Source organism: Pseudomonas sp. ASL9 (genome assembly GCF_056680335.1).
In genome coordinates, this window is sequence record NZ_CM155277.1 from 5,270,924 (window position 1) to 5,328,307 (window position 57,384).

The 57,384-nt window shown below is 57.9% G+C and carries 51 protein-coding genes and 2 pseudogenes (2 of these 53 only partly in view); 36 read left to right on the top strand and 17 right to left on the bottom strand.

Annotated elements, in window-relative coordinates; all coding sequences use genetic code 11:
• The 3 genes in view from AC1ME2_RS24405 to AC1ME2_RS24415 are tightly spaced (each overlapping or abutting the next) and all read right to left on the bottom strand, a layout consistent with a single transcriptional unit that may run on beyond the window.
• A protein-coding gene (locus tag AC1ME2_RS24405; protein WP_480437525.1) for an aldehyde dehydrogenase (NADP(+)) crosses the window boundary here: on the bottom strand, positions 1 to 603 show its 5' portion. 819 nt of this gene lie to the left of the window's left edge; only the first 603 of its 1,422 coding nucleotides appear in the window; the start codon lies at positions 601 to 603; the stop codon falls past the left edge of the window.
• Positions 600 to 1,064, bottom strand: a complete 465-nt coding sequence (locus AC1ME2_RS24410) for a nuclear transport factor 2 family protein (protein ID WP_480437527.1) — start codon at positions 1,062 to 1,064, stop codon at positions 600 to 602. The genes AC1ME2_RS24405 and AC1ME2_RS24410 overlap by 4 nt, the downstream gene beginning before the upstream one ends.
• On the bottom strand, positions 1,064 to 1,873 hold the full coding sequence (locus tag AC1ME2_RS24415) for an RraA family protein (protein ID WP_480437529.1): 810 nt from the start codon (positions 1,871 to 1,873) through the stop codon (positions 1,064 to 1,066). The genes AC1ME2_RS24410 and AC1ME2_RS24415 overlap by 1 nt, the downstream gene beginning before the upstream one ends.
• Before the next feature lie 189 nt (positions 1,874 to 2,062).
• Here AC1ME2_RS24415 and AC1ME2_RS24420 point away from each other — a divergent pair, with 189 nt between their 5' ends.
• Complete coding sequence (locus tag AC1ME2_RS24420) at positions 2,063 to 3,685, top strand: IclR family transcriptional regulator domain-containing protein (protein WP_480437530.1); 1,623 nt, start codon at positions 2,063 to 2,065, stop codon at positions 3,683 to 3,685.
• A gap of 49 nt (positions 3,686 to 3,734) precedes the next feature.
• Here the strand turns inward: AC1ME2_RS24420 and AC1ME2_RS24425 are convergent, their stop codons facing one another.
• Positions 3,735 to 4,217 (bottom strand): GFA family protein, encoded by a 483-nt coding sequence (locus tag AC1ME2_RS24425; protein WP_480437532.1) that lies wholly within the window; start codon positions 4,215 to 4,217, stop codon positions 3,735 to 3,737.
• A 255-nt stretch (positions 4,218 to 4,472) separates the two neighbouring features.
• Between AC1ME2_RS24425 and AC1ME2_RS24430 the strand changes: the two are divergent.
• The 3 genes and pseudogenes from AC1ME2_RS24430 to AC1ME2_RS24440 all read left to right on the top strand — a co-directional run.
• Positions 4,473 to 5,240: pseudogene (locus AC1ME2_RS24430) on the top strand (MCP four helix bundle domain-containing protein); the annotation flags it as partial.
• Entirely contained in the window at positions 5,235 to 6,098 is an 864-nt protein-coding gene (locus tag AC1ME2_RS24435; protein ID WP_480442318.1) for a methyl-accepting chemotaxis protein, read from the top strand. The pseudogene AC1ME2_RS24430 and the gene AC1ME2_RS24435, both read left to right, overlap by 6 nt.
• A gap of 115 nt (positions 6,099 to 6,213) precedes the next feature.
• Positions 6,214 to 7,458 (top strand): D-mannose isomerase, encoded by a 1,245-nt coding sequence (locus AC1ME2_RS24440; protein WP_480437533.1) that lies wholly within the window; start codon positions 6,214 to 6,216, stop codon positions 7,456 to 7,458.
• Between the two features lie 55 nt (positions 7,459 to 7,513).
• On the opposite strand, the gene AC1ME2_RS24445 is transcribed toward AC1ME2_RS24440, so the two are convergent.
• Positions 7,514 to 8,593, bottom strand: a complete 1,080-nt coding sequence (locus AC1ME2_RS24445; protein WP_480437534.1) for an AbrB family transcriptional regulator — start codon at positions 8,591 to 8,593, stop codon at positions 7,514 to 7,516.
• A 126-nt stretch (positions 8,594 to 8,719) separates the two neighbouring features.
• On the opposite strand from AC1ME2_RS24445, the gene AC1ME2_RS24450 reads away from it, so the two are divergent.
• Both AC1ME2_RS24450 and AC1ME2_RS24455 read left to right on the top strand, forming a co-directional pair.
• Positions 8,720 to 9,622 carry a LysR substrate-binding domain-containing protein gene (locus AC1ME2_RS24450; RefSeq protein WP_480437535.1) on the top strand — a complete coding sequence of 301 codons (903 nt, stop codon included), beginning with the start codon at positions 8,720 to 8,722 and terminating at the stop codon, positions 9,620 to 9,622.
• Between the two features lie 109 nt (positions 9,623 to 9,731).
• Entirely contained in the window at positions 9,732 to 9,974 is a 243-nt protein-coding gene (locus AC1ME2_RS24455; protein WP_480437536.1) for a hypothetical protein, read from the top strand.
• Here AC1ME2_RS24455 and AC1ME2_RS24460 read toward each other — a convergent pair.
• Positions 9,940 to 10,476, bottom strand: coding sequence for a nucleoside 2-deoxyribosyltransferase (locus AC1ME2_RS24460; protein WP_480437538.1), 537 nt, complete (start codon positions 10,474 to 10,476; stop codon positions 9,940 to 9,942). The genes AC1ME2_RS24455 and AC1ME2_RS24460 overlap by 35 nt on opposite strands.
• Before the next feature lie 111 nt (positions 10,477 to 10,587).
• On the opposite strand from AC1ME2_RS24460, the gene AC1ME2_RS24465 reads away from it, so the two are divergent.
• Positions 10,588 to 12,240, top strand: coding sequence for a VRR-NUC domain-containing protein (locus AC1ME2_RS24465; protein ID WP_480437539.1), 1,653 nt, complete (start codon positions 10,588 to 10,590; stop codon positions 12,238 to 12,240).
• Between the two features lie 182 nt (positions 12,241 to 12,422).
• Here the strand turns inward: AC1ME2_RS24465 and AC1ME2_RS24470 are convergent, their stop codons facing one another.
• Positions 12,423 to 13,322 carry a LysR family transcriptional regulator gene (locus AC1ME2_RS24470; RefSeq protein ID WP_480437540.1) on the bottom strand — a complete coding sequence of 300 codons (900 nt, stop codon included), beginning with the start codon at positions 13,320 to 13,322 and terminating at the stop codon, positions 12,423 to 12,425.
• A 186-nt stretch (positions 13,323 to 13,508) separates the two neighbouring features.
• On the opposite strand from AC1ME2_RS24470, the gene AC1ME2_RS24475 reads away from it, so the two are divergent.
• The 5 genes from AC1ME2_RS24475 to pstB all read left to right on the top strand — a co-directional run bounded on the left by AC1ME2_RS24475 (position 13,509) and on the right by pstB (position 18,132).
• Positions 13,509 to 13,943, top strand: a complete 435-nt coding sequence (locus AC1ME2_RS24475; protein ID WP_480437541.1) for a DoxX family protein — start codon at positions 13,509 to 13,511, stop codon at positions 13,941 to 13,943.
• Between the two features lie 442 nt (positions 13,944 to 14,385).
• Positions 14,386 to 15,402 (top strand): phosphate ABC transporter substrate-binding protein PstS, encoded by a 1,017-nt coding sequence (gene pstS / locus AC1ME2_RS24480; protein WP_480437542.1) that lies wholly within the window; start codon positions 14,386 to 14,388, stop codon positions 15,400 to 15,402.
• A 74-nt stretch (positions 15,403 to 15,476) separates the two neighbouring features.
• Entirely contained in the window at positions 15,477 to 16,472 is a 996-nt protein-coding gene (pstC, locus tag AC1ME2_RS24485) for a phosphate ABC transporter permease subunit PstC (RefSeq protein WP_480437544.1), read from the top strand.
• Positions 16,469 to 17,353: a phosphate ABC transporter permease PstA gene (gene pstA, locus AC1ME2_RS24490; protein ID WP_480437546.1), complete on the top strand. Its 885-nt coding sequence runs from the start codon at positions 16,469 to 16,471 to the stop codon at positions 17,351 to 17,353. Before pstC ends, pstA begins: the two co-directional genes overlap by 4 nt.
• The gene (gene pstB / locus AC1ME2_RS24495; protein ID WP_480437547.1) at positions 17,353 to 18,132 is read left to right on the top strand and encodes a phosphate ABC transporter ATP-binding protein PstB; all 780 of its coding nucleotides are present in this window, start codon (positions 17,353 to 17,355) and stop codon (positions 18,130 to 18,132) included. Before pstA ends, pstB begins: the two co-directional genes overlap by 1 nt.
• On the opposite strand, the gene AC1ME2_RS24500 is transcribed toward pstB, so the two are convergent.
• Positions 18,113 to 19,075 carry a LysR substrate-binding domain-containing protein gene (locus AC1ME2_RS24500; RefSeq protein WP_480437548.1) on the bottom strand — a complete coding sequence of 321 codons (963 nt, stop codon included), beginning with the start codon at positions 19,073 to 19,075 and terminating at the stop codon, positions 18,113 to 18,115. The genes pstB and AC1ME2_RS24500 overlap by 20 nt on opposite strands.
• 189 nt (positions 19,076 to 19,264) lie before the next feature.
• On the opposite strand from AC1ME2_RS24500, the gene AC1ME2_RS24505 reads away from it, so the two are divergent.
• The 11 genes and pseudogenes from AC1ME2_RS24505 (at position 19,265) to AC1ME2_RS24555 (ending at position 33,308) form a co-directional block, all read left to right on the top strand.
• Positions 19,265 to 19,438 (top strand): hypothetical protein, encoded by a 174-nt coding sequence (locus AC1ME2_RS24505; protein ID WP_480437550.1) that lies wholly within the window; start codon positions 19,265 to 19,267, stop codon positions 19,436 to 19,438.
• 134 nt (positions 19,439 to 19,572) lie between these two features.
• Complete coding sequence (locus tag AC1ME2_RS24510) at positions 19,573 to 21,705, top strand: type VI secretion system Vgr family protein (RefSeq protein WP_480437551.1); 2,133 nt, start codon at positions 19,573 to 19,575, stop codon at positions 21,703 to 21,705.
• The gene (locus AC1ME2_RS24515; protein ID WP_480437553.1) at positions 21,702 to 22,265 is read left to right on the top strand and encodes a DUF4123 domain-containing protein; all 564 of its coding nucleotides are present in this window, start codon (positions 21,702 to 21,704) and stop codon (positions 22,263 to 22,265) included. Before AC1ME2_RS24510 ends, AC1ME2_RS24515 begins: the two co-directional genes overlap by 4 nt.
• A 1-nt stretch (position 22,266) precedes the next feature.
• Positions 22,267 to 25,974 (top strand): hypothetical protein, encoded by a 3,708-nt coding sequence (locus tag AC1ME2_RS24520; protein WP_480437555.1) that lies wholly within the window; start codon positions 22,267 to 22,269, stop codon positions 25,972 to 25,974.
• Positions 25,971 to 27,038, top strand: a complete 1,068-nt coding sequence (locus AC1ME2_RS24525; RefSeq protein ID WP_480437557.1) for a hypothetical protein — start codon at positions 25,971 to 25,973, stop codon at positions 27,036 to 27,038. The genes AC1ME2_RS24520 and AC1ME2_RS24525 overlap by 4 nt, the downstream gene beginning before the upstream one ends.
• A gap of 103 nt (positions 27,039 to 27,141) precedes the next feature.
• On the top strand, positions 27,142 to 28,149 hold the full coding sequence (locus tag AC1ME2_RS24530; RefSeq protein ID WP_480437558.1) for a hypothetical protein: 1,008 nt from the start codon (positions 27,142 to 27,144) through the stop codon (positions 28,147 to 28,149).
• Between the two features lie 5 nt (positions 28,150 to 28,154).
• Entirely contained in the window at positions 28,155 to 29,213 is a 1,059-nt protein-coding gene (locus tag AC1ME2_RS24535; RefSeq protein WP_480437559.1) for a hypothetical protein, read from the top strand.
• Between the two features lie 71 nt (positions 29,214 to 29,284).
• Entirely contained in the window at positions 29,285 to 30,835 is a 1,551-nt protein-coding gene (gene norR, locus AC1ME2_RS24540) for a nitric oxide reductase transcriptional regulator NorR (protein WP_480437560.1), read from the top strand.
• A 247-nt stretch (positions 30,836 to 31,082) separates the two neighbouring features.
• Positions 31,083 to 32,396 carry a branched-chain amino acid transport system II carrier protein gene (gene brnQ / locus AC1ME2_RS24545; RefSeq protein WP_480437561.1) on the top strand — a complete coding sequence of 438 codons (1,314 nt, stop codon included), beginning with the start codon at positions 31,083 to 31,085 and terminating at the stop codon, positions 32,394 to 32,396.
• Positions 32,397 to 32,712: 316 nt separating this feature from the next.
• Positions 32,713 to 32,913 (top strand): annotated as a pseudogene (locus tag AC1ME2_RS24550) (DUF599 family protein); the annotation flags it as partial.
• Complete coding sequence (locus AC1ME2_RS24555) at positions 32,913 to 33,308, top strand: MAPEG family protein (protein WP_480437562.1); 396 nt, start codon at positions 32,913 to 32,915, stop codon at positions 33,306 to 33,308. The pseudogene AC1ME2_RS24550 and the gene AC1ME2_RS24555, both read left to right, overlap by 1 nt.
• Positions 33,309 to 33,400: 92 nt before the next feature.
• On the opposite strand, the gene AC1ME2_RS24560 is transcribed toward AC1ME2_RS24555, so the two are convergent.
• Complete coding sequence (locus AC1ME2_RS24560) at positions 33,401 to 33,658, bottom strand: hypothetical protein (RefSeq protein WP_480437564.1); 258 nt, start codon at positions 33,656 to 33,658, stop codon at positions 33,401 to 33,403.
• Between the two features lie 162 nt (positions 33,659 to 33,820).
• Between AC1ME2_RS24560 and AC1ME2_RS24565 the strand changes: the two genes are divergently transcribed.
• The 4 genes from AC1ME2_RS24565 to AC1ME2_RS24580 all read left to right on the top strand — a co-directional run bounded on the left by AC1ME2_RS24565 (position 33,821) and on the right by AC1ME2_RS24580 (position 37,549).
• A complete protein-coding gene (locus tag AC1ME2_RS24565) occupies positions 33,821 to 34,303 on the top strand; it encodes a PaaI family thioesterase (protein WP_480437567.1) in 483 nt (160 codons plus the stop codon).
• A complete protein-coding gene (locus tag AC1ME2_RS24570; protein ID WP_480437569.1) occupies positions 34,300 to 34,743 on the top strand; it encodes a PaaI family thioesterase in 444 nt (147 codons plus the stop codon). The genes AC1ME2_RS24565 and AC1ME2_RS24570 overlap by 4 nt, the downstream gene beginning before the upstream one ends.
• A 103-nt stretch (positions 34,744 to 34,846) precedes the next feature.
• Positions 34,847 to 36,754 (top strand): molecular chaperone HtpG, encoded by a 1,908-nt coding sequence (htpG, locus tag AC1ME2_RS24575; protein ID WP_480437571.1) that lies wholly within the window; start codon positions 34,847 to 34,849, stop codon positions 36,752 to 36,754.
• A gap of 66 nt (positions 36,755 to 36,820) precedes the next feature.
• Positions 36,821 to 37,549: a dienelactone hydrolase family protein gene (locus tag AC1ME2_RS24580; protein ID WP_480437574.1), complete on the top strand. Its 729-nt coding sequence runs from the start codon at positions 36,821 to 36,823 to the stop codon at positions 37,547 to 37,549.
• A gap of 752 nt (positions 37,550 to 38,301) precedes the next feature.
• Here the strand turns inward: AC1ME2_RS24580 and AC1ME2_RS24585 are convergent.
• The 8 genes from AC1ME2_RS24585 to AC1ME2_RS24620 form a co-directional block, all read right to left on the bottom strand.
• On the bottom strand, positions 38,302 to 39,540 hold the full coding sequence (locus AC1ME2_RS24585; protein WP_480437575.1) for an ISL3 family transposase: 1,239 nt from the start codon (positions 39,538 to 39,540) through the stop codon (positions 38,302 to 38,304).
• A 78-nt stretch (positions 39,541 to 39,618) separates the two neighbouring features.
• The gene (locus tag AC1ME2_RS24590; protein WP_480437576.1) at positions 39,619 to 40,470 is read right to left on the bottom strand and encodes a pirin family protein; all 852 of its coding nucleotides are present in this window, start codon (positions 40,468 to 40,470) and stop codon (positions 39,619 to 39,621) included.
• 66 nt (positions 40,471 to 40,536) lie between these two features.
• Positions 40,537 to 40,956, bottom strand: coding sequence for an OsmC family protein (locus AC1ME2_RS24595; protein WP_480437577.1), 420 nt, complete (start codon positions 40,954 to 40,956; stop codon positions 40,537 to 40,539).
• Positions 40,895 to 43,990 carry an EAL domain-containing protein gene (locus AC1ME2_RS24600; protein ID WP_480437579.1) on the bottom strand — a complete coding sequence of 1,032 codons (3,096 nt, stop codon included), beginning with the start codon at positions 43,988 to 43,990 and terminating at the stop codon, positions 40,895 to 40,897. Before AC1ME2_RS24600 ends, AC1ME2_RS24595 begins: the two co-directional genes overlap by 62 nt.
• The gene (locus AC1ME2_RS24605; protein ID WP_480437581.1) at positions 43,978 to 45,192 is read right to left on the bottom strand and encodes a substrate-binding domain-containing protein; all 1,215 of its coding nucleotides are present in this window, start codon (positions 45,190 to 45,192) and stop codon (positions 43,978 to 43,980) included. The genes AC1ME2_RS24600 and AC1ME2_RS24605 overlap by 13 nt, the downstream gene beginning before the upstream one ends.
• Positions 45,193 to 45,446: 254 nt before the next feature.
• Complete coding sequence (gene fabB / locus AC1ME2_RS24610; RefSeq protein WP_480437582.1) at positions 45,447 to 46,667, bottom strand: beta-ketoacyl-ACP synthase I; 1,221 nt, start codon at positions 46,665 to 46,667, stop codon at positions 45,447 to 45,449.
• 10 nt (positions 46,668 to 46,677) lie between these two features.
• Entirely contained in the window at positions 46,678 to 47,193 is a 516-nt protein-coding gene (fabA, locus tag AC1ME2_RS24615) for a 3-hydroxyacyl-[acyl-carrier-protein] dehydratase FabA (RefSeq protein WP_480437585.1), read from the bottom strand.
• Positions 47,194 to 47,397: 204 nt separating this feature from the next.
• Entirely contained in the window at positions 47,398 to 49,329 is a 1,932-nt protein-coding gene (locus AC1ME2_RS24620; protein WP_480437586.1) for an ATP-binding protein, read from the bottom strand.
• Between the two features lie 260 nt (positions 49,330 to 49,589).
• Between AC1ME2_RS24620 and AC1ME2_RS24625 the strand changes: the two genes are divergently transcribed.
• The 9 genes from AC1ME2_RS24625 to AC1ME2_RS24665 form a co-directional block, all read left to right on the top strand.
• A complete protein-coding gene (locus tag AC1ME2_RS24625) occupies positions 49,590 to 50,612 on the top strand; it encodes an NAD(P)H-dependent glycerol-3-phosphate dehydrogenase (RefSeq protein WP_480437588.1) in 1,023 nt (340 codons plus the stop codon).
• A 43-nt stretch (positions 50,613 to 50,655) separates the two neighbouring features.
• Positions 50,656 to 51,000, top strand: a complete 345-nt coding sequence (locus AC1ME2_RS24630; protein WP_480437589.1) for a DUF4389 domain-containing protein — start codon at positions 50,656 to 50,658, stop codon at positions 50,998 to 51,000.
• Complete coding sequence (gene sixA / locus AC1ME2_RS24635; RefSeq protein ID WP_480437590.1) at positions 50,997 to 51,452, top strand: phosphohistidine phosphatase SixA; 456 nt, start codon at positions 50,997 to 50,999, stop codon at positions 51,450 to 51,452. The genes AC1ME2_RS24630 and sixA overlap by 4 nt, the downstream gene beginning before the upstream one ends.
• A gap of 73 nt (positions 51,453 to 51,525) precedes the next feature.
• Positions 51,526 to 51,969, top strand: coding sequence for a hotdog fold thioesterase (locus tag AC1ME2_RS24640; RefSeq protein WP_480437591.1), 444 nt, complete (start codon positions 51,526 to 51,528; stop codon positions 51,967 to 51,969).
• 116 nt (positions 51,970 to 52,085) lie between these two features.
• On the top strand, positions 52,086 to 52,895 hold the full coding sequence (locus AC1ME2_RS24645; RefSeq protein WP_480442319.1) for an alpha/beta fold hydrolase: 810 nt from the start codon (positions 52,086 to 52,088) through the stop codon (positions 52,893 to 52,895).
• Positions 52,892 to 53,746, top strand: coding sequence for an alpha/beta hydrolase (locus AC1ME2_RS24650; RefSeq protein WP_480437594.1), 855 nt, complete (start codon positions 52,892 to 52,894; stop codon positions 53,744 to 53,746). Before AC1ME2_RS24645 ends, AC1ME2_RS24650 begins: the two co-directional genes overlap by 4 nt.
• 127 nt (positions 53,747 to 53,873) lie before the next feature.
• Positions 53,874 to 54,692 carry a DUF4892 domain-containing protein gene (locus tag AC1ME2_RS24655; protein ID WP_480437596.1) on the top strand — a complete coding sequence of 273 codons (819 nt, stop codon included), beginning with the start codon at positions 53,874 to 53,876 and terminating at the stop codon, positions 54,690 to 54,692.
• Positions 54,693 to 54,781: 89 nt separating this feature from the next.
• Positions 54,782 to 55,843: an AI-2E family transporter gene (locus AC1ME2_RS24660; RefSeq protein WP_480437598.1), complete on the top strand. Its 1,062-nt coding sequence runs from the start codon at positions 54,782 to 54,784 to the stop codon at positions 55,841 to 55,843.
• A gap of 184 nt (positions 55,844 to 56,027) precedes the next feature.
• A protein-coding gene (locus AC1ME2_RS24665; RefSeq protein ID WP_480437599.1) for a hypothetical protein crosses the window boundary here: on the top strand, positions 56,028 to 57,384 show its 5' portion. 80 nt of this gene lie beyond the right edge of the window; only the first 1,357 of its 1,437 coding nucleotides appear in the window; it begins with the start codon at positions 56,028 to 56,030; its stop codon lies off the right edge, out of view.

A 57,384-nucleotide genomic window follows, 5' to 3' on the forward strand; every position in this document is an offset into this window, starting at 1 on the left:
TGCTGCAATCTGGGGATGAGCTACCAGATGCACGCCAGCGGCGCGGGATGCGCCTTCGACCAAACCCAGCAAACCGCTCGGCAGGCCCTGTTCTGCCAATACGCCCCGTGCCACTTCATGCACGGCGCGGGACAAGCGCGGGTGACCAGAGTGAGCCTTGATCACCACCGGGCAACCAGCCGCCAGGGCCGACGCGGTATCGCCGCCGAGTACCGAAAACGCGAACGGGAAGTTACTCGCTGAAAACATCGCCACCGGGCCCAACGGCTGGGAGATCCGGGTCAAACGAGGGCGCCCGGCCGGAGGTGGGCCAGCAACGGCTTGATCGTCGACGGTTTGAAAGGCTGTGCCTACGTTGACTTCATCGGCAAAGCCTCGCAGTTGATAGGCGGTACGGGCGATCTCGCCGGTCAGACGAGCGATGCCCAACCCGGTTTCCTGATCGGCCAGCGTAATCAGAGGCTGTTGGTGTTGCTCCAGTGCCATGGCCAAACCACGTAGCAACCCGGCACGGACCGTGGCAGATGATTCGGCCCACGCATTGGCCACCGCCGCCGCTTGAGTGACGGCTTGATCGATTTGAAGGGTATCCGGCGTACTCATTTCAAGCCCCCATTCTCGGGTTCCAGGTTGTAACCACGTCCGGTGTAGTCAAAATCCACCAGTTCGTTGATGGCGACGTCCTTGTTCGCCGGTGAGGCGTAATAGGCCCGGATTTCCTTGATCAAGCCGCTCGGTTCATCGAACACGTACCATTCGTCCCCGCGCAGGGCGGTGCCGAGCTTGCCTTTCCAGTGAGTCCACTCGATCACCGCTTCATGGCTGTCGTGGCTGACCAGGATTTTTTCGATGGTCCATTGTGAGCCCAGGTTCTCAACACACCAGACCCATTTGGCGGCGATGGTGTCGGCACTGCGCCATGGGATTTCAGGCAGCCCGGCGGGAAAGTAGTGCACCGCATCTGGGGTGAAGCAGGACACCAGCGCCGCATGGTCGCCTGCGTTGCAGGCCGCGAAGTAACGACGAATCAATGCAATATATTGGGCCTGGTTGATCGCGCTCATCAATTCGTCTCCTTGCCGATAATGCTCGGGATGAGCGGGCGACCCGAGGCGACCCACGCGTGATAGTCGGATACTGCGGCAGGGCTGGGTGGGTACACGCCCCACAGCGCTTCACCTGCGGCAATGCGCATGGCCAGATAGCCTTCCAGATCGTCCTGGACGATGCAGAAATCAGCCAGTTCTTCGGCCAGGTGCGCCGGGACGACGGTCAGGCCATCTGCATCGCCAACGATCACATCGCCTGGGTACACCGCGACACCGGCGCAACCGATAGGCACCTGCAAGTCGGCGACATGGTGATAGGAAATCCGCGTGGTAGCGGTGATCTCGCGGGCATAAGCCGGCAGTGGCAGGGCAGCGATCTCACTGCCATCACGCAGGGCGCCGTCCGTGACGATAGCGCGAGCACCGCGGGCCAGTAGGCGGGTGACCAGGATATTCCCGGCCGAGGCGGCACGCGGATCGTTCTGGCTGTCGATCACCAGTACATCACCGGGTTGAACCTGCTCGACGCCTTGCCATTGCAGGTTGTCGTGGTTCGGCTTGGTGGTCATGGTGCCGTAGGTGTCGATGTCTTCGCGGGCCGGAATAAAGCGCATGGTGAAAGCACGACCTGCGAACGGCTTAATGTTTTTGCTCATGGCGCGCAGGCCGACCAGCGCCGGTTGGCGGAAACCCAGTTTGAATAATTGGGTGGTCAACGAACCGCTGCTGCACAAGGCCAGCTTGGCCAGTACTTCATCACTGACCGTCACATGGCGATTGGCCGTATTGTCGTAGGCATCAGCGTATTGGTGGATTTTCGTCATTCTTGTTCTCCTGGTCGGCGCGGCCCGGTGTGAAGCGGGTGTTTATTCAGTCAGGTGACTATTCCCGTAATTTGGGACAAACAAATGATGTCGCTTGTTGGTATGGGCTGATCCTAAGTCTGGATTGACTCGGAGGAAACCAGGTTTATGCTGCAAGCTTGATGATGTTCCAAATTATGGGAATTAGTGATGACTGCATCAGACGGCACCGGCGCTCTGGAAAAAGCCATGGACGTACTCGAGGCCATTGGCTCTGCCCCCCAAGGGCTCAATCAAGTCGAGCTGGCGAGCAGGGTAGGGCTACCGCGCACGACGCTGTACCGGATCATCGCCAGCCTGGTGGACCGTGGAATGATTCGTCGTGATCCACTGCGCAAGGTCTACCGGCTGGGCTTCCGTTATCTGGAGCTGGTGCGCAATGCCTACCTGATGCCGGACCTGGTGGCCGCCGCCAGTTTTGAACTGCGGGCCTTGCGGGATTTGACCGGGGAGACCTCTTACCTGGCCATACTCGATGGTAATCAAGTCATGTCTCTGGAGCGTTGCGACGGTGCTCACACCACACGTTCCGCTGCTGCACTAGGCCAGAGTAAGCCGGTCTATTGCACGGGTCAGGGCAAGGCGATTTTGGCGGCGATGGATGAAGCCAGCCGCGAGGAACTCATCAAGGGTCTGACGTTCACGCCATTGACTCCGCTGACTATCACTGACCGTCGTCGACTGCACACCGAATTACACATCACTCGGGCACGGGGCTATGCCATAGACGATGAAGAAATCGTCTTGGGCGTGCGCTGCGTAGCGGCCGCCATTCGCGACAATTCCGGCAAGGTCCGGGGTGCCCTGAGCGTCGCGGGCCCTGCCTATCGACTGACCCTTGAACGCCTTGAGTTGCTGGGCCCGGAATTGACCGACGCGGCCCGCCGGGTGGGCGCGCAGCTGAGCGAGTCGCAAGTACGGATTGCCGACAGTGAAGTGGAATTGGTGGATTGCCCTTGGGCATTCAATGGTGCTTTTCCGCGTTGGTCAGATGACCAGCAATGTCTTTATTGGGCCGACACACTGGCTCCGGCCATTCGCGTGCTGGATGCCCAAGGCGAGCGTATTTTTGCCCGGCTAGATTCACCGGTCTGCGCCATGGAGTTGCATCGCGAGGGGCTGCTGATCTGTCACGCCAATGGTTGGTTGCTGCTGGATCGCGAGGGCAAAGAACATCCCCTGGACGGTTGGCTGGGCAACAATCTGCTGGGGCTGTGCAGCCATCCTTCCGGCAGCCTGTGGGCCTGCGTGATCACCTCTGGCGGCTGCAAGTTGGGCGAGCTGACCGCCCAAGGCGAACTGCGTGCACCCTGGACCTTTCAGGAACGCATCAGTGCGTTTTGCTGGGATGCGAAGGGCGAAGCGTTGTACGCGGTCGGCCCGGATTCCGGGAGCCTGTTTCTCCTGCATCCGGGCAGCAGCGCAGTACGCCGCCTAGCGACCTTGCCCAAGGGCTCCGGCCGACTGAGTGGCCTGGCGCTGGACAGTGAAGGCGGGGTGTGGACCACACTGCGGGACGGGTGGAGTCTGGTCCGCTTCAGCGAAGACGGCAGTCTTGATCGGATGATTGGGCTGCCCGTTCCCAGTCCGACTGACCTGGCATTCGGCGGCAAGAACAAAGACACCCTCTACATCACCAGCGCTCGCCATGAAGTGCCCATGGAAACCTTGGCCAATGCCCCAGCCTCGGGCCAGCTATTCCGCACGTATCCGCAGATTATCGGGCTGACGGCCCATCGTAGTGGGTGGGGACTGGCGCTCAACGATGGCTAAGAGAACCTCTCTTGAAATGCTTGGGCAGCGGACCTTATTGACCTGAGCATCAGCGGTTCAAACCAAGTCGCTCGTGCCATTGCTCAAGGGATTCTTCCGGGTAGCCGTCGAACTGCTTATCGTCGGGCCCGGCATCGACCTCCACCCAGGATGCTTTTGAATCGAGCAGTATGTGCGTGTGTTCCGGTGGCGTCGGTAGCGGGGTGTCGATGGCCGAGGCGAACGGGTGAATCAGCGTTGGCCAGTCCGGGCTGAACAACCACAACGCGCTGCCGCACAACTTGCAGAAATGACGTTCGGCGTTGCTGATATGCGTCTGATGGTCGTGTCTCATCCGCGCGTAATAGATGGCGATATGTTCGCGACCGTTGACCTTAAGGCTGCGTGCGTCGCCGCCAAGGTTGATCGAGTAACCGCCACCGCCCTGAGTCTTGCGGCAGATCGAGCAGTAACAGCGCTGATAGGGATACGGATGAGCACTGTTTAGGCTGAACTCCACCGCGCCGCAATGGCAGGAACCTTCCAGATGCATGGCAAAACCCTCCTCGAAACAACCTGACGGTGTAACACTTTTTCTGCACACTTAGCGTCTAGACAAGCAGATTGGGGCTTTTGCGTGAGGACGTTCGTCGGGTGAAACGTTTCCATCGGCGAAAGCGCCTGCAGGAAATGTTGGGATTTCTCCAAAAACCGACTAAAGATGCCTCGGCGACAGTCGATAGACCTACATGTCGTACGATGACTTACCTCGTGTGCATTCTACCCCCAATAAAAAGAGCTTACGGTCATGAACCTACGCAATTTGACCATCGCCCGTCGAGCGGGTCTTGGTTTTGCTTTGATTTCCCTGCTGGTTGCATTGCTTGGCTGGTTCGCTTTGGCACAAATGTCGGCGATTCGCCAGAGTGAGGTGGCAGTCGAAAGCACGTGGATGCCCAGCATGCGTGTGGTCAACGATATCCGTGAATTGATGCTGCGCATCCGTACTATTTCCCTGCGCATGGCCCTGGACCCGGACCCCAGGAATATCAGCCAATACCGCAGCCAGATGGATGTGCGCAATCAGGATCTGGCGAAAAAGCTCGAGACCTTCGCCGCGTTCATACGCACCCCTGAAGAACGGGTGCTGAACGATCAGTTCAAGGTATCGCTGGCTGGTTACCAGAAAGGTGTCGCGCAGTCCTTTACCCTGGCCGAACAAAACAATCGAGAGGCCTTGACCAAACTGCTGCTGGTGGACATGAAGCAGATCGTCGACGGCTCCGGTAAACAACTCGCCGACCTGGGGGATTTTTATGCCCTGCATGTCGATCAAGAGGGGGTGACCGCCGGGGCGCAATACGATCATTCGCGTAACGTTGTGCTGGTTTTTGTGGTTTCGGCTGCTTTGGGCACCGTCATCCTGGCGCTGTTGCTGACTAAAAGTATTGTTGGTCCTCTGGAAGACGCGGTCACCGCCGCCGAGCACGTGGCCAAGGGTGATTTGACCCAAATTATCCGCATCGTCGGCAACGATGAAGTGACGCGCTTGCTGCAAGCACTGGCGCTGATGCAGGGCAATTTGCGCACCACCCTGCGCCAGATCGGTAGTTCGGCAACGCAACTGGCGTCGGCAGCCACCGAACTCAATACGGTGACGGCAAACAGCAACCGGGGCCTGCAGCAGCAGAATGCGGAGATCGAACAAGCCGCCACGGCGGTCAATGAAATGACCTCGGCCGTGGAAGAGGTGGCGCGCAATGCAGTGTCGACGTCCGAAGCGTCCGCTCACTCCAATGATTCAGCCAAGGCGGGGCAGGCAAGGGTGGTCGACACTGTGGCGGCGATCCAGTCACTGTCCACGGACGTGCAGGCGACCTCGACGTTGGTGCAGCATCTGGCCGATCAGTCTCAAGATATTGGCAAGGTGCTTGATGTGATCCGCTCGATTGCCGATCAGACTAACCTGCTGGCCTTGAACGCCGCCATCGAAGCGGCACGTGCTGGTGAATCCGGTCGTGGTTTTGCGGTGGTCGCCGATGAAGTTCGGGCACTGGCTCATCGCACTCAGCAGTCGACGCTGGAAATCGACAAAACGGTCTCAGCCATGCGCAGCGGTTCTGCGCAGGCTTTGGTGTCGATGCACACCAGCCGTGATCGCGCCAGTTCGACCCTGCAACTCGCTCAGGGCGCAGGTGAGTCGTTGGCCGATATTACCGAGTCGATCAACCAGATTTCCCAACGCAACATGGTCATTGCCAGTGCGGCGGAAGAGCAGGCGCAGGTTGCCCGCGAAGTTGATCGCAACATCGTCAATATCCGCGACCTGTCGATGCAATCCGCCACGGGCGCCCATCAGATCAGCGCGTCCAGCCATGAGCTTTCGCGCTTGGCTGCGGAGTTGAATGAGGTGGTGACGCGGTTCCGGGTCTGAGACGCTAGCTGATGGTATGTGACGTTGCGTGACATACCGACCCTTGTACCCGGCCAACGTCGGCAAGCATGATCGGGCCTTCAGATCCTGCTCATCGACAGAGGCAAAACAAGAAATGGATGAGGTGAAGCGCGGCTTCAGCAGTTGGTTGCAGGCCCCGGGGCATGCAGCCTGGTTGTCGCTGGAAGGCAATCGGTTGCTGGCCTTTGCCAGGGCAGCGCAGTTGCCGCAAGGTTTCGGCAATCTGGATGACCGGGGACGTCTACCTGATCATGCCCAGGCCGACACCATGAACACGGCGCGCATGACCCACAGCTTTGCGCTTGCCCATATTCGCGGGATCCCAGGCTTCGCCGCGCTGGTCGATCATGGGGTCGCGGCGCTGAGTGGTCCGTTGCGCGATGCCGAGCAAGGTGGTTGGTTCGCGGCGCCGTTGCGCGAGGGTGCCGACACCGGCAAAGCGGCTTACCTGCATGCATTCGTCGCACTGGCGGCCAGCTCGGCGGTAGTGGCGGGGCGACCCGGTGCGAACGCGTTGCTGGCCGAGGCAGTCGGCGTATTGGAAACCCGGTTCTGGAGCGTTGAAGAAGGCGCGATGCGGGAGTCCTTCGCCCGTGACTGGAGCGATGAAGAAGCCTATCGCGGCGCCAACAGCAACATGCACGGCACCGAGGCATTCCTGGCGTTGGCCGATGTCACCGGCGACAGCAAATGGCTGGACCGCGCGTTGAGCATCGTCGAGCGGGTGATCCATACCCATGCAGCCGCCAATGACTTTCAGGTGGTTGAGCATTTCAGCCTGCAATGGCAGCCGCTCCCCGATTACAACCAGGACAACCCTTCGGACGGTTTTCGGCCCTTTGGCACTACGCCGGGCCATGCGTTTGAATGGTCGCGCTTGCTGCTGCACCTTGAGGCCGCACGTCAGCGTGCGAAGCTGCCGACGCCGCCCTGGTTGCTGGAGGATGCCAAGCGTCTGTTTGCCGGCGCCTGTCGCCATGGCTGGGACGTCGATGGCGCACCGGGCATCGTGTACACACTGGACTGGAAAAATCGCCCGGTGGTGCGTCATCGCCTGCACTGGACCCACGCGGAGGCTTGCGCATCGGCTGCGGCACTGTTGCGGCGCACAGGGGAAAAACAGTACGAGGACTGGTATCGACGGTTTTGGGAGTTCAACGAAACGTTCTTCATCGACCGCGAACACGGCAGTTGGCGTCACGAACTGAACCCACACAACCAGCCCAGTGCGGACATCTGGCCCGGCAAACCGGACCTTTACCATGCCTATCAGGCGACCTTACTGCCGGTATTGGCCCTAGCGCCAAGTCTGGCCACAGCGCTTACACGATTGGGTTGAGGCCCCTGTTCAGTCTGATCCAGGTCGGCGCGAGAGATTCAATTCGGTCGACACCTCAGGCGATTTTCGCCGTTAATCTGATGATCTGCCGGGCGAAAAAACCTCCCGTGGCGATCACCCCAAGCAGGCGCAGGGTCTGCATGGCGAGCACGAAGCCGACGTCCGAGTGAGTATCGACCGCGATGATTGCCATGGCATCCAGGCCGCCGGGGCTGGTGGCGAGGTAGACCGAGAGAAAATCCTTGCCCATCAGCTTGGCGATCAACCAGGCGGACAGCGCACACAAGAAAATCAGCGACAACGAGCCGCAGATCATCGCTGGCAGGTGTCGCCACACATAGCGGATGGTCGCGCGGTCAAAGCGCAGGCCAATGTAACAACCAATCGCGCCATAGGCGAATGCCAGCAGCCAGTGGGGCAGGGTTATCTGCAACAGCCCGCTGAGTTGCAGGGCGCCACCGATCAGCAGCGGTACCAGCAACGCACCTGCCGGAACACGGGTGCTCAGCACCACACCCATCACGATCGCTGCAACGCTCAGGATGATGTTGAGTACATCCGAGCCCTGTAGCGCCAGGGCGCTGCTGTGAACCTCGGCAGCGCTGCTTTCTACGCCGAGCAGACGACTGATCAGTGCACCGATCATCACCACGCACACCACGCGCACGTATTGCATGGTCGCGACCACCCGCGAATTTGCGCCGTACTCTTCGGACATGGCAACCATCGCCGAGGCCGCGCCCGGTGCTGTACCCCAGGCCGCCGTGCTGCCCTCGATGCCGGCAAAGCGCACCAGCCCAAGCCCGACCAGCGCACTCAGCGTCACGGTCAGTACCGTGGCGAACAGCATCACATGCCAGGACTGAGCAACGGTTGTCAGTACGGAGAGTGTCATCGCATGCGCCACCAGCATCCCGACGAAACCCTGGCCCAGGCGAAAGGCCTGTTTATGCACACGGATCGATGCGCCGGACACGCCAAATAGAATCGCCACCAGCATCGGGCCTAGAAACAATGCAGCGGGGACTTTACAGAACTTGAGCAATTGGCCGCAGGCGCCTGCCAGCAGAATCAAACCGAGCCATTGGGCGAGCGGGGGCAGCGTATGCAGCGATAGATCTGAAGCGCGTGACAAAGAGTTTCTCCAAAGCATCGACTTTCCTCGTGGAATGTTTGCCCACGCAGCGCATGCAGTATCGACAGCTCAATCGATCAAGTCTATTTTCTAATAGTCATGAATCGATAACTTTGGTTGATCAATATGGACCTTCGCGATCTCACTTATTTCGAAACGATTGCCGAGCTTGGGCACCTGGGACGTGCCGCGCAAAAGCTCAATCGCAGCCAGCCGGCATTGACCAAAAGCATTCAGCGGCTCGAACAATCCTTCGGCACCAAACTGTTCCAGCGCGACGGTCGGCGGATCAAGTTGACCCCGGTCGGGGAGTTGCTGCAGGCGCGAGGCAGGCAGTTGCAGCAGAGCATCGCCGAGACCCAGCGCGAAGTGCGTGACTTTGCCAGTGGGGTCGTGGGCAATATCCGACTGGGTTGCGCAGCGACCATGGCCGAATACCTGCTGCCGGAGCTGACCGCTGCGTTGCTGCAACGGGCGCCCGACATCACCTTGAAGCTGGTCATCGGTCAGGACGACCTGCTGCGTGAGTCATTGCGTTCCGGGCAACTGGACATGATCATCTGTCCGCTGATCACCAGCGACGAACAATTCGTCAGTTACCCGGTGCTGAACGACGAGGCCGTGGTGGTCGCCAGCCACAATCATCCGATCTTTTCGGCCTCTTTTCAGATGCGCGACCTGTGTCACTATCGGTGGGTATTGCCGCCGATCAGCGTGTCCTCGCGACAATGGATGGACGAAGCCTTTCGTTCGAATCAGTTGCCGCTGCCCTCAGTGCAAATCGAAACCAACTCGATTTCGTTGCTGCCCCGGTTGATCGCCCAGACCAGCTTGCTGAGTTTCATTGCCCGGCAGACGCTGGAGTTCGGTGCGGGCATGAAGCATTTGCGCGAGGTGCCGCTGGAGCAAACCACGATGAAACGCACCATCGGCCTGACTCTGCGGATCGGTGGCTACCTGTCGCCCGCAGCGCAGGCCATGGTCCAGATGCTCCGGGACAGTGGCGGGCGGTTCTTCAATGCAGCGTGAGCCAATATCGGTTGAGCACTTCATTTTCGAAGTGTGAGTGAGTTAGCCTGTCATTCAGGCATGAGCAGACCACGCAAATAATTCGGATGCTGAACGGGAGATAGACTCGATGAATGTTTACACAGACGCTGTGCGACTCACTTCTGTGCAATCAATACCTATTGCATTTTTAAAGGCCGCCGACCACCACTTCGGCGGTGACCAATCACCTCTGAATGATGCCGACGCCGATGATGAAACCGACCCGGAAGGCGACCTCGACCTCGAAGAGCTGCGCCTGGAAGAATTCGTAGATGCGGAAAAACTCGACTCCACCATCAGCGGGGATGTGGGTTCTTCGTCGTTGAGTTGAGGGTTGTCAGGTAGCGCGCCAGAACCACCACCCCCTCTTCGGCGGTATCGCTGAATCCCGCCCATGTGCAGGCGAGCATCAGGTTGCGTGGCAGGCCGAAGTCTTCCACAACAAACCCTTGGGCATCGAACCCCTGAGCATCGTGGGGCACCAGTCTGCGCAGCGAGTCGACCGGACCGAAATAAGCCCATACGGGCTTGCCCAGCGCCACCGCCATGCCGACTTCGAACGCGGTGCCGGAATCCGGCTCCAGGCCGCGAAACACATTCAGGTTGGCGAGTACTGCCGTGCAGCGGTGGAGCATGTCGATATTCATTGAGCAGATCAGGCGTGCGGTTGCCGCTGGCGTCAAGCCTGGTGTGACCTCATTGTCGAACGGATACAACCCTTCCATGCTGTGGGCGGCACACAGCGCCTTGAGGTAGCGGCCATGCTCGATGGCGTCCGGCCTGAAGACATCGAAGCCCGCCAGATAGACGAGGGGTGCTGGTTTTTCGTTCATGTCGATGCCCTGTATTTTGCCATGCGTCGATTCTAGCTTGCCTGTGTGGGCGTGCGCTGGTATCTGTACGGATAACCAGTGTCCTATAACTTCTTTTCAATAAGCCCTCCCGTGAACAGTGCACCCCTCGATAATCCTTTTTATTACCTCGACAACTTTCAGCACGTGCTGGAGTGGATCGTTGAACGTTATGACGATCTGCTCGACACGTCTGAGCGGCAGTTCATTACCGATTTCATCCGCCTGCCGAAAGCGGCTCAAGGTTTGCTGGTGCGCATGGTCATGCGCAAGGGCACGTTGTTCCGTGCGAGCAAACTGAGCTATGACGAAATTGGCGCGGTGCAGTCAGCGGTCATTCCCTTGCTGGAGAAAGGTTGGGTCGATCCTCGGCCAGTCCTGAGTCTGGACGAACTGTTCGCGTTGTTGCGCAAGCCCGAGCTCGTGACGTGCTTCAAGGCCCATGGGCTGAAAGGCGCTGCAAAAAAAACCGAGATGCGGGTGAGGCTGCAAGAACATTACCCGGAGCCTCGCGGTATTGATCAGTGGTATGGCGCCTTCGATGAGGCGGTGTATGGCCTGACGGTCATGCCCCTTTGCGAGCGGCTGCGGCTGTTGTATTTCGGCAATCTGCATCAGGAATGGTCCGAGTTCGTGCTGGCCGATCTGGGTGTCTATCGCTACGAAAAGGTCGAGTTTTCTCTAGATTCCCGAGGCATAACTGAGCGCTCGGACATCGACACTTGCTTGCAGCTGCATGCCTGTCGTCAGGCGCTTGAGGCACTGCAGGCAGGAGAGACGCTGGGGGAGCTGGCACAGCAGGCCGTCGCTATCGAGAGTCGCCACCCTTGGCTGCAAATGCGCCGGGACAAGCTGTTGTTTCAGATCGGTCAGCAGGCCGAACGGGTGCAGGATTGGTCGCTGGCGTTGGCTGTGTATGGTCAATGTGACTATCCAGGTGCCCGACTGCGACGGATTCGGGTCCTGGAGCGCAGCGCTCAATACCCGCAAGCCATGGCCTTGCTCGAAGACGCGCAGGCGGCACCGGAAAATGACGCCGAAGTGCAAAACCTGTTGCGAATCCTGCCGCGCTTGCAGCGCAAGCTGGGTTTGCCAACGGAGCGCCGCCTTAGCGTTACAGCCTTGAGTCGCCTGGATGTGATGGTGAGCCACGCACCGGATGTCAGCGTTGAACAGTTGATTCAGGTGCACCTGGCCGATGAGGACGGGCCCGTGCATTACGTCGAAAATGCGCTGATCAATTCATTGTTCGGGTTGCTGTGCTGGCCAGCGATTTTTGCGCCGTTGCCAGGGGCATTCTTTCACCCGTTCCACACGGGCCCCAGCGATCTGTACAGCCCGGACTTCTATCAGCGCCGCGCTGGGCTGTTCAATGAGTGCCTGGAGCAGTTGGACTCGGACGCGTACCAGACCACCATCCGCCAGCACTTTAAAATCAAGCACGGGCTGCAATCACCCTTCGTATTTTGGGGCAGCCTGTCAGAGGAACTGCTGGACCAGGCGCTGCACTGTTTGCCCGCCGATCATCTGCGGCATTGGTTTCGGCGCCTGCTGCTGGACATCAAGGCCAATCGCACGGGTATGCCGGACCTGATCCAGTTTTACCCGGCTGAGCAGCGCTATCGCATGATTGAAGTCAAAGGGCCGGGCGACCGCCTGCAGGACAACCAATTGCGCTGGCTGGACTTCTGCGCCGAGCATGGGATGCCGGTGGTGGTGTGTTACGTGCAATGGGCAACTGCCTGATATACCGCATTCGCAGGCAAGCCTGCTCTCACAGGGATAACGTAAACCATAGATGTGAGAGCTGGCTTGCAACTCAGCGTCCCGCTGCGAAGACAATGGATCAGTCGCAGATATTTCCGTAGACCGCACGGGCTTCTTCGCAGGCAAGCCTGCTCCCACAGTTTTGCGCCCGATCGCACTCTTCAGCTCACCTGCTGGATAAACCGTTCGATCAACCAACGGGCGGCCGGGCCGGGGGGTGTATCGGTTCGGTAGATCACGTCGAAGCTGTAGGGGTTGCTTCTGGATTCGGGCAGGTCGAGTTGCACCAGTCGGCCGCTGGCGAGGTCTTCCTCGATCATGTGCGTCGGCATATTGCCCCAGCCGATGCTTTCACGCAGCAGCATGTGCTTGGCGCCCAGGTCGGCCAGACGCCAGGTGCGCGGGCTGACCACGGCGAACTCCTTGTCTTGAGTCAGCGGTGACCGGTCGGAGAGCACCAATTGCACATGCTCACGCGCGGCGCCTGGCGGGTTCGGGTTGCCGAGGGCCAGTGGATGATCGGGAGCCGCGACCGGTATCAGGGTGATACCGCCGATGCCGATGCGTTCGATGCCGCCAATGTCCGCATGCAGTGGGCCGCTGACGCCAAGGGTCGATGCCCTCTCCAGCACAAGCTGGGTGACCGCCCCCAGCGCCTCAATCCTCAGGTGCAGCGACACCGTCGGGAATTCGCTACGAAAGACTTTGAGCGCATCCACCACCCGGGAGGCGGGCAGCATCACATCCAGCGCTAGATGGACCTCTGCTTCCAGGCCATGCACCAGGCCCTTGACCTTGGCTCGCAAGCCGTCGATGCCGCTGAATACGGTGCGCGCTTCGATCAGCACGGTGCGCCCGGCAATGGTGAGTTGAGGTTTGCGCGTGGTTTTGCGGTCGAAAAGCTGCACGCCCAGTTGCGACTCCAGGTTGGCAATGGAATAGCTGATCACCGAGGTCGCCCGGTGTAGTTTTCGCGCCGCCCCCGCGAAACTGCCGGCTTCGACCACCGTCAGAAATACCCGCAGTTGGTCAAAGGTCGGTGTGCCTGGATCAGAACTCATGTTTATTTCCTCGAACCTACTGCTGCACTTTACCAGCGGCTGGCTGAGCCCCGATAACGTATGTTCGAAAAAATAGAACATAAACGTCAAAATTAGTCGGCTATTGCGTCATCTGCGGAGGTGCCAGAATCCACCCATCGCAGCAAGCCATGCCGGTTTCGCTGACTTAATCAGGTGATAAATCCCATGTCGCAATCCGCCGTTTCAACCTCGATCCAGAACGTTTCCGACGCATCGACCACCCGCGCCAGCCTGGCATTGGTCGGCCGGATTTTCATTGCCGCCATCTTCCTGCTGTCGGGTTTCTCGAAAATCACTGCTCCGGCGATGATGATCGGCTACATCCAGTCGGTCGGCCTGCCACTTCCGGCCGTGGCGCTGGGCCTGGCAATTCTGGTTGAAGTCGGCGGCGGTATTGCCTTGGTCCTCGGCTATCACACCAAAACAGTTGCTGCGATCATGGCCTTGTTCACCGTCGTCACGGCGTTTGCCTTCCACCACAACCTGGCTGACCAGAATCAGTTCATCCACTTCTTCAAGAACATCGCCATGGCCGGTGGCCTGCTGCAAGTGATCGCTTTCGGTGCTGGCCGTTTCAGCCTGGATGCCCGTCGCGGTTGATGGATTGGCTTCAGCGCTGACCGTTCACGCGGTAAAGAAACGACAAAGCCGAAGTGGCGACACTTCGGCTTTACCGTTTTTTTGCGAACGCTGTCGATTCCGGGGAATCTAAAACGACTAAGGGGTAATCGCGACGTCCACCAATAGGAGAGACTCCATGCGAAGCATCCAGAAAATCACCCCGTGCTTGTGGTTCGACGATCAAGCCGAGTGATCCACTCACGTAAAACCGGCAGTCAGCGTCCGGCTATTACGTCGAGCGCCGAGTGTTTATCGGGCGAGTGTTTTGCCTACGCAACACCTCCTTACGTCTCGCCATACCTCCTCATCTCGCAACATCTCGAATCATCTGTCATCAAACGGAAATATTTTGAGCATTAAATCGTCACGGCTAATTCCTTGTGGGCGTGCCCACAAAAACTCCTTGCTGAGGTGTTGCCTGATGTTGCTGACAAAAAATCGACTGTCACTGTTGCTGGCCTCGCTGTGCCTGAGCGGCATGGCACATGCGACCGATGTAACCGGTGCGGGCTCGAGCTTCGTTTTCCCGGTGCTGTCCAAGTGGGCGCAGGACTACGGTAAAACCAACAGCAACCGTATCAACTACCAGTCGATTGGCTCGGGCGGCGGTATTGCCCAGATCAAAGCAGCTACCGTGGATTTCGGTGCCTCCGATGCCCCGTTGTCCGCGGATGATCTAAAGGCTGCGGGCCTGGGTCAGTTCCCCAGCGTGATCGGCGGTATCGTCCCGGTAATGAACGTCGAGGGCGTCAAGCCTGGCGAACTCAAGCTCGACGGTGAGACCCTGGCGAAGATTTTCCTCGGCAAAATTACCACCTGGAAAGACCCGGCCATTGCGCAGCTAAACCCTGGCGTAAACCTTCCAGCCGGCAATATCACCGTGGTTCACCGCTCTGACGGTTCGGGCACTTCATTCAACTTTACCAACTACCTGGCCAAGGTCAGTCCTGACTGGAAGAGCGCAATTGGCTTCGGCACTGCCGTGCCATGGCCGGTGGGTGTTGGCGGCAAGGGTAACGAAGGGGTCGCCGCGTACGTGAAGCAGATCAAGAACTCGATCGGCTACGTCGAGTACGCCTATGCCCTGCAAAACAAGATGACTCACGCGCAGTTGAAGAACGCCGCCGGCAAGTTCATCGAGCCTGACGCCAAGGCCTTCCAGGCCGCTGCTGACACGGCCGATTGGACCAGTGCCAAGGACTTCAACCTGATCATGACCAACGCGCCGGGTGACAACGCGTGGCCGATCACGGCGACCACCTGGATCATCATGTACAAGCAGCCGAAGAATGCCGAGCAGAGCCAGGCCGCGTTCAACTTCTTCAAGTGGTCCCTGGAAAACGGCCAGCAGCAAGCTGCCTCCCTGGACTATGTCGCGCTGCCAGCCTCGCTGGTCCAGCGCATAGAAGGGTACTGGAAGTCTGACTTCAGTCATTGATCTGAAGCGTTCGGCTCTCCCTCATCGACCCGTTCAGGTTCGGTGGGGGAGGCGTTTTTGTGAGTGGACCTTTGATGACTGAAAACACCTACGCTATGTCCACGACTCTCCCCAACGGCGACACCCTAGCCAATACACGCGCTGCCCGCGATCATCGTCATGACCTCTGGTTCCGACGTTCGATGAAAGGCGCCGCGCTGCTGGTCCTGTTTTTGCTGGCCAGTATTGCTGCGTCCACTTTATGGGGCGGCAGTCTGGCGTTCAGGACGTTTGGCCTGGACTTCCTCACCAGTACCGAGTGGGACGCTGTCAATAATCACTTCGGCGCGTTGGTGCCGATTTACGGCACGCTGGTTACGTCACTGCTGGCCTTGTTGATCGCCGTGCCCGTGAGTTTCGGCATTGCAATATTTCTCACTGAAGTAGCGCCACCCTGGCTGCGCATGCCGATTGCCTCGGCCGTCGAATTGCTGGCCGGGATCCCATCGATTATTTACGGCATGTGGGGGTTGTTTGTCTTTGGCCCGTTCATGGCCCAATACCTGTCGCCCTGGATCAATGATTACCTGGGCGCACTGCCCTTGATTGGTTCGCTGTTCCAGGGGCCACCGCTGGGGATCGGCATGCTGACGGCCGGCATTGTCCTGGCCATCATGATCATGCCCTTCATCACGTCGGTGATGCATGAAGTGTTCCGCAGCGTGCCCACCACGCTCAAGGAATCTGCGTACGCCTTGGGCAGTACCACCTGGGAAGTTGTCTGGGACATCGTCCTGCCGTACACCCGCTCAGCGGTAGTAGGCGGTGTGTTTCTGGGGCTCGGCCGTGCCTTGGGCGAGACCATGGCGGTAACGTTCGTGCTAGGTAACGCACAGCAGTTTTCGGCGTCCTTGCTGATGCCGAGCAGTTCCATTGCTTCGGTGATCGCCAATGAATTCAGCGAGGCCTACACCGACCTGCATCGCTCGGCGTTGATCGCGCTGGGCTTCTTACTGTTTATCGTTACCTTCATCGTGCTGGCACTGGCGCGATTGATGCTGATGCGCCTTTCGCGTAAGGAGGGGCTGTGAGTAAGGACCTGACAAGCAACGAGCGTCTCTATCGACGCCGTACGATGAAAAACCGGGTAGCGATGGTCTTGAGCTGTGGCGCCACGGTATTTGGTTTGTTGTGGCTGGTGTGGATTCTTATGACCACCATTATCAATGGCTTCCAGGCCCTGAACTTGCGCCTGTTTACTGAGATGACGCCCCCCCCGGGCACTGAGGGAGGGCTGGCAAACGCGTTCTACGGCAGCGCCCTGATGTCTGGGATAGCCTTGTTGATAGGCACGCCGATTGGCCTGATGGCGGGGATCTGGCTGGCAGAGTTTGCCCGGCATTCACGGTTGGGCACCACCATTCGGTTTGTCAACGACATCCTGCTTTCGGCACCTTCCATCGTGCTGGGGCTGTTCATCTACACCGGGGTGATTCTGCCGCTCAACCTGCTGACCAACCACCAGGTGGGATTTTCGGCCATCGCCGGCGCCTTGGCCTTGGCTTTGCTGGTGATCCCTGTTGTGGTGCGCACCACTGACGAAATGCTTCAGCTGCAACCCGCCACCCTGCGTGAAGCCGCGCTGGCCTTGGGCGTTCCGCAGTGGAAAATGACCCTGCAGATTGTTCTGCGTGCAGCCAAAGCCGGGGTCGTTACCGGGATTATTCTGGCGTTGGCCAGGATTACCGGAGAAACGGCGCCGCTGCTGTTTACCGCATTCGGCAATCAGTTCTGGAGCAGCAACCTGCTCAAGCCCATTGCCAGCGTGCCAGTGGTGATTTTCCAGTACGCCATGAGTCCGTTCGATGACTGGCATTCCCTGGCCTGGGCGGGGGCGTTGGTACTGACGTTGTTCGTGTTGGTGCTCAGTCTGCTGTCCCGCTTGATCCTTTTGCGCAATAGGTTGACCTGATGAATAGACTTTCCCTTGCTGATGAGCGCACCAAAATCCGGGTGCGCGGCCTGGAATTTTTTTACAACGACCAGCGTTCGCTGAAGTCCATCGACATGGATATTCCGGAGAAACGCATCACCGCGATCATCGGGCCTTCGGGTTGCGGGAAGTCGACACTGCTGCGGGTGTTCAACCGCATCTACGCCATGTACCCCAAGCAAGAAGCGAAGGGCGAAGTGCTGCTAAACGGCGAAAACATCCTTGCACCGGGTTATTCAATGAACCGCCTTCGCAGCCACGTTGGTATGGTGTTCCAAAAGCCCGTGCCGTTTCCGATGTCGATCTACGACAATATTTCCTACGCTGTACGTCACCATGAGCGGCTGTCACGTCGCGAAATGGATGAGCGCGTCGAGCAGGCTCTGAATGGCGCAGCGCTGTGGGATGAGGTCAAGGACAAACTCAAGCAGAGTGCACAAAGCCTGTCTGGCGGACAGCAGCAACGTCTGTGCATCGCCCGCACGATCGCTTTGCGTCCCGAAGTATTGCTGCTGGACGAGCCGACGTCGGCCCTCGACCCGATTTCCACCGGGCGCATTGAACAGTTGATCACTGACCTTAAAGAACAGTACACCGTGATTATCGTCACCCACAACATGCAGCAGGCAGCGCGGGTTTCGGATTACACCGCGTTCATGTTCATGGGTGAACTGATCGAGCACGGCGACACCGATACCCTCTTCACCAAACCGTCCAAGACTCAGACCGAGGACTACATCACTGGGCGATTTGGTTGACTCCAAACGCTATTCCAGTCGTTGGGTTTTTTTGCTGCATGTTGCTCATGAATGACTCCAGGCGGGAGCGCAGCCAGCGTTCGGCCGGGTCGGTGTCATTGATGCTCAGCCAGACCATGGACAGGTCCAGGGTCGGCGTAATGAAGGGCAGCGGTTCATCGAACAGCAGGCTTGAGGCGGCTGACATGGCTGCGGCGGTGTAGTCGGGCAGGTTTGCCAGCAAGTCGGTGCCCGCCATCAGGGCGGGCAAGGTGCTGTACTGCGGAATCGCCAGTACCACGTGGCGCTTGCGGCCGATCGCCTTGAGCCATTCGTCAGCAAAACCGCTGACATTGGCGATGTGGGAGACCACAACGTGCGGGCGTGAACAGTACTCATCCAGGGTCAGCGGGGTGGATGATGCATCGGCGCGCAGCACCCTTGGCTTGGTTTGTCTGAGCAGCTTGCGCTTGGCATTGGCCGGCAGCTCACGGGTCTGACTGACGCCAATGGTTATTTCGCCCGAGGCCAGCATGTCCGGGATGCGCCAGGAGTCCACATGCTTGATCACGCACACGATCTGCGGCGCTTCCTGGCGCAAGGCGCGCAACAGGGGTGGTAGCAGGCCAAACTCGACATCGTCGGACAAGCCTATGCGAAAAGTCATGGTGCTGACTGCGGGATCGAAGTCGTGGCTCAGGCTCAGCGCCACCGACATGGCGTCCAGCGCAGGCGACAGGTGCAGGATGATCTCCTCGGCCCGTGCGGTCGGTTCCATGCGATGGCCGATTCTGATAAACAGCGGGTCGTTGAACAATACTCGCAGGCGGTTAAGTGCAGCGCTGATCGTTGGCTGCCCGAGAAAAAGCTTTTGCGCGGCCCGCGTCACATTGCGCTCTTGCATCAGGGTTTCGAAGACCACCATCAAGTTGATGTCAGCCTTGCGCAATTCATTGCGGTTCATCAGTTGCTGCCCCCAGATCTACACCCATCGCGCGATCACAGGCGACAGTTTAGGAAACTGCATCGGTCCGCGTCTACAGCGGGCTTGTGATGCGCATTCGACGCCTATGACGCGGCCAACCAGTCTGCGGCGGGCGCGGCTCATGTCGCCTGGCTCAACCTCAGCCAGCATGCCTTCCCGGTCATTGCCTTGAGCGCAGCGCGCCAGCATGTGGTCCGCTATAAAAAGAGCAAAGCTGCCTATCAGCCCACCTCCATAGAAACCGGCGCCTGGGACCTTTGGCCGGAGCAGGTGTGCAATCCCGAAACCCAGATCGCCGATGAACTCTGGCAAGCGCAGCCAGCGGTGGCTTTTGGCAGATGACAGCGCCCTGAATCCGTAAGCACAAGCCCACCCCATCACAAGAACCGTCCTACAAGGCCTAGAGGTGCTGGCTGGCTGTGTGAACGCACATCGTCAACGAAACTGCCTGCCCCTTTCAACACGAAGATCCGCGCATGTCTTATACCGCCCTTACCCCGACGTTCTCTCTGGACATCAACGGGAAGCCGCAAACTGACTTGCAGGTACTGAGTTTTCACGGGACCGAGGCGCTGAGTCGACCCTATGAAATCAACATCGAACTGGTGAGTCGGCGCTCATCCCACGCGCTGGACGGCTTGCTGCATAAAGCGGCCTACTTGAACTTCGGGGCGCAAGGGCAGGGGCTGCACGGTCATATTTATTCGATCCGCCAAGGCGAAACAAGCAAGGGATTCACCCATTACCATCTGGTGCTGGCACCTTATCTGGCCTTTTTGCAGCATTCCAGTCATCGCCGTTCGTTCCAGCAAATGACCGTGCCGGCGATTATTCTTGAGGTGCTGAAAGGGCACCACATGCTCAATGGCACCGATGCATCGTTCGACCGCATCACGGCGGTTATGGCGCCGCGTGACTATTGCGTTCAGTACGACGAGTCGGACCTGCACTTTCTCAGCCGGTTATGCGAGGAAGAGGGGATTTTCTACCGGTTTGAGCATACGCCTGACAGTCATCGCCTGATTTTTGCCGACGATGAAACCCGATTTCCGCAAAAGTCCCCGCTGGTGTTGCCGCTCAAGCCGGTGAGCGGCCTGGTGGCAGAAGGTCCGGCGGTCAAGGCCTTCGGCGTACGTCTGACCGCGCAAACCAATCATGTCGCCCTGCGCGACCATGACTTCAAACAGGCCCATATCCCGCTGCAGAGCCTGCAAAACCCCATGCGAACACAGGCGCAATGGGAGAGCGGCGAAGTCCCCAAATACGGTCCCTACCTGGAGGATTACGTCTACCCCGGGAATTTCGAAGAGAGGCGGCGTGGTGACGCGTTATCCCGGCGTACGCTTGAGCGCCATCAAACCGGGTTTCGCCTGGCGGAGGGTGAGAGTGATGCACCACTCTTGCGCAGCGGATCGCGCTTGCACCTGGTTCAGGATTACGCCCCCGAAACCCATTGGGTGCTGATTTTTGTGCAGCATGAAGCAAGACAGCCGCAGGTGCTTGAGGAGCTGGCCGACAGCCGCTCGGTCGAAGAGGGGCGCATCGTTCAGGGTTACCGCAACACCTTCACCGCCCTGCCGGAAGCCGTCCAGTTCCGTCCGGCGCTGGAACACCCGAAACCGCGAATCCACAGCATCCAGACCGCCAGGGTCACCGGCCCGGTGAATGAAGAAATCTACTGCGACAAATTCGGTCGGGTGAAAGTCAAATTCCACTGGGACCGCAGCGAACAGGACGACGAAAGAACCAGTTGCTGGGTGCGGGTCGCGTCCAGCTGGGCGGGCGACGGGTATGGCGCCGTGACCATTCCCCGGGTGGGCATGGAGGTGCTGGTTTCCTACCTGGAAGGGGATGCCGACAGGCCGGTTATCGTCGGCTGCCTGCCCAATAATCTGAACCCCGTTGCGCATGGACTGCCAGAAAACAAGACCAAAAGCGTCTTTCGCAGCCGGTGTTCCAGTGCGAGCACGGGCTTCAACGAAGTCCATTTTGACGACAAGAGCGGTTCGGAACGGGTCTACCTGCGCGCCCAGCGCGACATGGAACAACTGATTCAGAACGACAGCCGCACTGAAGTGGGTGGTCAGCGCCTGGAGACCATCAAGGGCAACAGCACCTCGGTACTCAAAAGTGAAGAGCACCGCACCACCACCGGCGAGCGCAAGGTTCAGCTGCTGGCGGGCGATCATCTGCAGGTGGCAGGCAGTAGCCATACGCGGGTGGGTCAGGCGCTGGTGATGGAGGCCGGGCAAGAAGTGCACATCACCGGTAACGACATCATCATCAACGCCGGTCTAGGCCTGACGCTGAGCGTCGGAGGCCAGCATATCGTCCTTAACCCGGCCGGCATTTTCAGCAGCGTGCCCATTCTGGTGGGCGGCGCGCCAATGCCGGGCACACCAGCGATGCCGTTGGCGCCGGGGAGTACTCAAGCACTTGAGGCTGGCACGATAGAGGCCGCTCAAGTGAGCATCACATTACAGCGCAAGCTACGAGGCAACGCCTCCATCGTAGAACTATGCCAAAAACCCGAAGGCGGTACACCTGCGGACTGTCCGCTTGAGGACTGTGCCTGCCGCGAAGCCATGAACTCGGGAGCAGTGTCATGACGAACTGGATGCTCCTGGAGCGCACCGACGATTTGCTTCCCGCTCTTTTTCGGCAGATTGATCATCCTGATTTCGTGCAGCTGTTTGGCTCTACTGAACTGGCGCTTTACTCCGAATTCAGCCCGCTGTTGGTGAAAGACAATCATCAGGGGTCGCTGTTGCAGGCAATGAAACACGCACCTGACAACTGGCCGGGACTGATCATTGAAAGCGAACATTCCCGTGAAGCGTTGCTTGAACACCTGCGGCATATGCTCATCGTCCGCTTCGAACCGACTCGCAAAGGCATGCTGCGTTATTGGAATCCGAACGTTGCCAGCCATTTTTTTCCCGCCTGCACGGATGAAAATCGCAACCTCTGGCTTGGCCCGATCTGTCGTTTGAGCTGGCATGCCTCGGCATCCGTACCGAGCGAGGTCGAGTGGCAAGGCGTGGACAACCCGCATGCGGAACTCTGGAACCCCGTTACCCCCACCCGGCCGCTGACGCTCGCTATAGAGCAGCGTCACGCCCTTGAACAGCACCGCCAGCAATCCAACCCGACTGGACAGGAGTCCTGATATGGCCAAGAGCACATTGAGTGACGGCCCCTGCTGCGAAATCAATAAGCTGATCGTGCAGGTCACCGGCAATCAGCATTCTACCCGTCAGCGTCTGGCCATCTACGACAAAACCGGCGCTCAACGCCTGGACGCCCTGACAAGCGAAGACCGGCCTGAAACCCAAGACAGTCCCTATTTCACTGCCAGCACCCTGCACGTCTGGAGCTGGAAAAGTGACTACACCCACCGCCTGTGGCTGGAAATCGACACGGTCGACGGCAGTCCCATTCGTCTGCTCTTGCCCGAGGTCGCGATCACCCTTCGCCAGTTCGACGCGCAGTGGAACCAGATCGTGCCAGTGGTGCCCTTCGTCGCGTTGCCCGGCGCCAACAGTGCCCACGATCACGGCACGCCGGTGTTGTGCCGCGCCGGGTTCATTTATGTCTTTTTGGGCGACCGGCTGTGGCGCGAGCTGGAAGTGCGGGTCGCAGACGAGCAGACCACCTATCACGACATCGACCTGAACCGTTATCGCATGGGTGACGAGATCGACCCCGGCCCTCGACTGGCCACCGGGCAAGCGCTGGAAGACATCTGGCTGCCGTCCAACTGGAACGATCAACAGGTGTCGCCGCAGCTCTGTTTCAGCGAAGTGCAGCTCAGCGGGCCGCGCTTGCGACGTCTTGAGCAAGACCCGGCGTTGCGCGCCCAACGCTGCCAAAGTCCGGACTTGCGCAGCTCGCAAGACAAGGTCAAGCGTGTGTTCCGCGATAAATCGGACGGCGCCGCAATGCTTGAGGCGTTCAGCGCATTCGATGCCTATGACGCGGCCAATCAGTCTGCGGCGGGCGCGGCTCATGTCGCCTGGCTCAACCTCAAGCAACACGCGTTTCCGGTCAGCCTGGTCGCCCCGCAACGCGCCCGGCAGCCCGGTTACGAATGGCTGCTCGACCAACCGGGCCGCTACCTGTGCGACCTGAGCGGGCAGTTCCCGATCATTGCCTTGAGCGCAGCGCGCCAGCATGTGGTTCGCTGTGAAAAGGGTGAAGTGGCCTATCAGCCAACCTCTGTGGAAACCGGCGCCTGGGCCCATTGGCTGGAACAGGTGTGTAATCCCGAAACCCAGATCGCCGAGGAGTTCTGGCAAGAGCAGCCGGCGGTGGCTGATGTGCTGTTAAGTGCACGAAAACGCGAGCTGTACGGCGTGCTGTTGCACGACGCGCACTATCGCCTGCGCCACGTACAGACGCGGATTCACGACCAGCAACACCTCCTGAACCTGTGCGCCCAGCGCGCCAGCCATTACGCTCACCACGCCAGCGCGCTGTTGGTGCAACAACTGATCGTGCCGCAGACCTTAGGTGGACAGAAAAATCCGCTGCACCAGCGTATGGAGAAGCTCAAGGATCAGGGCCGGATCGACATCAACCGCTTCACCGCCACCGGCGAACGAGCGCAACTCTGGCGTCAGTTGGACATGAGTCAGGCGCTGCTGAGCAACGCACTGCAACAACCGGAAACCGAACAGACCCTGGCCGATCACCTGAGCCTCGACGGCTTTGACTACGTCGCCGCCATGCACTTCGTCAGTCGGCTGTTCGCCAGCCTCGCCCTGACCCCCACGCAAATGGACCCCTTTGCGGTCAACGGCGATGTCACTGACGCGGTGACTGGCATCAGCCTCTACAGCCCCAAGGCCAGTGCCGGGCAACAACTGATCAGCCGAATTGCCAATGAAGAAGGGCATGGGTTGCATCGGATGCTGTGGCCCGACCTCGCACAGCAGGACATGGAGGCGCCGTATGTTCAGCCCACGGTCGCAGACATCAATGGCGGAAACGGTCTTTTTCGGCCGAACGAACTGCTCAGGGCCATCAACAGCGACGCCGTCGATGCCACGCAACTCAATACGCTCGACGCCCATTTACTGGCGGGTTTGCTGGAAAGCGGCAGCCTCAACAACACCCTGACCGGCACCCTGAAAGTCGTCGCGGCGACCTTGATCAGTTTCCACGAAAACCTGCAAGGTTCGGTGGATGTGGCGGAACAGGCGCTGCACGCAACCCATCACATCCCGGTCCCTGGCACCGAACGCCCAGCCCCGGCGCTGAACATGCGCCAACGCCAACGGGCCTTGGCGCAACTGCGCAGCATGCTGCCAGGGGCCTTTGGCGATGCACATTTCATTCGCCACCAAGAGGCGAGAAACAAGAACTACTACGTGTTCGGCCTGACCGACCTGCCTGAGATATCAGAGCGCCTGCGACGGCCTCACCTCGACTATCGAGGCCCCTCCGGGTTGTCGAAGGTTGGCCAGGAGCATTACCGCACCGGGGGCGACCTGCGAGCGAATACCGTGGTCATCGCCATGCCCCACGATCATCGGATGTCGCGACTGATCAGCGGCGTGAACCAACGCGTCAATGCGGCATGGCAACTGAATATGGCCGCGCAGACCACTACTCAGGGAACGGCCATACAGGATGCGGTGAAGAGTCGGAATGCATTGCAGAGCGAGTGGATGTATCGGGCGCTGAACTCGACACCGTTTGCGGCGGCGGTGGGGATGTTGGAATTGTGGAATTTGAGGAGTGAGTGGAACAGTCGAGAACTGGCCTATAGAGAGAAGGGAGGCGTCAGGGTTGGATTAGGTCTACTAGGCGCTGGAGCTGATTTAACAATTGCGATGGAAGCTTTAACCGTAAAACTAGTCGGTAGCCAATCCATCCTAGCCGTCGCTCGCAAAACCCTTTTTGTCATCCCTCAAGCTTTTAGCACTCAAGTATTGGGCGCAAAGCTAGCCAAGCGCCTCGTCGATACAGTCACCACCCGTTTGCTCGGTCAGATCGTAGCTGGGGCGATTTTTGTCGGCCTCAACCTCTATGACGCCTGGCATGCCTATCAATGGGGCGACGATGCCATGTGGGGGCATCTGCTGATGGCTGCGGGTGGCCTGACCGGCATCGCCAGCACCTTGATGGTCGGTGGCGCCACCTTCCTTGGCTTGGGCCCAATGGGCTGGATCATGTTGATAGCGATCAGCGTTGGCCTGGGGCTGGTTTACTGGCTGAGTGCTTCGCCCATCGAAGACTGGCTCCGCGCGGGTCCGTTCGGGCCTGACAATGGCCGAATTTCACACCTGCAAGATCCAGATCAAGCCTTCTACTACCTGGTCAGTCTGTTCGCAGATATCCGGATCACCGTTGAGCGCAATCCGGAATACACACTTCCCGCCTACCACCAGGAATGGAATTCGGTGCCCGTTGAGGTACGCAGAGCGGATACCCGCATCCGCATCGAGAGCAACTTGCCCGGCCTGCTGACCGGGCTTGGCGACCTCAGCCTCACGGTCTCGTGCGCGATGCTGAAAGTGCGCAGACTCCATGACCGCTTGAATGGGCAGACCCACGAGGAAACCCAGCTATTCCCCGAGGCGAAGCCCAATGCCTACCGGCGACTGCACGATGCCTTGGAGATATTCGTCGAGACACCCCTGAATACGCGCATCGAAGCCTCGCACTCGAACGACTCTGTGTCGGTACACGCTGTATGGAAGGTCCGCGCCCAACTGATAGTGACCGATGGCAGTTCAACTTGGGTGTTCCCTGCACCAACGCCTAAAGATCCAACGTCCTTTGGCCCGGCTCACGCTAAACCGAACTTTGAGGAAGTCGAACAATTGTTCTGGGCCGACGAAATCACCCATAAAGCGCGGAGCGGCCAATGACTCCCATACGCTCGTCTTACTACGCGGCCACGGCTTATCATTCTGGGCGTGTACCCAAACAGCCACCTTCGGCAGAGCGCTCGTGGATACGACGCTTTGCCAAAATTCGTCTGCCGTGGGGTGCGACGCAGGAAGTTGCCCCGGATGATTTTTTGAGGGAAGCGGCACCAAGGAACCTGCGTCATGTGGAGAAAGGTCAACAGGAAAAGAAAGAAAAGTTGGCACTGGGTACTTATGTCCCGGCGCCTTATGAACATGTTGATTTTCATGATCAAGCGGATCATGAGTGTTTCAGGTTTTCGTTATGGTCGAAAAAATCACAATTCTGGGTGTACCTACTTATATTTGGTAAAGGGTTTTTTTTGTTTCTACTCCCGTTAAGCTTATTTTCATTCGTCGCCCTTGGACTTTCCTTAAAAGAATCTTGGAGCGATCTAGCGAAAGAGTTAATGTCAGGGCTTTACTCTTGGTTGTTAGGCATCCCTCTACTCTGCTGGGCACTCGCCTCATTAGTCATCCGCTACTTCCCCCACCTCTGGGTCAAACCCTCCCGAGGCCCCATCTGGGAGATCAACCGTCGCACGGGCCTCGTCACGCTGTTCGATTACGACAATAACGGCGAATACAAAAAGAACGGCACCATTGGTGAACTGACCGCGCCGTTTTATGAGTTCGACGCCTATATTGCCACGACCCCGGACCGTCAGGGCTTGCCGATGAACGTGCTGTACATCGCCCACCGCTATCGCGACATCGTCATCAACTTCGGCGCTCTGGTTCCGCCGGGCGCTGGCGAGTTGTGCTGTGCCCTGTGGGATTTTTTGCAGAACTACATGGACACCAGCCGCCCGCTGCCCGACTTGCCGCGCTACGAAGAATTCCGTCACCTCGACCCTGTGACGGCCCAATACGACCGCGAAATCGGCCGCAATCCGCGACTGTGGATCGACATGGACGACGAAACGTTTGAAGGGGCTCTCTACCACATGCGTGGCCAGATCGATCAGATCGACACCTTCCGCCGCCCGAACTTGATGGCGCGTTATGTGGAGTATGTCGATTGAATTCCAGGGACATGACCTACGCCAAACCGAACTTCGAGAAAGTCGAACACCTGTTCTGGGCTGATGAAACCACCCATAAAGCGCCGAGCGGCGAATGACGGCCATGAACTCGTTGCTGAGTGATGCCCTCCAGCAGTCGGAAACCGAGCAAACCCTGGCCGACCACCTGAGCCTCGACGGTTTCGACTATGTCGCCGCCATGCACCTTGTCAGTCGGCTGTTCGCCAGCCTTGCCATGACTCCCGCGCAAATGGACTCCTTTGCGATGAACGGCGATGTCACCGACGCCTGGCAAGCCTATCAATGGGGGGACAACGCCATGTGGGGTCATTTGCTGATGGCCGCAGGGGGCTTGACCGGCATCGCCGGCAGTCTGATGGTCGGCGGCAGCACCTTCCTCGGCTTGGGGCCAATGGGCTGGATCAGCTTGATATTGATCAGCGTCGGTGCGGGCATCGCCTACTGGCTCAGCAGTAACGCGGTCGAAGACTGGCTCAGCGCGGGCCCCTTCGGTCCCTTCAGCGACCGAATTCCCCACCTGCAAGATCCCCAGCAGGCCTTCTACTACCTGGTCAGCCTGTTTGCCGATATTCGCATCAGCTCGCGCCCTAATCCGGACCACGAATTCGCCCCCAAAATCAATGACTGGGATCCGGTACCCATGGACGTGCGAAAGGCCAATACCTGCATTCTGATCGAGAGCAATCTGCCGGGGCTGTTGAGTCAGGAACTCGAAATGCTGGCTGAATGCCGATTGCAAAAGACAGAAGCCTATTACACGTCGCGCCACGAATGGAGTCATCAGCGCAGTCAACTGACCCAGGAGAAACCTGTTGCTTACCGGTCCTTGCCCAATGGGCTGGAATTCTTTGTCACGTTGCCACGTAACCAGCCAGCGGAACCGTCGCAAAGCACACCGGCCCATGTATACCGCTGGTTGGTCCGTGCGCAACTGTCATTGAAGGACGGGGATCGCACTTGGGTCTTCCCCGCGCCGCCGCCGAAAGATCCAACGCCATTCGGTCCGGCTCATGCCAAAGCGAACTTCGAGGAAGTCAAACAACTGTTCTGGGCCGACGAAACCACCCATAAAGCGCCGAGCCAGGAATGACGGCCATGAACTCGTCTTACTATGCGGCCACGGCCTATCGTTCCGACCGTATTCCCAAACAACCGCCGTCGGCAGAGCGCTCGTGGATTCGGCGCTTTGCCAAGATGCGGTTGCCGTGGGGTATGACGCAGGAAGTTGCACCGGATGATTTTTTGAGAGAGGCGGCACCAAAAAATCTGCGTCGTGTAGAGAAAGGTCAACAGGAAAAGAAAGAGCAGTTGGCCTTAGGTACTTATGTGCCATCACCCTATGAACATGTTGACTTCCATGATCGGGAAGATCACGAGCATTTCAGGTTTTCCTTGTGGTCAAAACGCTCCCGGTTTTGGATGTATATGCTCCTATTTGGGAAGTGGGGATTCATTATCATATCCCCCGTTTATATAATCACTTTGCTAGCGGGTGCCACAAAATCAAGGCTGCCTTATTTAGAAGCTCTACTTTCGTTAATCGAAGCATCAGCCCATGTATTTATATTACCTCAACTTATTGGCTGGGCTCTTGCCTCGTTAGTCATCCGCTATTTCCATAAATTCTGGGTCAAACCCTCCCGAGGCCCAATCTGGGAAATTAACCGTCGCACCGGCCTCGTCACCCTGTTCGATTACGACAATAACGGTGAATACAAAAAGAACGGCACCATCGGTGAACTGACCGCGCCGTTCTATGAGTTCGACGCCTACATCGCCACGACCCCGGACCGTCAGGGCTTGCCGATGAACGTGCTGTACATCGCTCACCGCTACCGGGATATCGTCATCAACTTTGGCGCGCTGGTTCCGCCGGGCGCTGGCGAGTTGTGCTGTGCCCTGTGGGATTTCCTGCAGAACTACATGGACACCAGCCGCCCGCTGCCGGACTTGCCGCGCTACGAAGAATTCCGTCACCTCGACCCTGTGACGGCCCAATACGACCGCGAAATCGGCCGCAATCCGCGACTGTGGATCGACATGGACGACGAAACGTTTGAAGGGGCTCTCTACCACATACGTGGACAGATCGATCAGATCGACACCTTCCGCCGCCCCAACCGGATGGCGCGGTATGTGGAGTATGTTGATTGAGTAAACGCTTTCAGGCGGTTCATGCAGTTAGCCTTACGTGGTAGGTTGTGCTGCTGATCACTGGAGTCTAAATGACTAACCCTTTACTGCTGGCCTTGGTGCCGCTGGTCGCCGATCTTTCCCGCGAATTGCCGGATGACGAACGCTATCGACGCCTGCTGCGCGCCTTGCGTCAGATACTGCCTTGCGATGCCGTTGCGCTGCTCAAGCTCGAGGGCGATGTGCTGATTCCGCTGTCGGTAGACGGGTTGAGCCCGGATACCCTGGGCCGACGCTTCAAGGTCGAGGAGCATCCGCGGCTTAAGCTTCTTCTTGAGGGTCGTGGCCCAATCCGTTTTTCCACCGACTGCGGCTTGCCTGACCCTTACGATGGTTTGGTCGAAGGCCATCAGGGGCATCTGGAAATCCACGATTGTCTCGGCTGTCCGTTGTACCTCCAGGACAAACTCTGGGGTCTGATTACCCTGGATGCGCTGGACCCGTCGAACTTTGGCCGGGTAGATCTGGACAATCTCGAAGCGTTCGCTGGCCTTGCTGCGGCGACAGTCATGGCCAGCGAGCGGATTAATCAACTGGCGCGCAACTTCGAAGATCAGCGCCAGTTGGCTGAGGTCTATAAACGTGCGGCAGGCGGGCGTCGGCCGCGTGAGCTGATTGGCCAGAGCCCGGTTCACAAAGGCATGCAGCAAGAGATTCAACTGGTGGGCAACAGCGCGTTGTCGGTACTGATCACCGGGGAAACCGGCGTTGGCAAAGAGCTGGTGGCGGAAGCCATCCACCTGAATTCGCCACGGGCGCAGAAACCGCTGATCAGCCTCAACTGCGCGGCGCTGCCAGAGTTGCTGGTCGAAAGCGAGCTGTTCGGCCATGTCAAAGGCGCGTTCTCTGGCGCAGTCAGTGGCCGTGGCGGTAAATTCGAACTGGCCGACGGCGGCACGATTTTTCTCGATGAAGTCGGCGAGTTGCCGCTTCCGGTTCAAGCTAAATTGCTCCGGGTGTTGCAGAGCGGTCAGTTGCAGCGCGTGGGTTCCGATCAGGAACACCATGTTGATGTGCGAATCATTGCCGCCACCAACCGCGATCTTGCCGAAGAAGTGCGTGCCGGGCGTTTTCGTGCCGACCTCTATCACCGGCTGAGCGTCTACCCGTTACGGGTACCGCCGCTGCGTGAACGCGGGCGGGATGTACTTTTGTTGGCCGGGTTTTTTCTTGAAGAAAATCGCGCGCGCATGGGGCTGCGCAGCCTGCGATTGAACCCGGACGCCCAAAAGCTACTGGTGAGCTATTCGTGGCCGGGCAACGTCCGCGAGCTGGAACACTTGATCAGTCGCGCCACACTCAAGGCCCTGTCGAGCCACGCCGAGCGTCCACGTATTCTCACCATTGAGTCCTCTGCGCTAGGGCTGGATGAGGACATGCCGATGGTTGCGCACGTCACGACTGGCGACGTGCCCAGGGTTAAGGAGGGCGAGGGCTTGAAGGCGTCGGTCGATGCTTATCAGAAGGTGCTGATCGGTGAGGCATTGACCCGACATCAGGGCAAGTGGGCCGACGTCGCCCGTGAACTCGGCCTGGACCGCGCCAACCTGAGTCGCCTGGCCAAGCGACTGGGGATTCGTTGAGGTTGGTCAGGCACCCACAACGCATTGACTGTCACAAATGCGACACTGAAAGTCGTTAATGGGACAGTGCGCCCTACAACAGTGCGTTCCATGACCTGATTCGTTAGGCTACTTGCCATTTTGCGCCCCGGGTCCCACAAGGAGCCGTTGCGCCTTACGGGTCTGTCTTATAAGGACAGGCCGCATTTCCCTAACCCTCTGGGAGATCCCCCTCTAAATTCCGATTCAGTAGTGTGGTATTTCCGTAATGAAAGTGTTGAAAGGCCAGGACATTCTGGCACTTGGTTTTATGACGTTTGCCCTGTTTGTAGGGGCTGGCAACATCATCTTCCCTCCTATCGTTGGTTTGCAGGCCGGGCCGCATGTCTGGATGGCGGCGCTGGGCTTCCTTGTCACTGCGGTGGGTCTTCCCGTGGTCACGATCATCGCACTGGCTAAAGTCGGCGGCGCAATGGACGCCCTGAGCAGTCCGATCGGCAAAGTCGCTGGCGGTATTCTTGCGGCAGTCTGCTACCTGACGGTGGGGCCGTTATTCGCGACCCCACGCACGGCAACGGTGTCGTTCGAAGTGGGGCTGGCACCCTTGACCGGGAACACCCCCCTGGCGTTGTTCCTGTATAGCCTGGTGTACTTTATCGTCGTGTTCTGGGTGTCGCTGTATCCAGGCCGCCTGCTCGATACTGTGGGCCGCTTCCTTGCTCCCCTGAAAATCTTCGCGCTGGCCGTGCTGGGTATTGCAGCGTTCGCCTTGCCCGCGGGTGGCATCGGTGTTGCGGAGCCGGCTTACGTGGCGGCGCCGTTCTCTCAGGGCTTTATCAACGGGTACCTGACGATGGATACCCTGGGCGCGCTGGTCTTCGGCATTGTCATCGTCAACGCCATCCGCTCACGAGGCGTTGATTCGCCGCAACTGATCACCCGGTACGCGATCATGGCCGGGCTGATCGCCGGCCTTGGTCTGGCGCTGGTCTATATCTGCCTGTTTCGCTTGGGAGCGGGCAGCCATGCGATAGCGGCAGGTGCGAGCAACGGTGCCGTCGTGCTGCACGCCTACGTGCAACATACCTTCGGTTCGTTGGGCAGTGGTTTTCTTGCGGTGCTGATCTCGTTGGCCTGCCTGGTGACGGCCGTCGGCCTGACCTGTGCCTGTGCCGAGTATTTCAGCAACATTTTGCCGCTGTCTTACAAAACACTGGTGATCCTGCTGGCCGGGTTTTCGTTGCTGGTGTCCAACCTGGGTCTGACTAAGCTGATTCTATTCTCCATTCCGGTGCTGACGGCGATCTACCCGCCGTGCATCGTCTTGGTGGCGTTGAGCTTCTGCAAGGATTTCTGGCACTCACAAGGTCGCATCGTGGCGCCGGTGATGTTGGTATCGCTGTTGTTCGGTCTCATCGAGGCCTGCAAGGTGGCGAAATTGGCTGATTGGCTGCCGACTCGACTGGCGCATCTGCCTTTGAGTGAGCAGGGCCTGGCGTGGCTGGTGCCGGCGTTGATTACACTGGTCGGCGCCTTCATCTGTGATCGTCTGCTGGGTAAACGCCGCGAAGCGCTGGCCTGATCACTGCATTCACGTCGCGATGCTAAATCGCGACCTGTTGGCAGCATGCTGCAATCATTAAAAACCCCTGCAGTTCACACCTGGTGACGGTTTTTTTTGCCTTTCTGCGGGAGTGAATTCATTCGCGAAGGGGTCAGCTCAGACACACTGCGTTGCGCCATTCGCAGGCAAGCCTGCTCCCACAGAGGTATGCGATCTACTGTGGGAGGCTTGCAACTACGCGTCCCGCTGCGAATGATGCGACTCGATATCGCTGACCCACCAGACAAAGAAAAGCCCGGCCATTTTGAGCTGCACCCCAAAAGTTGGACGCCCGTTCAACTTTGGGTTGCGCGCTTATTACTTTGGCATGACGATGCTTGCGTGGTTTGTCTGCCCTTGGTTATTCATGTTGATGAGTACGGGAGTGGTGCTGGTGTTGTACCGGCGCGCGTTTCATTCCGACGTGTTGCAAGTGATGGTTTATACCCAAATGGAGGCTCCCACGGCGGGGCCGATCAAGGAGACGGCAGTGTGATGAGTATTCCCTTCTGGTGTTTGTTTATCAGTGCAGTACTGATTTATGTGGCGCGGATTCCGGTCGCCAAAGCGATGAAAGAGCAGGGCGGTTATAACAACCATTTACCGCGCAGCCAGCAGGCGCAATTGACCGGTTATGGCGCCCGCGCATTGGCGGCGCATCAGAACAGTTTCGAAGCGTTCGTGTTGTTTTCAGCGGGGGTGTTTGTCGCCCATACCACGCAGACTCAAGGCTTTTTAATTGATGGGATCGCCATCGTTTTCGTGATTGCGCGTTTGATTTTTCTGGGGGCGTATCTGGCGGATATTCCCAACCTGCGCAGCCTGGCCTGGTTTGTCGGGTTGCTGTGTTCGTTGGTATTGATGCTCAGCCCACTGTTGCGCGGGTACTGACAGTAGGCAGGCACTGCATGACGCCTGCAAGTATCACTCACCCATAAAGCCCGCTACTGATAGCGGGCTTTATGGCCTGAAAACGGCTCAGCTTACTTGGTAGTGGTTGGGGCTGGCGCCTGATCATTGGCTTCTTTTGTGCGCGCTTGAGCGGCTTCAGCGTTTTTCTGAGCGGCTTCCTGACTTTCTTTGGCTGCGTCGTTTACTTTGTCCTGGGCCTTACTCATCGAGTCTTGTGACTCTTGGGCCGCCTTGTCGGCTTCCTGCTGTTTGTTTTCACTGGATTTGTCGCACGCGGCGAGACCCAAAGTGGCAGAGAGCATCAGGGCACAGACTAGATATTTACGCATGGGGTGTTTCTCCTTATGAATGATGAAGATATCTACGCCTTTCGAGCACCGTGCCACAAATTAAGTTCCACTTTTCCTACAGATATATAAAGGTTGATGCCTCGGGCGCTTTACCCTGCGGTTATGCTGGCGTCACCCAAGAACAATCAGAGACAACGTTCAATGAGCGAAAATTCCATCTTTAAGCGCGCGGAGCGTTTTGTTTCGGCGCTCAGGCATTGTCAGGTTCTGGGTTTGCGGGTCCACAGCGCGGATGCCGACGGCATGACTCTGATCCTCCCCTACAGCCCGAAAGTCGTCGGCAATCCGCAAACGGGTGTGATCCATGGTGGTGCGTTGACGTCGCTGATGGACAGCGTCTGCGGGGCTGCGACGCTCTGTGTGCTGCCGGAATTCGAAGTGTGTCCAACCCTGGATCTGCGCATTGACTACATGCATTCTGCTCAGCCACACGAAGATGTTTATGGTTTTGCCCAGTGTTATCGGGTCACCACCGACGTTATTTTTATCCGGGGGTTTGCCTATCAGGAGGACCCGCAACAGCCCATCGCCCACGTGGTTGGGACGTTCATGCGCATGGGCAAGGGCCGGGGCATGAACGGCAGCAAAGGATTGGGTGGCGCAGTCAATGGAGGTACGTTGTGACAATTGATTTCAAGGAACAGATTCGCCAGGCCCATGAGCAGGACAGCTATGAAGCGCTGTTCGAGCTGATTCCCTACGCCAGGCTGATCGGCATTGAGTGTTCGCGTCTGGAGGGTGAATTGATGTTTCGCTTGCCAGCCAATAAGGACAACATTGGCAACCCTCTGCTACCGGCCCTTCACGGCGGTGTGATCGCAGGCTTCATGGAGTTGGCGGCGGCCATGCACTTGCTGGTTGCCACGGGCTCGGGCTCTGCCCCTAAGATTATCGACTTCTCGATTGACTACCTGCGCGCCGGCTATTGCCGTGACACCTATGCACAATGCCAGGTCTGGCGGCAGGGGCGACGGGTGGCCAATGTCGCTGTTACCGCCTGGCAGAGCACCTCGGCTGAGCCGATTGCCACGGCGCGGGCGCATTTTAAAATCGAAGAATCGTAGATCGGTACGCTTAAGCCCTTGAAAAATCTGACCCAGCCCCCACTTTGATGACATCCCGCCGCTGTGTATGCGGCTTGTGCCATCTGATTGGAGTTTGATAACCATGAGTGTGGAAACTCAAAAGGAAACCCTGGGCTTCCAGACCGAGGTAAAGCAGCTGCTGCACCTCATGATCCATTCGCTGTATTCCAACAAGGAAATTTTCCTTCGCGAATTGATCTCGAACGCCTCTGACGCTGTCGACAAATTACGTTTCGAAGCCTTGTCCAAACCGGACCTGCTCGAAGGCGGCGCTGAGCTGAAAATCCGTGTGAGCTTCGACAAGGACGCGAAAACCGTCACCCTCGAAGACAACGGCATTGGCATGAGCCGTGAAGATGCGATTATGCACTTGGGCACGATCGCCAAGTCGGGTACCGCTGACTTCATGAAGCACCTGTCTGGCGATCAGAAAAAAGATTCACACCTGATTGGCCAATTCGGTGTGGGTTTCTATTCAGCGTTTATCGTTGCCGATAAGGTTGAAGTGTTCAGCCGCCGTGCCGGCGTGCCTGCTGGTGAAGGCGTGCACTGGTCGTCCAAGGGCGAAGGCGAATTCGAAGTCGCGACCGTTGAGAAAGCTGATCGCGGCACCCGTATCGTTCTGCACCTGAAAAGCGCTGAAGGCGAGTTCGCTGACGGTTATCGTCTGCGCAACATCATCAAGAAGTATTCCGATCACATCGCTTTGCCGATCCAGCTGCCGAAAGAACAGGCCGCCGCTGCCGAAGGTGAAGCTGCACCTGAGCAGGAATGGGAAACCGTCAACCGCGCCAGCGCACTCTGGACCCGCCCGCGCACTGAAGTGACGGACGAGGAATACCAGGAGTTCTACAAACACGTCGCTCACGATTTTGAAAACCCACTGAGCTGGAGCCACAACAAGGTCGAAGGCAAGCTGGAATACAGCTCGCTGCTGTATGTTCCGGGTCGTGCGCCTTTCGACCTGTATCAGCGTGAAGCGCCGCGTGGGCTGAAACTGTACGTCCAGCGCGTATTCGTCATGGACCAGGCTGAGTCGTTCCTGCCGTTGTACCTGCGTTTCATTAAGGGCGTGGTCGATTCCAATGACCTGTCGCTGAACGTTTCCCGTGAAATCCTGCAGAAAGATCCGATCATCGACTCGATGAAATCGGCGCTGACCAAGCGCGTGCTGGACATGCTGGAAAAACTGGCGAAGAACGAGCCTGAGCAGTACAAAGGTTTCTGGAAAAACTTCGGTCAGGTCATCAAAGAAGGCCCGGCAGAAGATTTCGCCAACAAGGAAAAAATCGCGGGTCTGTTGCGTTTTGCATCGACCCACGAAGACGGCGGCGAGCAAGTTGTCGCGCTTGCTGAATATCTGGCGCGCGCCAAGGAAGGTCAGGACAAGATCTATTACTTGACCGGCGAAACCTACGCTCAGGTCAAGAACAGCCCGCACCTGGAAGTCTTCCGCAAGAAAGGCATCGAAGTGCTGCTGTTGACCGACCGTATCGATGAGTGGCTGATGAGCTACCTCAGCGACTTCGACGGCAAAGGTTTTGTCGACGTGGCCCGTGGTGATCTGGATCTGGGCAAGCTTGATTCCGAAGAGGACAAAAAAGCCCAGGAAGAAGTCGCCAAGGATAAAGAAGGTTTGATCGAACGGTTGAAAGCCGCTCTGGGCGAGGCTGTCAGCGAAGTGCGGGTTTCCCACCGTCTGACCGATTCACCGGCGATTCTGGCGATTGGCGAGCAGGACCTCGGTCTGCAAATGCGTCAGATCCTCGAGGCCAGTGGCCAGAAGGTTCCTGACTCCAAGCCGATTTTCGAATTCAACCCGGCCCACCCGTTGATTGCCAAGCTTGATACCGAGCAGAGCGAAGAACGATTTGGCGACCTGTCGCACATTCTCTTTGATCAGGCGGCCCTGGCCGCAGGCGATAGCCTAAAAGACCCAGCCGCTTATGTGCGCCGTCTGAACAAGCTGTTGGTAGAGTTGTCGGTTTAAACACCTGGTATGAAAATCCCGCCTCGGCGGGATTTTTTTTGATGTTATTTTCTTTGGAGGTCAGCAATGAGCAACGTTACTGTTCGTTCAGTGGTTTATCAGATTGATGGCCAGCCCTACGAGAGCCGTTTGGTGTTTGATTCCGGTGACGTGTCCTTGCGTCCGGGCCTGGTGATGGCACCCAACTGGATGGGGGTCAGCGAAGGTGCGGAAAAAATTGCGCAGGCGGTGGCCGAACAAGGTTATGTCGTGCTGGTGGCTGATTTGTACGGTCAGGGCACGCGGCCGAGCAACGGCAACGAGGCGGGTGCTGCGATGATGCCGCTCAAAAATGATCGGGCCTTGCTGCGCAAACGCATGCAGGCTGCGCTCGAGGCATTGAAGTCTCAGACCGACGCCCCCGTAGACGCCCGCAAACTGGCGACTTTCGGTTTTTGTTTCGGCGGCTGCTGCTCGCTTGAGCTGGCCCGTACCGGTGCTGCGTTGAAAGCTGCTGTGTCATTTCACGGCACGCTGGATACGCCCAACCCGGCGGACGCAAAAAACATTCAGGGTTCGGTGTTGGTCTTGCATGGCGCTTCCGATCCATTGGTGTCTAAAGATCAACTGCCAGCCTTCGAGGCGGAAATGAACGCGGCGGGCGTGGATTGGCAATTGCTGAGCTACGGTGGTGCAGTGCATTCGTTCACTGATCCAGAAGCGAACGTGCCGGGCACGATGATGTACGACGCGAAAACCGCGAAGCGCGCGTTTGTATCGATGCACAATTTGTTGGATGAAGTGTTCAAGGGCTGACAGCTGAGGCACGGTCGGGCCGATCGCGCAGCAAGCTGGGTTGCGATTTGTGTGTCGTGATTGGTGGTGGTGTCAGATAAGACGCTTCGCGAATAAATTCGCTCCTACAGGGATTTTGATCTGCCGTTGGGGTTTTATGTGAATTGAGTATCGAATTACGGCAAGGCCCCGTTTCCAGAAGGCCGAGCGCAGGCGTTGCGCAGGGGGTAACGAGGCAAGGATGCCGAGTAAGCCGCACGGGGCCAGGGACGGCCCCTTGCGGCGACCCCCGGAGCAACGCCGGAGCGAGGGAAATCCGAGCTTAAGCGAGGATCCGTATGGCGGGGCAAGCGTTTTTGGGTACCTTTTAGGCGTTTGTAAAAGGTTCCTCGCTGTAAGAGCGAAACCGTAGTTCCAGCACACCCAAATGCCGGATATACACATCAAGACCAGCGCCAACACATTGTTTTTGAAGGATTAAAAAGCGGTTTGATGAGAGATGTCGTTCCGTCTGCGCCGCCGCGCTGTCGCGCAACAAACTGGGTGTTTGGTTCACTCTGAATACCCGCGGGAGCAGGCTTGCAACTACGCGTCCCGCTGCGAAAGCGTTGGATCAGGCTCAAATATTCCGCAAGTCATGACGCTCTTCTTTACACGGCGGGCCTCTTCGCAGGCAAGCCTGCTCCCACAGTTGATCTACTGCGTCAGAAAATAATCATTTAAAACCAATGACTTAAAGATTGTTTGAGGGGCTTCACCGGATCAAGTGGGTGTTATGAGTTTTGGAGACGTTCAGGGTATAAGTCCAAACCACCAAAATGAAAGTAAATGGCATTGCGAAAACGCTCCCGATTTCGAAACCCGCAAGAGCGTTGCTTGAGCCGTTGAATGCGTGCGTTCATGCTTTCTGCATGCCCGTTATGCAGGTTCAACACGATGGCGTTGACGATGCCCCAAAGTCGTCGCTTGATCGTTTTGGCGACTTTCCACATCGGTGGCAGCCCACTCTTCAAGGCCCACTCCAGCCAGTGGTTCCACTGTTGTTCGACCTCATCCCGATCCTTACCTCGCCACAACTGCATGGCCAGATCCTTGATCGCCCACGCTTTGGCTGTACGCAACGAACCCTCTCGCAACGACTCGAAGGTTGCCTGTTGTCGCTCGGTCAGGTTCTCGGCCCGCTTGAGCCAGACGTATTTCGTGTTCTTGAGCACCGTGGAGCCGGCCTTTAGCAGCTCGCGGTTTTCCATATGACGCACTCTGTCCAGCGCCTCACTTAACAGCTTGGCCACATGGAACTTGTCGAACGCTATTTTGTGCATGGCATCCGGAATATGACGCTGGGTCGCGCTGATAAAGGCGGGCCACATGTCCATCGAAACGCCCGTAATAGCTTGCTTTTGGTCGCTATTGAGCTTCGTATAAAACGCTTCCAGGCTCTGGGTGAGGTTGCCGTCTTCCACATGCAAGACCTTACCCGTTGCGGGGTCGGTCACCACGGTGACGTACTCGCGACGCTTTTGAAACGAAGTCTCGTCCACACATATCTGGGTCGGCGATAACGGTTTCCGACGCGCCAATCCGCGCCTTACGGCACGAGCCATGATTCGGTCAATGCTGCCCCAGCTCATCTGGAGTTGACGCGAGATCGCCTGAATACTGGCTTCCTGGATCCAGTTGATCACCAATGCTTCAAACATCAAGGTGAAACCTGAACCCACGTCTGCCCACGGAACCTCGGCGGTCACCACGCCATGTTCGGCGCAATGCACTCTGGGGATTTCAGCTTCAAGGATGGTCACGAACTGACACGTATCAAGATGCCGCCAACGACGCTTGCGTTTGTCATAACGCGAAGCGGGTAGGCCACATTGCGGGCAGGTAAACGCAGCAGCATCAGACACCCCAACGCCGACAACGACTTGCCCCAACGTTCGGTCAAGGTTAACTGCGACCACTTTCCACGGTGCCTGGAGCCCAAGGATTTGGGCGTATAAATCGATATCTTTCATGGGTAGGAGGATAGATTACCCACTCAAAACGGTGAAGCCCCTTGTTTGATAGGCGCGCGCTTGCCCGCGATGGCGCATTCAAGGCAACTCAATCCTCTCGCTTTCACCCGGCACCGTCGGCCAGTCACCGGCCGCCCAGCGAGCCCGTGCCTGATCGATCAGCGCCGGGTCGCTGGCCACGAAATTCCAGTTGATCCGTCGTGGTCCGTCCAGCGCGGCACCTCCGATCAGTACGGCATGACACTCGCTGTGCGCGAGCAGTGTCACGTCCTCGCCCGCTGGCAGCACGATCAAGCAGCGCGGCTCCACCGGCTCGCCATCCAGTTGCGCCTCACCTGTGAGCACATACAGCGCCCGCTCTTCGTGTTCAGTCGGGATCAGCAGCGCCGTGGCGGTTTGCAGGTTCACTTCGGCGTATAACGTCGGCGACAGCACTGGTACCGGTGACGTCAGGCAGAACCCGCTGCCGGCAATCATCCGAATACGGACCCCGAGGTTATCGCTTACCGGCAGCGTGTTCGCCGGGTGATGACTGTAGCTCCCTGGACCTTGTTCGTGTGCTTTGGGCGATGCCAGCCAAACTTGTAGCCCATGCAGGCGTGAGCCGCTGGTGCGCAGCTCCTCAGGGGTGCGCTCGACGTGCGCAATGGCTTTACCGGCGGTCATCCAGCTGACATCACCGGCCCGGACCCGTTGGTCGCTGCCAAGGCTGTCCTTGTGCAGGAGTTGGCCGTCGAACAGGTAGGTGAGGGTAGACAAGCCGATATGCGGATGTTGGCGGATATTCATGCCGCTGCCAGCCGGGTAATCCGTCTCCAGCATATGATCAAAAAAAACGAAAGGGCCAACGCTACGGCGTTTGGCCGACGGTAGAGGGCGCAGAATCGGCTGGCCTTCGACATCTTCGGCGCGGGGCTTGATTACGATCATGGGCGTCATCTCGGCAGGCTGTGCGGGTCGATGCATAAAGCATAACCCGCCTTGGCGCGTGCGGCGCTATTGGCCTGAAGCGCCTTCGGTCAGGTGCGTTTCGATAGTGACTTCAGTCGTGGTCATCAGTTTGTGTACCGGGCAGCGATCGGCGATGCGGTGCAGCAGGGTGCGCTGCTCATCGCTCAGCATGCCCTTAAGGGTCAGTTCGACACTCAAATGATACTTGCCTTCCCGTTCCTGGCTGCTGTCGTGTTTGACCTCGACGGTGACACCGGTCAGCGGGATGTCGTGTTGTTTGGCGTACAGTTTGAGCGTCAACGCCTTGCACGCACCCAGGGCTGTATCGAAATAATCATGAGGATCAGGCGCGGAGTCTTCGCCGCCTAGGTCCACAGGCAGATCGGTGAACAGCTCATGTTTGTCATTGATTTCTACGCTGTGACGGTAGCCATTGCTGGACAGCGTGTTGACAGTGATGGTCATGGAAAACCTCTGGGGATAAAAAGGAGCCTGGTGGTAGGGCGCAGGAGCATTGCGGTGTAAGCAGCTGTTCGATCGCCTGCGCCGAAACCGGTTTGCTGAACAGATAGCCTTGCATTTCATCACAGCCGTTTTCACGCAGGAACGCTTGCTGTTGTTCCGTTTCGACGCCCTCGGCGATCACGTTGAGATTCAGCGTGTGTCCCAATGAAATCACCGCCGTGGCGATGGCTTTGTCATTCTCGTTATCGGGAAGGTCACGCACGAAAGACTGGTCAATCTTCAGTCGAGCGATGGGGAAGCTTTTCAATGCTGCAAGGCTGGAGTAGCCGGTGCCGAAGTCATCGATCGAGAGGCGTATCCCCATCGCTTGCAGTTCTTTCATCTTGGTAATGGCTTGTTGAAGGTCCTGCATGATCAGGCTTTCGGTCAGCTCCAACTCAAGGTACATGGGGGCCAGTCCGCTCTCTTGCAGCGCATGCATCACCCTGCTGACCAAGTCCCTTTCGATAAATTGGCGTGCTGAAATATTGACCGACATGGTGATCGGGGGCATGCCCGCATCTTGCCAGGCTTTGTTCTGCCTACAGGCAGCGTGGATCACCCAGTCGCCAATGGGCACTATCAATCCGGTTTCTTCGGCCTGCGGAATAAATTTGATCGGAGAAACCATGCCGAGTTCGGGGTGCTGCCAACGGATCAGCGCTTCCACGCCGATGACCTGACCTGAATGTAAATCCACCTGTGGCTGATACAACAACAGGAACTCGTTACGGTCGATTGCATTTCGAAGCCCGTCCTGCATGGCGAGCTTGCCCTGATGCTTGCTATTCATCTCGCTGGTGTAGAACTGGTAACCATTGCGGCCCAGTTCCTTGGAGCGATACATGGCGGCGTCCGCATTTCTGAGCAAGGTGTCGGTGTCGGTTCCATCGGCAGGATAAGTGGCCAATCCCATGCTGCAGGTGACGTGGAGCTTGTGCCCGCCGAGCTGGATTGGCTGGAGGATGGCTTCCTGGATTTTCAGCAGGACGGGTGTGATTCCGTCAACGTCAGAAGGCTGATCGAACAGGATGATCACGAACTCGTCGCCACCCAGTCGAACGACCGTGTCGGTGCGCCGCACGCACTGCACCATTCGGTTGGCGACGGTTTTCAGCAGTTCATCCCCGGCGCTGTGGCCGAGACTGTCATTGACCAGTTTGAATTTATCCAGGTCGATGAATACGACTGTCACCATGCGATCATAGCGTTGAGCGTAAAGGATGGCTTGCTTGAGACGGTCTTCCAGCAGCGTGCGATTCGGTAGCCCGGTCAATGCATCATGGTCGCCCATGTAGCGGATGCGATTTTCTGTGTTCTTGCGTTCAATCGCGATCCCAGCAAGGTGCGTCGCTATACCAATCAGTTGCGTCTCGGCCTCAATCGGGCTGCGCACCGTGCGGGAATACAAGGCAAAGGTTCCCAGGACCTTTCGATCATGGGACATGATTGGGGTCGACCAACAGGCGCGCAAACCATAGGTCGCGGCGATTGATCGGTAATCCTCCCACAGGGGGTCCTGCTCGATATCAGTGACGATGACTGGTTCCCGTCGATACACGGCAGTGCCGCACGAGCCGACCTTGGGGCCGATCGCCACCCCGTCGATGGCTTGGGTATAGGACTTCGGCAGGCTGGGTGCTGCCCCATGCAGCAAATGCTTTCCCTCCTCGTCCAGCAGGAGGATAGACGCCATCATGTCCGCCAGTTGGGATTCAACCAAGTGAGCCAGACTTGCGAGGACTTCTTCAAGTTCGGTGCTTCTCGCGATCAGTTCAAGGACGTGGCCTTGCCCGATGCGTACAACGGCTTCCTGTTGCAATTGCGAGTTTTGTAACGCGAGCCGTTCTTTGACGGTACTCAATTCGGTGGTTCTGTTCTCAAGCTGCTGGCGGTCTTTCAGAAACTGATTCACGGCACGAGCCATGTCGCCGATCTCGTCTTTTTCCTGTACTTCCATCACTAACGGGGTGTCGTCTATGCGTTTTTTCCGCAGGTGGCGGCTTATCTCATTCAGGCGCACAAGCACATGCCGGCCCATAAATACACGCGTCACAAACCATGCAAGTATCAGGCTACCGCCTAGCATGATCAGCACCCATTGCTGGCTGCGATTGGAGGCCTCGACCAAGTGTTGCACGGCTCCCCGATAGTCTTGCGTGTAACCGTCGGATTGTTCGCGTGCAATAGCCACCAACGACTCAGCCTGATTTGTCAGCTCTTCATGGAAGCGCTGTAGAACTTCGTGCTGGTTGATAAGTTTCAGGCGCAGAGAGAACGGATCTTGTGCATCAGGGTCATTGGAGTCCGGTTGCTGTGATTGCAGTCTGACAAGAGCGCTTCGCGTTGAATCCGGTAATTTTCTTGCCGCATTGGCTTTGCGCTGGAACCGGGTACGCAACAGTTGTACTGCGTTGTTGTCACTCGCTGCGGGCAGGTCGTACAGTAAAACCGCCAGTTCAAGGCTGCCTTGAGTGTGAATCTCGACTAATCGGTCAGTACGATCCTTCAGGGTTTGCTCGAAGTTGACCTCGGTTTGCAGCATACCCTCCCGCAATTGCGCCACGATGTTAGCGGTATTGCGGAACAGTTGACTCGACTGATGCAAGTCAAGTATTGCGACAGCATTGCTGGCAGTCGTTAGCTGAACCACCAGGCGATCAAGTGTCTCAAGCTGTTTGACTGTCTCGGCGTAACTCGAGCGCAGCGTGTCAAAAGAGGGGGTGGTGAGCAGTTGTTCGGTCTGACGTTCTATCAGTAGAGTGCCCTGAAGCATGTCCTGCCCGGCTTGCATGCGGACCAGTTGCTCTTTTGTCAGCTCTCGGGTCGCGTTGTTTGACGTACGCAAGGCGTAGACCGCAGTCGCGCCACCCGCCAGAATCAGCAGGGCCAGCGCTAGAAAGACAAGTATGAACTGCGCGCGTAATGAGTGCGGCAGTAGCTGACGATACATGGCTGCGAGGCTGGAAGGCGCGCTCACTGTCAGCGGTTCCATAGGTGGCGATACATGTTTCGGTAGCCATTGTCAGGGTCGTACTGAAACTTCTTACCGCCGTCGAAGGTGACATTGTCTGCATTGACCAGATGAATCGGCGCCACGAATCCGCTGACGGGCTCCCCCGCGAAGCGCCGGTTCAATTCATCCAGCAGTTGCCATCCTTGCAGGTTCAGCGGCTCGGCCACTGTGACGGTCTGATAGGTTTTTGCCTGTATGCGTAAAAAAGCGGAAGCGCTGCCATCACCGGCCGACATTAAACTGAGTCCATTGCTCGGTATTCCGGCGCTGGTCAATGATGCAATTGAGTAGTCAAAATAGATATCGTTGATGGCCAGCGTATGCGTCCAGCGTTTGCCATAGCGCAGGAGCAGTTCCTTTGTAATCTCAGGCATACGCTCGCCACTCTCCGAGATTGCAACATCGCGTACTTCCAGCAGTGTGCATTCCTTGCAGGATCGGATGATGTCTTCCATGGCTTTGGCCTTGGCTGTGGCGATGCTGTATTTGGAGTCGGTCAGGATGACAACGCCAGCGTGGCCCTTTGATTGTGCCACTGCCGCCAATGCAGTGAGGCGAGCAACCTCCAAGGGGTCCGTCGTGACGTTCATGGCGATAGGCGTACCCTCAATCGGCCCAGGGCGCGCGCCGGCATGCCAGCCAACGACCGGCACGCCTTCACGGGCGAACGTTTCCAGCGCAGCATGGTTCTCAAGTGCATCGGCGCCGCACAGGATCAGGCCGTCGGGTTTTGCTGCCAGCGCGTCAGCAAAGGCCTTCGCACGTCCGGTTGATGATCCGCCGCCATCGAATATCTTGAGCGACCAGCCCATTACCGTGGCCGCTTCGCGCGCGCCCTGCGCGACACCGATAATCCCGCCGTTGCGTAAATCTTCTGCCACAAGGGCGATGCTCTTACCCTGCTGGGCAGGGGGGCCAGACTCTGGGCCGCTCCAGCGAGCAGCTCCCAGGGTTGCCTTGGCAACGATCTGCTGTGCCTGGTTCACGGAGACGGTGGAGTTTTGCACACCCTCGCTGGCGGCTGGACTTGTTAGGTTCTGGCCGTATCCGGGGGCAGTAGTAAAAAGACAGAAAGCGGTAATGGAGGAGACCATGAGCAAATAAGGTTTCCTCAATCGCTCAGGGCCATTGCTGCAGGATATGATGGGCCGGGGGGTGACATCGCGATCATATTCTTCCATGGCATCTCTTTCCGATGATCATGCGGCACCTTTGATAATCCGGCAGGACAATCAAGTGCCCTGTCAGCAGGTCCTGTAGAGGTAAAGTGCGTGAACTTCAGTCCTGAATATCCAGGAGAAAAGGTGGGGGCACAAAATAAGAAATGAAGGTGAAAACACATCCTTGACTACATCGAGATGATTTACAAGGTGCTGCTTTCGCGCAAAAAAAGAATAAAAAAACGGCACCCGAAGGTGCCGCTTTTATGCAGGGATTACTTACCCTGCCAGCGTTTCAGTACCAGGGTGGCATTGGTGCCACCGAAGCCGAAGCTGTTGCTCATGACCTGATCGATTTTGACGTTCTCACGGGTCTTGAGCAGGATCGGCATGTCGGCGACAACCGGGTCCAGTTCTTCGATGTTGGCAGAGCCAGCCATGAAGTTGCCTTCCATCATCAGCATGCAATAGATCGCTTCATGAACGCCGGCAGCGCCCAGGGAGTGACCAGACAGGCTTTTGGTCGAGCTGATGGCAGGCGCATTGGTGCCGAAGACTTCACGCACACCTTCCATCTCTTTTGCATCACCGACCGGAGTCGAAGTGCCGTGAGTGTTGATGTAGTCGATCGGACCTTCGATGGTGGACATTGCCATCTGCATGCAGCGAATGGCACCTTCGCCGCTTGGGGCGACCATGTCATAGCCATCGGAGGTCGCGCCATAGCCGACGATTTCTGCGTAGATTTTTGCACCGCGGGCCAGGGCATGTTCCAGCTCTTCAACCACGACCATACCGCCGCCGCCAGCAATGACGAAACCGTCACGCTTGGCATCGTAAGCGCGGGAGGCTTTTTCCGGGGTTTCATTGTACTGGCTGGACAGTGCGCCCATCGCGTCGAACAGGAACGACTGGCTCCAATGTTCTTCTTCGCCGCCGCCGGCGAAGACCACGTCCTGTTTGCCCATCTGGATCTGTTCCATTGCGTTACCGATGCAGTGCGCGCTGGTGGCGCAAGCAGAGGCAATGGAGTAGTTCAGACCCTTGATTTTGAACGGGGTGGCCAGACAGGCGGAGACCGTGCTGCTCATGGTCCGCGTGACGCGGTATGGGCCAACGCGCTTGACGCCTTTTTCGCGCAGTATATCCAGTGCTTCCATCTGGTTCAGCGTCGACGCGCCGCCGCTACCGGCAATCAGGCCGGTGCGCGGGTTGGAAACCTGATCTTCGGTCAGGCCCGAGTCGATGATTGCGTCTTTCATGGCCAGGTAAGCGTAAGCCGCTGCGTGGCCAACGAAACGATAGATCTTGCGATCGATCAGTTCTTCGAGGTTGAGGTCAATGGAGCCGGAAACCTGGCTACGCAGACCCATTTCGGCATATTCCGGGTTGAAACGGATGCCAGGGCGACTTGCACGCAGGTTTGCGGAAACGGTGTCTTTGTCATTGCCCAAGCAGGAAACAATGCCCAGACCAGTGATAACGACGCGGCGCATGCGAATACCCTTAGAAGTTTTCAGTGGAGGTGAACAGGCCGACCCGGAGGTTCTCGGCGCTGTAGATTTCGCGACCATCTACGCTAACGGTACCTTCGGCAATTGCCAGGACCAGTTTTCCGCGCATGGTGCGTTTGATTTGAATGTTGTAAGTGATTTTTTTGGCGGTCGGAAGCACCTGACCGAAAAACTTCACTTCGCCCGACCCCAGCGCCCGACCACGGCCGGGATTGCCCTGCCAGCCGAGATAGAATCCGACGAGTTGCCACATGGCATCAAGGCCCAGGCAGCCTGGCATCACCGGGTCACCTTCGAAGTGACAGGCGAAAAACCACAGGTCCGGATTGATATCCAGCTCGGCGACCAATTCACCTTTACCGTACTTGCCACCCTCGGCACTGATATGGGTGATGCGATCAACCATCAGCATGTTCGGGGCGGGCAGTTGCGCGTTACCTGGGCCGAACAGCTCGCCTCGACTGCAGCGCAGCAGATCTTCCCGGGTATAGGCGTTTTGTTGGGTCATGCGAGCTCCTCAATAATCCTGTGCGGCAGGGTAAGGCAATTTTCCTGTCCGGCTGACGCGCCAGGTCTCTGCCGTCAGCCTACTCATAGACTATTGCGTTGTAGTGAAAGTCACAGCACAAGGGAAATGAAAGTACACTTGTGCACTGAAATTATTATCCCGGCAGCGTTTGCGAGCCGATCGGGTCACTAAGACTGCCGCAATTTAGCATTTATCGCCAGTCGCAGATGCTTGAAAGGGCAGCCAGCGTTGAAGAACTTGCTGTAAATCAGTACGTTTGAAGGGTTTGGCTAGGTAATCGCTCATTCCCGCCTGCAAACAGGCCTCACGATCACCATGCAAAGCGTTGGCGGTGAGGGCAATGATGGGCACCTGGATGCAGTCCGTCAGTTGACGAATCTGCCGCGTCGCTTCATAGCCATCGATCACCGGTAGGCGACAGTCCATGAGAATCGCCGCAAAATTTCCAGCCTGAGCCGCACTTATTGCCTGCGCGCCATCGCTGACAATGCTGACCTGAAAGCCCAGGCTGCGCAGCATGGCCTCGACCACGGTCTGATTGACCGGGTTGTCCTCGACCAGTAGCACATGCTGATTCTTGCCGTCGCTTTTGCCCGCAGAGAAGGCCGGTACCTGTTCAGGTGCTTTTTTTCTATGCAGCATCAGCGGGATCTCAAGGGTAAAAATTGATCCCATGCCTTCTTCGCTCCGGGCCCGAAGCGTTCCGCCCATGCGCTCGGCCAGGGTTCGGGCGATTGGCAAGCCCAGACCGGTACCTCCGTACCTCCGGGAGATCGAGCTGTCGGCCTGTTCAAAGGCATTGAACATCAACTCCAGGCGTTCGGCGGAGATACCGATGCCACTGTCGCACACCGTACAGGTGAACCAAATCGATTCATCATCCATGGGCTGCCACCGGATTTCGATCTGTACGCTGCCCCGTTCGGTGAACTTCAACGCATTGTCGATCAGATTGACCAGGATTTGCCGGATGCGGGTGGGATCGCCCGTCACTTCAAGAAGGTCCAGTCCCGGTGGGGTTTTCAGCTCCAGGGATATACCGCGTTGCTGGGCGCTGTGCTGGAACGCCTGGGCCGAGGTGCTGATCCGCTCAGCCAGATTGAAGGGTATATGTTCCAGCTCCAACGCTTCGCGCTCGATGCGCGAGAAGTCGAGAATGTCGTTGATCACTCGTAGCAGATGTTCGGTGGACTCGGTCGCCAGCGCAGAGTACTCAGCCTGCTCATCGGTCATTTTGGTGGTTTCCATCAACTGCAACATCCCCAGTACGCCATTCATGGGCGTGCGCAGTTCATGGCTCATCATCGCCAGAAAGTTGGATTTTGCGCTGTTGGCTCGCTCGGCTTCTTCTCGGGTCTGAATCAACTGGTTGATGGTTTGTTGCTGTTCGCGGCTGGCGTGTTTCAGTCCGTAGGCAAGATTGTTGATGTGTCGCGCCAGGTCGCCCAGTTCACCGTCGTCGGCCACAGGCAGGCGTGTGTTGTAGTGACCTTGCTGGATCGCCTTGACGGCTTCGCCCATGTCGCTGATCGGTTGCGACAGGCTCAGCGCCAGACGCCGGGCGAGGATATAGGTAAAAATCAGGGCAAACAGCGCCAAAACCCCGGCCTTGAGCAGAATTTCTTGCTGACGCTGACTGAACGCATCGTTGGACATACCGACAATTACCCGCCCCAGATAGCCCTCGGTTGATGGGGTTGTCGATCTCGCCGAGTCCTGCAGAAAGTCGCCGCTCAACGGGATGTTCTGCAACCGGATAGGTGCCTGGAAGGTCTCTATGTTGGTCGGTTTCGTGCCATTCTCGTCCGGTTGTTCGACGTATATCAGCACGTGATTGGCGTTGTCCTGCACCTCCAGAAAGCGCACGTGAGGCGTGGCTAGCGTGGCGTGCATCAGGCCTTCAAGAACGTTATCGTTGCCAACGATAACGCCATATTCCGAGGCGGGAGCCAGCTGGTTGGCGATCAATTGACCGGTATGGTTCAGTTCTTGACGCAAATCCTGGATCCGCACGAACGTGAAGAAACTGATCAGCAATAAGGTCAACAGCAGCGCGGGTCCCAGGCTGATGATTTGGGTGCGGGTATTGATACCCCAGCTTCGACGGAACGTCATACGATACTTGCTCCTTCCGTCAGTGGTGGATCGCACCACAGCTGGCCAGCGTGCGGTAGGTGGGTTTTATCGACGCGTTGGCCATCCTGAAACGCTATCAAAAGAGGTCGCCGAGCATGTTAACCGACGCCGCAGTAATTTCCATGGAACTTGTAGGGTATTGATCGGCCTGAATTGAGCCTTCGTCAAGACTGGTCGCGCAAGCGCGGCTCCGTATAATGCCGCCATCGCCAGATTAGATGGCTCTAGATGGATTGGTTATGACTCAACAGCAACCTATCGCGGTTCTTGGAGGCGGCAGCTTCGGTACTGCTGTGGCGAATCTGCTGGCAGAGAACGGTTATCCGGTCAGGCACTGGATGCGCGACCCGGTTCAGGCCGAGGCGATCCGTCTTAACCGCGAGAACCCACGGTACCTCAAAGGCATCAAGGTTCACCCGGCGGTGGAACCGGTCACAGACTTGCTGACCACGCTGAACAGCAGCGAGTTGATTTTCGTCGCCTTGCCGTCCAGCGCCCTGCGTTCGGTGCTGGCGCCCCATGCCGAGCGCTTGACCGGCAAGATGTTGGTGAGCCTGACCAAAGGCATCGAGGCGCACACCTTCAAGCTGATGAGCGAAATCCTCGAAGAAATCGCCCCGCATGCGCGCATCGGTGTGTTGTCCGGACCCAACCTTGCCCGAGAAATCGCCGAACACGCGTTGACCGCCACGGTAGTGGCCAGCGCAGATGAAGACCTCTGCCAGCAGGTGCAGGCCGTGCTCCACGGTCGGACCTTTCGCGTGTACGCCAGCGCTGATCGGTTTGGTGTCGAACTCGGCGGTGCGCTGAAAAACGTGTACGCGATTATCGCGGGCATGGCGGTCGCGCTAGGCATGGGCGAAAACACCAAGAGCATGCTGATCACCCGTGCCCTGGCCGAGATGACCCGGTTTGCCGTTAGCCAGGGCGCCAATCCAATGACCTTTCTCGGCCTGGCCGGGGTCGGAGATTTGATTGTGACCTGCTCATCGCCCAAGAGCCGCAACTATCAAGTGGGTTTCGCCCTCGGTCAGGGTTTGAGTCTTGAAGAGGCTGTCACCCGTTTGGGCGAGGTGGCGGAAGGGGTGAACACCCTGAAGGTGCTCAAGGCCAAATCGGAGGAAATGCAGGTATACATGCCGCTGGTCGCGGGCCTGCATGCGATTCTTTTCGAGGGTCGTACGCTCAATCAAGTCATCGAAGTGCTCATGCGTGCCGAGCCGAAAACCGATGTCGACTTTATTTCCACCAGCGGCTTTTAACTGAGCCCCTGTTAACTGAAGCCATTAGAAATAGGTGAAGGTCGTGAACGAATCCAAATTCAAGCAGCATGAATCAATCCTGCTGCGTATTCTGTGGATGCTGCTTTTTGTGTTGATCTGGCAATTGGCAGAAGTCGTCCTGGGGTGCGTGGTGCTGGTGCAGTTGGGCTACCGCCTGGTCTACGGCGCCCCGAGCGGCAGCATGATGAACTTTGGCGACAGCTTGAGCCAATACCTTGCGCAGATCGGTCGCTTTGGCACTTTCCACAGCGACCAGAAGCCTTGGCCTTTCGCTGACTGGCCGACGCCGCGGGCGCCTGAAGGCGAGGCCGCGCATCGCGTTGACCCTGCACCGCATCCCGTTCGTGATGAGGAGCCCAAGCTATGAAGTTGTGGATTTTGCGCCATGGCGAAGCCCACTCTCAGGCGCGCAGCGATGCTGAGCGTCAACTGACGACCCGTGGGCGCGACGAAGTACTCAAGAGTGCCGCGCATCTGCTGGGCAAGCCACTGCACCTGATCATCGCCAGTCCCTATGTGCGTGCGCAGCAGACGGCTGAGCTGGTCCACCAAGTGCTAGGGCTCAATGAGCCGATCATGACCGTCCCCTGGTTGACCCCGGACAGCGACCCGCAGCAGGTCCTGAGCCAATTGGATCGGTACTCGATGGACGATGTGCTGCTGGTCAGCCATCAACCTCTGGTCGGCGCGCTGGTAGGGCTGCTGGTAGAGGGGCATTACCGTGAGGCCCAGCCCATGAATACCGCTAGCCTGGCAGAGCTCGAAGGCGACTTTCCGCTGGCGGGGTTGATGGAACTGTGCAGCGTTCGGCATCCCTAGTCAGGCTGTGTAGACGCTGATTTTTTGTACCGAACCGAGTTCGCCAGGCGAACCTCATTTTTAAGGATTGAACATGAGCTTGTGGCTTAACCCCCCTGATATTGACCAACTCAATGCTTCGCAGAAAAACACGATTGGTGAGCTGCTGGACATTCGTTTCGAAGCCTTCGACGAGAACTCCATTACCGCGAGCATGGCCGTCGACCACCGTACTCATCAGCCCTTTGGCCTGTTGCACGGTGGCGCGTCGGTGGTGTTGGCAGAAACCGTAGGTTCCATGGCCAGCTACCTGTGCATCGACCCAGGCAAATTCTTTTGCGTGGGCCTGGAGGTCAACGCCAACCACCTGCGCGGCTTGCGCAGTGGTCGCGTCACAGCCGTCGCGCACCCGGTGCATATCGGCCGTACCACGCATGTCTGGGACATCCGCCTGACCAGCGATGAAGGCAAGGCCAGTTGTATTTCGCGTCTGACCATGGCGGTTGTGCCACTGGGTGAACAGCCACCGGTGCGTTGATCGCAAGCGGATCATTATTCTGGCTCAAGTGTCATCATTCCTGGCAGTTACAGTCATTGCCGGGTGGCTGGCGGATGCGCACAATCGCCATTGGCTTTTGTTTTGGACGCATTCGCATGACGCAACAGGTGTTTTTCGCTCACGCCAATGGCTTTCCGTCAGCTACGTACGGCAAATTGTTCGACGCATTGGCGCCGGAGTATGCCGTCGCACATCTGCAGCAGCACGCCCACGATCCACGCTTTCCGGTGGATGACAACTGGCTGAATCTGGTCGACGAACTGATTTATCACCTGCGTCAGCAACCTGAACCTGTCTGGGGTGTCGGGCATTCGCTGGGAGGCGTGTTGCATTTGCACGCAGCGCTGCGTTGTCCTGAACTGTATCGCGGTTTGGTGATGCTCGATTCTCCGGTGCTGACGCTTGTTGATCAGTGGATGATTCGTGCCGCTAAACGCTTTGGCTTCATTGATCGCATCACCCCGGCCGGTCGCACCCTGGGACGCCGGGAAGCGTTCGCTGATCTGGACGCTGCCCGCACGTATTTTGCGGGTAAGACCTTATTTCGCGGCTTCGATCCCGACTGCTTCGAGGCCTACCTGCAACATGGTTTGCAACAGGATGGCGAGCAGTTGCGCTTGCGTTTCGACCCCTCCACCGAAATCAGCATTTACCGCAGCGTACCGCACACCAGCCCGGGTCGGACGCAGCAATTGAAAGTGCCGCTGGCGGTGGTGCGAGGGCAACGCAGTCGTGTGGTTATGCGTCACCATGCCTATTCGGTAAAACGTATGCCGCAGGGAGAATATCTGTCCATGCCGGGAGGGCATATGTTCCCGCTCGAACGTCCACAAGACACTGCCGCTCTGCTAAAGACCTTATTCGCTCGCTGGGATGCGCGTTGCGCCGAGCAGGCGTGCGCATGAGCATGCCTGTCGAAGAAGTCCGCCTGAGCCTGCCGCATATCGAATTGGCCGCGCACCTGTTCGGGCCTGAAGATGGCCAGCCGGTGATCGCCCTGCATGGTTGGCTGGACAACGCCAACAGCTTCGCCCGTCTGGCGCCGCAGCTCAAAGGCTTGCGCATTGTCGCCCTGGATCTGGCCGGGCACGGTCACTCTGATCACCGCCCGGTGGGGGCTGGTTATGCCCTGTGGGATTACGTGCATGATGTGCTCCAGGTCGCCGAGCAACTGGGCTGGCAGCGCTTTTCCCTGCTTGGGCATTCATTGGGTGCGATCATCTCGGTGGTGTTGGCCGGCGCGTTGCCTGAGCGTGTCACCCGTTTGGCGCTGATCGACGGTGTCATCCCGCCCACGGGCGAAGCCAGTACTGCGGCCGAGCGGCTGGGCATCGCCTTGCACGCGCAACTGAACCTGTCGAATAAACGCAAACCGGTCTATAGCGATCTGGACCGGGCCGTCGAGGCCCGTATGAAAGGTGTGGTTGCAGTCAGTCGTGAAGCGGCCGAGTTGCTGGCCCAGCGGGGTTTGATGCCGGTACCGGGTGGTTACACCTGGCGCAGTGATAGCCGGCTGACGCTGGCATCGCCGATGCGCCTGACCCACGAACAGGCCATGGCGTTTGTCAAACGAGTGAGTTGCCCGACCCAGTTGGTGGTGGCTGGGGAGGGTATGTTGGCCCAGCACCCCGAGCTGCTTTCGCAGTTGCCTTTCCAGGTCACGACCTTGCCCGGCGGCCATCATTTGCATTTGAATGACGAGGAGGGCGCACGCGCTGTCGCAGACTGTTTCAATCGCTTTTATGCCGTTCCTTGACTTGCAGCAGGCAACTGCCGAGGCTTGGCGGATTGAAATGGGAGACAACGTTGATGGACCTATCTATCGGCAGTACCTGCAAGACGATTAACGCCGCCCTTACCCTGGCGATCCGATGAGAGCACGAATGCGTTTATTCAGTGTTCTTGGCGTGTCGATCTGCAGTTCGCTTCTCGGCGCCATGGCCTACGCCGCCGATGTCCCCGACAGCCGCGATCTGGACATGGTGCCGCGTCTTCTTGATGCCGAAATCGTCGACTACCGGCCGGTCACGCAACTGGAGCGAATCTACCCGCTGGGGTCGATCCGTAAAATCAGCGGCCAGTTACGTTTTGACGGCCAGGTCAGCGCGCGGGGCAATGTCACCTCTGTGACCTATCAATTGCCCGCTGAACACACCTCTGACGAAGCGTTCACCGCCGCCCGCGAAGCCCTGCAGAAGCAGGGCGCCGAGCTGTTGTTCTGGTGTCAGGCTCGCGATTGTGGTGAAAGCAGCCTGTGGGCCAATGAAGTGTTCGGCAATTCCAAATTGTATGGCGCCGATGAGCAACAGGCCTATTTGCTGTTGCGTCTGGCCGCGCCGAAAAACGATACGTTGGTGGCGCTGTACAGCATCACTCGCGGTAATCGTCGAGCGTACCTGCATGTCGAGCAGTTCGACGCCGCGGCACCGTTGGGCGACCTATTGCCGACGTCGGCAACCCTGTTGCGTCAACTCAAAAGTACGGGTGTTCTGGATTTTCCGAAGCTTATCGGTGAACCGCAGGATGTCTGGACGACCCTGCTCTCGCGTGGGCTCAATCTGGACAGCACCTTGCGCGTTACCGTGTCCGGGGTGGATGCCGAGGCCTGGCGCCAGGCATTGATCGCTAAGGGTGTACGCGCGGCGCGGATCGAGGCTGGCAGCGGTAGCAAACCGGGGTTGGCCGTCGAGCTTATTCGCTAAGACCCTGCTCTGGCCGGGCGAACACAGACGCGGTCGGTGTTCGCCGTTATGCTCACACCCTGAGTTCTTCTTTTTTACGAGATAAACGCATGCCCAATAATGATCGCCTGTTGGTGCAGATCCTGCTCCTGGCGTTGCTCGGCGCCTGTTTTTGGGTGATGGCACCGTTCTGGTCGGCGCTGGTCTGGGGGGCGGTGCTGGCCTTCGCCAGTTGGCCACTGATGCGTCTGCTGACGCGCTGGCTCGGCGGGCGCGCAACCCTGGCGGCCGGCTTACTGACCTTGATCTGGATGCTGCTGGTAGCGGCGCCATTGGTGTGGCTGGGCTTCAACCTGGCAGATCATATTCGTGATGCGGCAATTTTCATCAAGGACGTGCAGGTCGATGGTTTACCCGCGCCGCCTGAATGGTTGACGAGTTTGCCAATTGTGGGTGATCGACTGGTCGGTTACTGGCACACCATAGACGAGCAAGGCGCGGCAGCGATGGCCGCCGTCAAGCCGTACCTGGGTCAGGTCGGTAACTGGTTGTTGGCACGCAGCGCGCAGATCGGTGGTGGGATTCTCGACCTGACCTTGAGTCTGGTGTTCGTGTTCTTCTTCTATCGTGATGGCCCGAGGCTGGCGGCATTCGTCTTGAGCCTGCTGGAACGCTTGATCGGCGAGCGTGCCAGTTACTATCTGGACCTGGTGGCGGGTACCGTGCAACGGGTGGTCAACGGCGTGATCGGCACCGCAGCAGCGCAGGCCGTTTTGGCGCTGATCGGCTTTCTGATCGCAGGTATTCCGGGTGCGCTGGTGTTGGGCGTCGTTACGTTTCTGCTCAGCCTGGTGCCCATGGGCCCGCCGCTGGTGTGGATTCCCGCCACCGCCTGGCTGGCCTGGAAGGGCGAATACGGCCTGGCGATTTTCCTCGGCATCTGGGGCACTTTTATCATCAGTGGCGTCGACAACGTGCTCAAACCCTACCTGATCAGCCGTGGCGGAAACTTGCCATTAGTCATCGTTCTACTGGGGGTGTTTGGCGGTCTGCTGGGGTTTGGCTTAATCGGCTTGTTCATTGGCCCGACGTTGCTCGCAGTGGCCTACAGCTTGCTGATTGACTGGACCTCCCCGAAAATCAAACCCCCTGACGCTCCAGGCAACCCCTGAATCAAGCGTCCAGCCGCCGCCTGTCGAGTTGTCTCAAAACGGTATGAAGTGTCCAGTTTTTAAGGGGGTACCTGTCATTTGTGACAGTATCCGGACGTTGATAGTTAGCGTTAAATACCTTCCAGGCAGACACAGGAAGGACACTTCCCTCTTCCTGCTATCACTGTTTGTTCAGGGAGAACCTATGATGCCAAGCACCAAAAAAACCGGGCCTGACGCAAACCCTTTGCCTCCCATCGTCGCAAGCCTGTTGCCCGACGACGTCCGATGGGATGAAACGGGGCTGTTGCCCGCCGCCCTTGTATCCTTGCCTCTGCCGATTGAAATTCCAGCGTGGACACATAACTGGATTCCAGGTTCGTCCTCATCCATACGGGTGTATTGGGGCACCGTGCTCGTACACGAAAAAGAATGGTTCGATGAACGCATCCCGCCGGCTGACCTGTTTTTTGACATGCCCCAACAACACCTCACTCCGGGCCTTCATGAACTCTGGTATGAGTTGACGTTAAGCAACGGTGATATACAGGACTCGGATCGGTTGACCGTCACCATTGATCTCACGCCTCCGGTGTTGGGCGCCAATCAGGGGCAGCTGACTTTCGACACGGCGACGGTCACGGAGCAATACCTGAAAGATAACGGTGATGAGTTGGTGGGTCGGGTGCCGCCTTATGGGTTTGGCAAGGCGGGCGACGTTATCACCTGGTATTGGAATACGGATCCGTTTGCAGTGGTGAACGCAGATATTGTCTCGTCAAAAACCCTCTACCGGGAGGATGTCGGTCAGCCGTTGTTCGTGCCGTTTTCGGGTGACATGATTCGTATGCGAGGCGACGGTGATCGTTACGCGTTTTACCAATTAGCCGACCGGGCAGGGAATAAAACGACGTACTCATTGCGGGTCAGGTTGGCGACTCAAGCTCAGCCGGTGTCACGTTTTTTACCCAGTCCCAGGGTCGCGGAGGCCTCGGGTTCGTCTACGCAGAGCGTTTTGCTGGCCTACGATGCAAGAGCTGGGGCGACGGTGGTCATCCCTGACGACGCGGTGTTCAAACCGGGCGATGTGACTACGGTACAGTGGGCAGTTCCTGGCAGCGAGGGCGCGTACCTGGCGACAACACCACAATCCGGGGGGCTCAGGTTCAGTATTCCCAATACCCATATCGCCCAGCACATGGGCAAGGACATTAAGGTGTACTACCAGGTTACCGGTGCGGAGCCGGCACAGTCCGAAAACCACACCCTGACAGTCAGGCCCTTGGAGGCTGGGCGGTTCAGGACCATTCAATGTACTCAGCCTGAGGGGGTCGTGAATCGTTTGAGCCTGAGCAGTATTGTGGGCCAGGCGACCTTCAGGCTGGATCGTTGGATATTCATGGGCCCGGGTCAGTTGGTTACGGTTACGTTAACCGGGGGAGGACCGGATCAGGTCATACTGGATACCTATACGGTGGTTGCGGCTGACCTGACGACGGGATGGGTCGAGGCCAATGCACGGAAGGCTGTTCTGGAGCTGTTCCGGGTCAATGGGCCACTGA

Bases quoted from the DNA above. Each gene is read 5' to 3' on its own strand.
- AC1ME2_RS24410 (WP_480437527.1), bottom strand. From the start codon at position 1,064: ATGAGCGCGATCAACCAGGCCCAATATATTGCATTGATTCGTCGTTAC.
- brnQ (WP_480437561.1), top strand. From the start codon at position 31,083: ATGAAAGTGTTGAAAGGCCAGGACATTCTGGCACTTGGTTTTATGACG.
- fabB (WP_480437582.1), bottom strand. From the start codon at position 46,667: ATGCGCCGCGTCGTTATCACTGGTCTGGGCATTGTTTCCTGCTTGGGC.
- AC1ME2_RS24560 (WP_480437564.1), bottom strand. From the start codon at position 33,658: ATGCGTAAATATCTAGTCTGTGCCCTGATGCTCTCTGCCACTTTGGGT.
- AC1ME2_RS24470 (WP_480437540.1), bottom strand. From the start codon at position 13,322: ATGAGTTCTGATCCAGGCACACCGACCTTTGACCAACTGCGGGTATTT.
- AC1ME2_RS24515 (WP_480437553.1), top strand. From the start codon at position 21,702: ATGACGAACTGGATGCTCCTGGAGCGCACCGACGATTTGCTTCCCGCT.
- AC1ME2_RS24535 (WP_480437559.1), top strand. From the start codon at position 28,155: ATGAACTCGTCTTACTATGCGGCCACGGCCTATCGTTCCGACCGTATT.
- AC1ME2_RS24475 (WP_480437541.1), top strand. From the start codon at position 13,509: ATGTCGCAATCCGCCGTTTCAACCTCGATCCAGAACGTTTCCGACGCA.
- fabA (WP_480437585.1), bottom strand. From the start codon at position 47,193: ATGACCCAACAAAACGCCTATACCCGGGAAGATCTGCTGCGCTGCAGT.
- AC1ME2_RS24525 (WP_480437557.1), top strand. From the start codon at position 25,971: ATGACTCCCATACGCTCGTCTTACTACGCGGCCACGGCTTATCATTCT.
- sixA (WP_480437590.1), top strand. From the start codon at position 50,997: ATGAAGTTGTGGATTTTGCGCCATGGCGAAGCCCACTCTCAGGCGCGC.
- AC1ME2_RS24450 (WP_480437535.1), top strand. From the start codon at position 8,720: ATGGACCTTCGCGATCTCACTTATTTCGAAACGATTGCCGAGCTTGGG.
- AC1ME2_RS24425 (WP_480437532.1), bottom strand. From the start codon at position 4,217: ATGCATCTGGAAGGTTCCTGCCATTGCGGCGCGGTGGAGTTCAGCCTA.
- AC1ME2_RS24415 (WP_480437529.1), bottom strand. From the start codon at position 1,873: ATGACGAAAATCCACCAATACGCTGATGCCTACGACAATACGGCCAAT.
- AC1ME2_RS24565 (WP_480437567.1), top strand. From the start codon at position 33,821: ATGAGCGAAAATTCCATCTTTAAGCGCGCGGAGCGTTTTGTTTCGGCG.
- pstB (WP_480437547.1), top strand. From the start codon at position 17,353: ATGAATAGACTTTCCCTTGCTGATGAGCGCACCAAAATCCGGGTGCGC.
- AC1ME2_RS24640 (WP_480437591.1), top strand. From the start codon at position 51,526: ATGAGCTTGTGGCTTAACCCCCCTGATATTGACCAACTCAATGCTTCG.
- AC1ME2_RS24530 (WP_480437558.1), top strand. From the start codon at position 27,142: ATGAACTCGTTGCTGAGTGATGCCCTCCAGCAGTCGGAAACCGAGCAA.
- AC1ME2_RS24655 (WP_480437596.1), top strand. From the start codon at position 53,874: ATGCGTTTATTCAGTGTTCTTGGCGTGTCGATCTGCAGTTCGCTTCTC.
- AC1ME2_RS24605 (WP_480437581.1), bottom strand. From the start codon at position 45,192: ATGGAAGAATATGATCGCGATGTCACCCCCCGGCCCATCATATCCTGC.
- AC1ME2_RS24600 (WP_480437579.1), bottom strand. From the start codon at position 43,990: ATGGAACCGCTGACAGTGAGCGCGCCTTCCAGCCTCGCAGCCATGTAT.
- AC1ME2_RS24455 (WP_480437536.1), top strand. From the start codon at position 9,732: ATGAATGTTTACACAGACGCTGTGCGACTCACTTCTGTGCAATCAATA.
- AC1ME2_RS24500 (WP_480437548.1), bottom strand. From the start codon at position 19,075: ATGAACCGCAATGAATTGCGCAAGGCTGACATCAACTTGATGGTGGTC.
- pstS (WP_480437542.1), top strand. From the start codon at position 14,386: ATGTTGCTGACAAAAAATCGACTGTCACTGTTGCTGGCCTCGCTGTGC.
- AC1ME2_RS24585 (WP_480437575.1), bottom strand. From the start codon at position 39,540: ATGAAAGATATCGATTTATACGCCCAAATCCTTGGGCTCCAGGCACCG.
- AC1ME2_RS24510 (WP_480437551.1), top strand. From the start codon at position 19,573: ATGTCTTATACCGCCCTTACCCCGACGTTCTCTCTGGACATCAACGGG.
- AC1ME2_RS24590 (WP_480437576.1), bottom strand. From the start codon at position 40,470: ATGATCGTAATCAAGCCCCGCGCCGAAGATGTCGAAGGCCAGCCGATT.
- norR (WP_480437560.1), top strand. From the start codon at position 29,285: ATGACTAACCCTTTACTGCTGGCCTTGGTGCCGCTGGTCGCCGATCTT.
- AC1ME2_RS24420 (WP_480437530.1), top strand. From the start codon at position 2,063: ATGACTGCATCAGACGGCACCGGCGCTCTGGAAAAAGCCATGGACGTA.
- AC1ME2_RS24625 (WP_480437588.1), top strand. From the start codon at position 49,590: ATGACTCAACAGCAACCTATCGCGGTTCTTGGAGGCGGCAGCTTCGGT.
- htpG (WP_480437571.1), top strand. From the start codon at position 34,847: ATGAGTGTGGAAACTCAAAAGGAAACCCTGGGCTTCCAGACCGAGGTA.
- AC1ME2_RS24580 (WP_480437574.1), top strand. From the start codon at position 36,821: ATGAGCAACGTTACTGTTCGTTCAGTGGTTTATCAGATTGATGGCCAG.
- AC1ME2_RS24555 (WP_480437562.1), top strand. From the start codon at position 32,913: ATGAGTATTCCCTTCTGGTGTTTGTTTATCAGTGCAGTACTGATTTAT.
- AC1ME2_RS24520 (WP_480437555.1), top strand. From the start codon at position 22,267: ATGGCCAAGAGCACATTGAGTGACGGCCCCTGCTGCGAAATCAATAAG.
- AC1ME2_RS24460 (WP_480437538.1), bottom strand. From the start codon at position 10,476: ATGAACGAAAAACCAGCACCCCTCGTCTATCTGGCGGGCTTCGATGTC.
- AC1ME2_RS24660 (WP_480437598.1), top strand. From the start codon at position 54,782: ATGCCCAATAATGATCGCCTGTTGGTGCAGATCCTGCTCCTGGCGTTG.
- AC1ME2_RS24620 (WP_480437586.1), bottom strand. From the start codon at position 49,329: ATGACGTTCCGTCGAAGCTGGGGTATCAATACCCGCACCCAAATCATC.
- AC1ME2_RS24645 (WP_480442319.1), top strand. From the start codon at position 52,086: ATGACGCAACAGGTGTTTTTCGCTCACGCCAATGGCTTTCCGTCAGCT.
- AC1ME2_RS24435 (WP_480442318.1), top strand. From the start codon at position 5,235: ATGCAGGGCAATTTGCGCACCACCCTGCGCCAGATCGGTAGTTCGGCA.
- AC1ME2_RS24595 (WP_480437577.1), bottom strand. From the start codon at position 40,956: ATGACCATCACTGTCAACACGCTGTCCAGCAATGGCTACCGTCACAGC.
- AC1ME2_RS24440 (WP_480437533.1), top strand. From the start codon at position 6,214: ATGGATGAGGTGAAGCGCGGCTTCAGCAGTTGGTTGCAGGCCCCGGGG.
- AC1ME2_RS24650 (WP_480437594.1), top strand. From the start codon at position 52,892: ATGAGCATGCCTGTCGAAGAAGTCCGCCTGAGCCTGCCGCATATCGAA.
- pstC (WP_480437544.1), top strand. From the start codon at position 15,477: ATGACTGAAAACACCTACGCTATGTCCACGACTCTCCCCAACGGCGAC.